This is a genomic window from Xaviernesmea oryzae (genome assembly GCF_900109605.1).
Taxonomy (GTDB): domain Bacteria; phylum Pseudomonadota; class Alphaproteobacteria; order Rhizobiales; family Rhizobiaceae; genus Xaviernesmea; species Xaviernesmea oryzae.
Window position 1 is genome coordinate 346,030 of record NZ_FOAM01000003.1, and the last position, 52,614, is coordinate 398,643.

Annotated in this window: 45 protein-coding genes and 1 pseudogene (1 of these 46 only partly in view); 15 read left to right on the forward strand and 31 right to left on the reverse strand. The window is 63.9% G+C overall.

Features of this window, described 5'->3' with window-relative positions:
- On the forward strand, positions 1-834 hold the 3' portion of the coding sequence (tal, locus tag BMX61_RS05210) for a transaldolase (protein WP_075629148.1). It extends 132 nt beyond the left edge of the window; only the last 834 of its 966 coding nucleotides appear in the window; the start codon falls outside the window, past its left edge; its stop codon occupies positions 832-834.
- Positions 835-1,045: 211 nt separating this feature from the next.
- Here tal and BMX61_RS05215 read toward each other — a convergent pair whose 3' ends face one another.
- From BMX61_RS05215 to BMX61_RS05270, 12 genes are all read right to left on the reverse strand, one after another.
- Complete coding sequence (locus tag BMX61_RS05215) at positions 1,046-1,537, reverse strand: F0F1 ATP synthase subunit B (protein WP_075629149.1); 492 nt, start codon at positions 1,535-1,537, stop codon at positions 1,046-1,048.
- Between the two features lie 12 nt (positions 1,538-1,549).
- Positions 1,550-2,158, reverse strand: coding sequence for a F0F1 ATP synthase subunit B (locus tag BMX61_RS05220; RefSeq protein WP_075629150.1), 609 nt, complete (start codon positions 2,156-2,158; stop codon positions 1,550-1,552).
- A gap of 86 nt (positions 2,159-2,244) precedes the next feature.
- A complete protein-coding gene (locus tag BMX61_RS05225; RefSeq protein ID WP_003588243.1) occupies positions 2,245-2,472 on the reverse strand; it encodes a F0F1 ATP synthase subunit C in 228 nt (75 codons plus the stop codon).
- Between the two features lie 78 nt (positions 2,473-2,550).
- Positions 2,551-3,312 carry a F0F1 ATP synthase subunit A gene (locus tag BMX61_RS05230; RefSeq protein ID WP_267890873.1) on the reverse strand — a complete coding sequence of 254 codons (762 nt, stop codon included), beginning with the start codon at positions 3,310-3,312 and terminating at the stop codon, positions 2,551-2,553.
- Positions 3,313-3,413: 101 nt separating this feature from the next.
- The gene (locus BMX61_RS05235; protein ID WP_075629152.1) at positions 3,414-3,764 is read right to left on the reverse strand and encodes an AtpZ/AtpI family protein; all 351 of its coding nucleotides are present in this window, start codon (positions 3,762-3,764) and stop codon (positions 3,414-3,416) included.
- Between the two features lie 304 nt (positions 3,765-4,068).
- Complete coding sequence (locus BMX61_RS05240; RefSeq protein WP_092742323.1) at positions 4,069-5,274, reverse strand: cell wall hydrolase; 1,206 nt, start codon at positions 5,272-5,274, stop codon at positions 4,069-4,071.
- Between the two features lie 169 nt (positions 5,275-5,443).
- Positions 5,444-7,360 (reverse strand): potassium transporter Kup, encoded by a 1,917-nt coding sequence (locus BMX61_RS05245; protein WP_075629154.1) that lies wholly within the window; start codon positions 7,358-7,360, stop codon positions 5,444-5,446.
- Positions 7,361-7,526: 166 nt separating this feature from the next.
- A complete protein-coding gene (locus BMX61_RS05250) occupies positions 7,527-8,504 on the reverse strand; it encodes a magnesium transporter CorA family protein (protein WP_075629155.1) in 978 nt (325 codons plus the stop codon).
- Positions 8,505-8,856: 352 nt separating this feature from the next.
- A complete protein-coding gene (gene apbC, locus BMX61_RS05255) occupies positions 8,857-10,074 on the reverse strand; it encodes an iron-sulfur cluster carrier protein ApbC (protein ID WP_075629156.1) in 1,218 nt (405 codons plus the stop codon).
- A 577-nt stretch (positions 10,075-10,651) separates the two neighbouring features.
- Positions 10,652-11,392: a helix-turn-helix transcriptional regulator gene (locus BMX61_RS05260; RefSeq protein WP_075629239.1), complete on the reverse strand. Its 741-nt coding sequence runs from the start codon at positions 11,390-11,392 to the stop codon at positions 10,652-10,654.
- Between the two features lie 80 nt (positions 11,393-11,472).
- The gene (locus BMX61_RS05265) at positions 11,473-12,195 is read right to left on the reverse strand and encodes a helix-turn-helix transcriptional regulator (RefSeq protein ID WP_075629157.1); all 723 of its coding nucleotides are present in this window, start codon (positions 12,193-12,195) and stop codon (positions 11,473-11,475) included.
- 161 nt (positions 12,196-12,356) lie between these two features.
- Complete coding sequence (locus tag BMX61_RS05270; protein WP_075629158.1) at positions 12,357-13,172, reverse strand: IclR family transcriptional regulator; 816 nt, start codon at positions 13,170-13,172, stop codon at positions 12,357-12,359.
- Positions 13,173-13,394: 222 nt separating this feature from the next.
- Between BMX61_RS05270 and BMX61_RS05275 the strand changes: the two genes are divergently transcribed.
- The 5 genes from BMX61_RS05275 to BMX61_RS05295 all read left to right on the forward strand — a co-directional run bounded on the left by BMX61_RS05275 (position 13,395) and on the right by BMX61_RS05295 (position 17,532).
- Complete coding sequence (locus BMX61_RS05275) at positions 13,395-14,165, forward strand: SDR family NAD(P)-dependent oxidoreductase (RefSeq protein WP_075629159.1); 771 nt, start codon at positions 13,395-13,397, stop codon at positions 14,163-14,165.
- On the forward strand, positions 14,162-15,082 hold the full coding sequence (locus tag BMX61_RS05280) for a 2-dehydro-3-deoxygalactonokinase (RefSeq protein WP_075629160.1): 921 nt from the start codon (positions 14,162-14,164) through the stop codon (positions 15,080-15,082). The genes BMX61_RS05275 and BMX61_RS05280 overlap by 4 nt, the downstream gene beginning before the upstream one ends.
- Positions 15,083-15,104: 22 nt before the next feature.
- Complete coding sequence (locus BMX61_RS05285; RefSeq protein ID WP_075629161.1) at positions 15,105-15,737, forward strand: 2-dehydro-3-deoxy-6-phosphogalactonate aldolase; 633 nt, start codon at positions 15,105-15,107, stop codon at positions 15,735-15,737.
- A gap of 4 nt (positions 15,738-15,741) precedes the next feature.
- Positions 15,742-16,629: an SMP-30/gluconolactonase/LRE family protein gene (locus tag BMX61_RS05290; protein WP_075629240.1), complete on the forward strand. Its 888-nt coding sequence runs from the start codon at positions 15,742-15,744 to the stop codon at positions 16,627-16,629.
- Positions 16,630-16,899: 270 nt separating this feature from the next.
- A complete protein-coding gene (locus tag BMX61_RS05295; protein WP_075629162.1) occupies positions 16,900-17,532 on the forward strand; it encodes a PRC-barrel domain-containing protein in 633 nt (210 codons plus the stop codon).
- Positions 17,533-17,672: 140 nt separating this feature from the next.
- Here the strand turns inward: BMX61_RS05295 and BMX61_RS05300 are convergent, their stop codons facing one another.
- The 3 genes from BMX61_RS05300 to BMX61_RS05310 all read right to left on the reverse strand — a co-directional run bounded on the left by BMX61_RS05300 (position 17,673) and on the right by BMX61_RS05310 (position 23,348).
- Entirely contained in the window at positions 17,673-19,736 is a 2,064-nt protein-coding gene (locus BMX61_RS05300; RefSeq protein ID WP_324610615.1) for an NADH:flavin oxidoreductase, read from the reverse strand.
- A gap of 288 nt (positions 19,737-20,024) precedes the next feature.
- Positions 20,025-21,356, reverse strand: coding sequence for a putative bifunctional diguanylate cyclase/phosphodiesterase (locus tag BMX61_RS05305; protein ID WP_075629242.1), 1,332 nt, complete (start codon positions 21,354-21,356; stop codon positions 20,025-20,027).
- A 267-nt stretch (positions 21,357-21,623) separates the two neighbouring features.
- Positions 21,624-23,348: a PAS domain-containing protein gene (locus BMX61_RS05310; RefSeq protein ID WP_075629163.1), complete on the reverse strand. Its 1,725-nt coding sequence runs from the start codon at positions 23,346-23,348 to the stop codon at positions 21,624-21,626.
- Positions 23,349-23,739: 391 nt separating this feature from the next.
- On the opposite strand from BMX61_RS05310, the gene mutL reads away from it, so the two are divergent.
- Positions 23,740-25,671: a DNA mismatch repair endonuclease MutL gene (gene mutL / locus BMX61_RS05315; RefSeq protein ID WP_075629164.1), complete on the forward strand. Its 1,932-nt coding sequence runs from the start codon at positions 23,740-23,742 to the stop codon at positions 25,669-25,671.
- 221 nt (positions 25,672-25,892) lie between these two features.
- Entirely contained in the window at positions 25,893-26,117 is a 225-nt protein-coding gene (locus tag BMX61_RS05320) for a DUF2093 domain-containing protein (protein ID WP_075629165.1), read from the forward strand.
- Positions 26,118-26,184: 67 nt separating this feature from the next.
- Here the strand turns inward: BMX61_RS05320 and lpxK are convergent, their stop codons facing one another.
- The 6 genes from lpxK to BMX61_RS05350 all read right to left on the reverse strand — a co-directional run bounded on the left by lpxK (position 26,185) and on the right by BMX61_RS05350 (position 32,176).
- A complete protein-coding gene (lpxK, locus tag BMX61_RS05325; protein WP_075629166.1) occupies positions 26,185-27,222 on the reverse strand; it encodes a tetraacyldisaccharide 4'-kinase in 1,038 nt (345 codons plus the stop codon).
- Between the two features lie 123 nt (positions 27,223-27,345).
- Complete coding sequence (locus BMX61_RS05330; protein ID WP_407703739.1) at positions 27,346-28,098, reverse strand: HAD family hydrolase; 753 nt, start codon at positions 28,096-28,098, stop codon at positions 27,346-27,348.
- A gap of 33 nt (positions 28,099-28,131) precedes the next feature.
- The gene (gene waaA, locus BMX61_RS05335) at positions 28,132-29,448 is read right to left on the reverse strand and encodes a lipid IV(A) 3-deoxy-D-manno-octulosonic acid transferase (RefSeq protein ID WP_075629167.1); all 1,317 of its coding nucleotides are present in this window, start codon (positions 29,446-29,448) and stop codon (positions 28,132-28,134) included.
- 115 nt (positions 29,449-29,563) lie between these two features.
- The gene (locus tag BMX61_RS05340) at positions 29,564-29,797 is read right to left on the reverse strand and encodes a DUF4170 domain-containing protein (protein WP_075629168.1); all 234 of its coding nucleotides are present in this window, start codon (positions 29,795-29,797) and stop codon (positions 29,564-29,566) included.
- A 59-nt stretch (positions 29,798-29,856) separates the two neighbouring features.
- Positions 29,857-30,702, reverse strand: a complete 846-nt coding sequence (locus tag BMX61_RS05345; RefSeq protein ID WP_234794600.1) for a 3'(2'),5'-bisphosphate nucleotidase CysQ — start codon at positions 30,700-30,702, stop codon at positions 29,857-29,859.
- Positions 30,703-30,829: 127 nt separating this feature from the next.
- On the reverse strand, positions 30,830-32,176 hold the full coding sequence (locus BMX61_RS05350) for a TldD/PmbA family protein (protein WP_075629245.1): 1,347 nt from the start codon (positions 32,174-32,176) through the stop codon (positions 30,830-30,832).
- A 139-nt stretch (positions 32,177-32,315) separates the two neighbouring features.
- On the opposite strand from BMX61_RS05350, the gene BMX61_RS05355 reads away from it, so the two are divergent.
- Complete coding sequence (locus tag BMX61_RS05355; RefSeq protein WP_075629169.1) at positions 32,316-34,145, forward strand: monovalent cation:proton antiporter-2 (CPA2) family protein; 1,830 nt, start codon at positions 32,316-32,318, stop codon at positions 34,143-34,145.
- Positions 34,146-34,175: 30 nt separating this feature from the next.
- Here BMX61_RS05355 and BMX61_RS05360 read toward each other — a convergent pair whose 3' ends face one another.
- The 4 genes from BMX61_RS05360 to BMX61_RS05375 form a co-directional block, all read right to left on the reverse strand.
- A complete protein-coding gene (locus BMX61_RS05360) occupies positions 34,176-35,066 on the reverse strand; it encodes a patatin-like phospholipase family protein (RefSeq protein ID WP_075629170.1) in 891 nt (296 codons plus the stop codon).
- 69 nt (positions 35,067-35,135) lie between these two features.
- The gene (locus BMX61_RS05365; RefSeq protein WP_210186266.1) at positions 35,136-35,600 is read right to left on the reverse strand and encodes an NUDIX hydrolase; all 465 of its coding nucleotides are present in this window, start codon (positions 35,598-35,600) and stop codon (positions 35,136-35,138) included.
- A 55-nt stretch (positions 35,601-35,655) separates the two neighbouring features.
- Entirely contained in the window at positions 35,656-36,216 is a 561-nt protein-coding gene (rsmD, locus tag BMX61_RS05370) for a 16S rRNA (guanine(966)-N(2))-methyltransferase RsmD (protein ID WP_075629171.1), read from the reverse strand.
- Positions 36,217-36,221: 5 nt separating this feature from the next.
- The gene (locus BMX61_RS05375) at positions 36,222-38,357 is read right to left on the reverse strand and encodes a pseudouridine synthase (RefSeq protein WP_170854901.1); all 2,136 of its coding nucleotides are present in this window, start codon (positions 38,355-38,357) and stop codon (positions 36,222-36,224) included.
- A gap of 84 nt (positions 38,358-38,441) precedes the next feature.
- Here BMX61_RS05375 and BMX61_RS05380 point away from each other — a divergent pair, with 84 nt between their 5' ends.
- From BMX61_RS05380 to BMX61_RS05390, 3 genes are all read left to right on the forward strand, one after another.
- Positions 38,442-38,870, forward strand: coding sequence for a nucleoside deaminase (locus BMX61_RS05380; protein ID WP_407703740.1), 429 nt, complete (start codon positions 38,442-38,444; stop codon positions 38,868-38,870).
- 176 nt (positions 38,871-39,046) lie between these two features.
- A complete protein-coding gene (locus BMX61_RS05385) occupies positions 39,047-40,030 on the forward strand; it encodes an ABC transporter substrate-binding protein (protein ID WP_075629248.1) in 984 nt (327 codons plus the stop codon).
- Between the two features lie 46 nt (positions 40,031-40,076).
- Entirely contained in the window at positions 40,077-41,789 is a 1,713-nt protein-coding gene (locus tag BMX61_RS05390; protein WP_083639585.1) for an ABC transporter permease, read from the forward strand.
- Between the two features lie 53 nt (positions 41,790-41,842).
- Here BMX61_RS05390 and BMX61_RS05395 read toward each other — a convergent pair whose 3' ends face one another.
- From BMX61_RS05395 to BMX61_RS05420, 6 genes are all read right to left on the reverse strand, one after another.
- Positions 41,843-42,898 (reverse strand): ABC transporter ATP-binding protein, encoded by a 1,056-nt coding sequence (locus tag BMX61_RS05395; protein ID WP_075629172.1) that lies wholly within the window; start codon positions 42,896-42,898, stop codon positions 41,843-41,845.
- 68 nt (positions 42,899-42,966) lie between these two features.
- Positions 42,967-43,446: a GNAT family N-acetyltransferase gene (locus BMX61_RS05400; protein WP_075629250.1), complete on the reverse strand. Its 480-nt coding sequence runs from the start codon at positions 43,444-43,446 to the stop codon at positions 42,967-42,969.
- 138 nt (positions 43,447-43,584) lie between these two features.
- Positions 43,585-44,202, reverse strand: a complete 618-nt coding sequence (locus BMX61_RS05405; RefSeq protein WP_075629173.1) for a GPALPP1 family protein — start codon at positions 44,200-44,202, stop codon at positions 43,585-43,587.
- A 455-nt stretch (positions 44,203-44,657) separates the two neighbouring features.
- Positions 44,658-47,621 (reverse strand): isoleucine--tRNA ligase, encoded by a 2,964-nt coding sequence (gene ileS / locus BMX61_RS05410; protein ID WP_075629174.1) that lies wholly within the window; start codon positions 47,619-47,621, stop codon positions 44,658-44,660.
- 314 nt (positions 47,622-47,935) lie between these two features.
- Entirely contained in the window at positions 47,936-48,922 is a 987-nt protein-coding gene (locus tag BMX61_RS05415; RefSeq protein WP_075629251.1) for a bifunctional riboflavin kinase/FAD synthetase, read from the reverse strand.
- A complete protein-coding gene (locus tag BMX61_RS05420; protein ID WP_075629175.1) occupies positions 48,919-49,767 on the reverse strand; it encodes a TIGR01459 family HAD-type hydrolase in 849 nt (282 codons plus the stop codon). The genes BMX61_RS05415 and BMX61_RS05420 overlap by 4 nt, the downstream gene beginning before the upstream one ends.
- Before the next feature lie 347 nt (positions 49,768-50,114).
- Between BMX61_RS05420 and groES the strand changes: the two genes are divergently transcribed.
- The 3 genes and pseudogenes from groES to BMX61_RS05435 all read left to right on the forward strand — a co-directional run.
- Positions 50,115-50,411 carry a co-chaperone GroES gene (gene groES, locus BMX61_RS05425; protein WP_075629176.1) on the forward strand — a complete coding sequence of 99 codons (297 nt, stop codon included), beginning with the start codon at positions 50,115-50,117 and terminating at the stop codon, positions 50,409-50,411.
- Positions 50,412-50,500: 89 nt separating this feature from the next.
- Complete coding sequence (gene groL / locus BMX61_RS05430; RefSeq protein WP_075629177.1) at positions 50,501-52,138, forward strand: chaperonin GroEL; 1,638 nt, start codon at positions 50,501-50,503, stop codon at positions 52,136-52,138.
- A 219-nt stretch (positions 52,139-52,357) separates the two neighbouring features.
- Positions 52,358-52,614 (forward strand): annotated as a pseudogene (locus BMX61_RS05435) (IS630 family transposase); the annotation flags it as partial.

The window sequence follows — 52,614 nt, forward strand, 5'->3', positions numbered from 1 at the left end:
ACGGACATGTTTGCCGACGCCGTCGATGAAGCGGTGCATTGGGGCAGACAGCAGGGCGGCGATTCCGATGCGGCCGTTGCCGCCGTTGCCGACCGGCTTGCGATTTCCGTCGGCGCCAAGCTGGTGGAGCTGGTGCCTGGTCGCGTTTCCACGGAAGTGGACGCCGACCTGTCTTTCGATACCGAAGCCTCGATTGCGAAGGCCCATGGGATCATCGAGGCCTATAAGGACCGCGGGATCGAGCGGGATCGCATCCTGATCAAGCTGGCCTCCACGTGGGAAGGCATCCGCGCGGCGGAAGTGCTGCAGAAGGAAGGTATCGACTGCAACCTGACGCTGCTGTTCAGCAAGGCACAGGCCGTTGCCTGCGCCGATGCCAAGGTCTTCCTGATTTCGCCCTTCGTCGGCCGTATCCTCGACTGGTACAAGAAGTCGACCGGCAAGGACTACACGGCGGAAGAAGATCCGGGCGTCGTCTCGGTTCGCGAAATCTATGACTATTACAAGACGCATGACATCGCGACGATCGTCATGGGCGCCTCCTTCCGCAATGTCGGCGAAATCGAAGCCCTTGCCGGCTGCGACCGCCTGACCATCAGCCCGAACCTGCTGGACGAGCTGGACAAGGCCGAAGGCACGCTGACCCGCAAGCTCTCGCCCGACCAGCGCGGCAAGCAGGAGACGCTGAGCGTCGATGAAAAGACCTTCCGCTGGATGATGAACGAAGATGCGATGGCGACCGAAAAGCTCGCCGAGGGTATCCGCTCCTTCGCCAAGGATCTGACGGCCCTTCGCACCATGGTGCGCGAGAAGATGCAGCGCGCCGCAGCCTGATCCACCCGATCGGCATGACCGAAAACGCCGCTTCGCCTTATGGCGAGGCGGCTTTTTTTATGCCTTACGCCGTTTGGCGTGCAGCGCTCGTCCTGCAAAGGCGTACACCGGCTCGACGGGACGGCTGATGGGAAAGCCGGTACGCTTGGACAATGAAAAAGGCCGCACCCGGGGGGCACGGCCTTTGCAAAGATTGAGATTGAGGTCCGGCTTAGTTCAGCCGTGTCTTCACATCACCCAGCGCCTTGGTGAACAGTGCGCCGTCATTCGACGCATTGACCTGCTGGCCAATCACCCGCTCGGCAGCGGCAATCGCCAGGTCGACGGCGGTGGCACGCACGGCGTTGATGGCGTCGGTTTCGGCCTGCTTGATCTTCTGCTCCGAAAGCGCGGTGCGGCGGGCGACGAAGTCCTCGCTCTTCTGCTTGGCCTCGGCGGTAATCGCCTGGGCTTCGCGTTCGGCGGCCGCGACCAGGGCCGCAGCTTCGGCTTCGGCATCCTTGCGCTTGCGCTGATATTCCGTCAGCAGCGACTGCGCTTCCTGGCGCAGGCGTTTCGCCTCGGCCAATTCATTGGTGATGCGTTCGGCGCGCTCGTCGAGCGCCTTGGCCATCATGCCGGGAACCTTGAGATAGACGATCAGGGCCAGGAAGAGGATCAGGCCGACGAAGGCCCAGAAGGTCGCGAGAGAAGTCAGGGTCATCCGCGCGTCTCCTTACTTGGCCGAAGCCTTGACGGCAGCGGCGATCTCGGCCTCCGGAACCCGGGTTCCGATCAGCTGTTCGACCACCGCACCGGCGGTTTCCTCCGCGATCGTGCCGACATCGGCCAGAGCGCGAACCTTGATATCGGCAATCCGCGCTTCCGCAGCAGCGATCTTGCCATTGAGTTCGGTTTCGATCGCCGTGCGTTCGGCGGCAGCCTGAGCCTTTGCGGCCTCGCGCGCCGTATTGGCGATCTGGTTTGCCTTCGCACGGGCGGCGGCAAGCTCCTGCTCATAGGCGGCGACGGCAGCGTCAGCCTCGGACTTCGCCCGGCTGGCGTCGTCGAGATCGCGCGCGATCGTCTCCTGGCGGGATTCGAGAATGGCACCGATGCGCGGAAGGACGACCTTCGCCATCAGGATGTAGAACAGACCGAAGGTGATCGCCAGCCAGAGCAGCTGCGAAGCGAAGGTCGACTGGTCGAAGGGCGGAAAAACGCCGGAGCCATGCCCGCCTTCATGGGCGACACCGGTCTCGGTGTGCACCTCGGCAGGAGCGGCGCCTTGGGATCCTGCGCCTTCGGTGGGGGTTGACTGCGCATAGGCCGCGGTCACGAACATACTCACCTCCAGGTGCACGAAAACGAGAGAAGTCCGAGGCGGCAGCGCGAGCCACCGCCTCGGTCAATCCAGTGGCTGACGAGATATCAGACAGCGAACAGGAGGAGCAGGGCAACGAGCAGCGAGAAGATGCCCAGAGCTTCGGTTACGGCGAAGCCGAAAACCAGACGGCCGAACTGGCTGTCAGCGGCAGACGGATTGCGCAGAGCGCCCGAGAGATAGCTGCCGAAGATGTTGCCGAGGCCGAGAGCCGTGCCGGCCATGCCGAAGCAGGCGAGACCTGCGCCGATGAACTTTGCTGCTTCCGCTTCCATGTTAGTCTCCTTCGAATGGGTGTTGCGGCTTCTTAAGGGGCATGCGGCGCCGACGGCCGCAGCCCGTGACGTTATTCCTTAGTGGCCACCCGGATGGACCGCGTCGTTCAGGTACATGCAGGTCAGCACCGCGAAGACGTAGGCCTGGAGGAAGGCGACGAGGAATTCGAGACCCGTCAGGGCGACGGTCATGATGAGAGGCAGGATCGCGCCGCCGATGCCGAGCGCTCCGAGCGTGCTGAGCGTCGCCACGAAGCCGGCAAAAACCTTCAGCGTGATGTGACCGGCCAGCATGTTGGCGAAAAGGCGGACCGACAGGCTGATCGGACGCGACAGGAACGAAATCACCTCGATGGCGATGACGAGCGGCAGAAGCACGCCGGGCACGCCAGAGGGAACGAAGACGTTCAGGAAGTGAAAGCCATGCTTGTAAAAGCCATAGACCAGCACCGTGCCAATGACAAAGAGCGCCAGGGCGAAGGTCACGATGATTTGGCTGGTGATGGTGAAGAAGTAGGGCACCATGCCGAGCAGGTTCGCCGTCAGGATGAACATGAACAGCGAGAAGACCATCGGGAAGAACTTCATGCCGTGGCTGCCGGCGCCTTCGCGCAGCATGGAGGCGATGAATTCATAGGAGAGTTCCGACACCGACTGAAGCCGGCCGGGAACGACGCTGCGGCTCGACGTGGTCGCGATCAGGAAGCCGACGGCCAGAACCAGCGTCACGACCATGAACAGCGATGCATTGGTGAAAGACAGATCGAGCCCACCGATATGGATCGGGACGATCTTGTTGACCATGAACTGGTGTACCGGATCTACCTTATCGCCTTCCACAGCCGCTCTCTCTCAATTGCCCGCCACGTCACTTCACTCAAAGACTGGCGCGACAGGGCCGTCGCGCGTCTTTTATACTCCCCTGGAGGATGCGATCCTCGTCAGGGCTTTCCGTCGCCGCCGCGCCGATCGGCAGGATGGGGCGAGGCCACCATTCCCGCAGAGCGCAAGACGTTCAGCACGCCCGCACAAAAGCCCAAAAGCAGGAGAACGATCATTCCCCATGGGCCTGTACCGGCGAAATGATCCAAAAGATAGCCTAAAAGTGCGCCCACGATGATCGCGGCAACGAACTCGCTGGAGAGCTTGACCGCGACCTGATAGCCCTTGCGGGTTTCGGCAGCGCGCACCTCCGCCGCAGCCTCCGTCGCGTCGGCTCCGCGCTTGGCGGAGAGTTCAGCGTCGAGGCGCTTCAGCCTGCCTTCCAGACCTTCGTCCCGGTTGTCCGACATATCCCATCTCCTCCTCATGCACGCTTCAATGCTCCAGAATGAAGCATGGATGCGGCCATCAAAAGGCCAGATTTGGGGCCAACGTCGACCGTTTTGAAGTCGGCCGCACCATAGTTTTCGACGCATCGCTCGTCAAGGCGAAGACAGATCTTCCCCAAGAACAAAATCACGTCGATTTTTCAATCAGTTGTCGAGAGATTATCGGAGAGGTGCTTCGACAGGTGCGTAAGCAGACACTGCAGTGTTCGTGTGCAAACGGCTTCATCGGCCATACGTGCGCAGGCATTAGGCTTTGAGCGCGCCTTCAGCTCCAGCCGCCGCCATAGGTGCGATAGAAGATGTGCTTGCCGATCTGGGTCAGGCGCTTCATCGTCGGGCCCCAGTCGGGGCGCACATAGGTGGCGTGATAATGGGTGGCGGAGCCCACTTCCGGCAGCCAGATCTTGCCCGCCGTAACGGCCAGCGCGATTTCATGCGCCTGATTCCAGGTGGCGCGCGACCAGACGATATCGGGGATGCGGTCGCAGGCAAACGAGAACTGGCAGCGATTATACCAGTCCTTGTTCTGGTAAACGACGCCGCAGATGGTCTTGGGATAGGACGGATTGCGCACCCGGTTGAGCACGACCTGGGCAACCGCCGCCTGTCCCTTGGCCGATTCGCCACGTGATTCGAAGTAGATCGCATCGGTCAGGCACTTCTGCTCGGCCTCGCCGAAAACCTCCGGCGGAAGCGGCGTCGCGGCCCAGGCATGATCCTCGGGCGAGATATCGGGAATGAAGCGGCCGCCGCTCTCATCCTTTTTCAGAATCGAATCAAAGGGCGATTCGCGGGCATAATCGGGTGCTGCAGGCGCATAGGCGGTGGCCAGAACATCGGCCTTGTCGCTGGTGACGAGGCTGGCAACCGTGGGTGACATGCTGCGGTCGGTGGCAGGTGGCGCCTTTTTATAGAAGGCGGTGGCGATCTCGATTTCCTTGCCCTTGATCTTCGCCCGGGCAAAGACCATGCGCTCTGCGCCATCGAAGAGCGGGCGCGTCAGCGCGCTGTGACGCTCCAGGATCGAGCCGGCTGTAAAGTCTTTGGGCGGCGTGACTGGGGTGACCGCGACGATCCGACCCTTCTTGGCCTTGCGGTTGACGCGGTCTTCGTCCGGGCTTGCGTCAGCCTGCTTATCGGCCGCGGACAGTGCAATATGCTCGCCGTCGGGCAGATCGATCCCCGCGCCGTCGCCAAGCGCGCCTGTGACCAGCGGGTCGTTGAAGGCGATTTCCCCCTGGTGGACAGAGCCGGCGGGCGAGCGTGTCAGCACCACGCGCCACCGCTCGCCACCGCGATTGATGCCTGATAGGAAGGTGGCGATATCGGCATGGCCCGACGTGGCGGGAAGGCCGATATAGAGGCCGAGGCCCAGCGCAAGCGGCCCCATGAGACGCGACAGCGAGAAACGGCTTTCCCGAGACTTCGAGTTTCGACGCACCAAACGCACTCCACCTGTCGACCCGCGCATGCATCCGGCGCCGGCAGAAGCGCGCCGGCCTTTGTCCCCGATAGCGATGACACGAAATGGCTTGCGGCCGTCCGGGCTTGCCGGGGGCCTGATGCGAGTGACAATGAAGCATTAACCTTAATGCTTGGTGAATGCCCGCTCCCCCTGCCCTATTGGGCGGCCTTTCGCCTCAGATGATGACGTGCGAGCCGAGTTCGACGACCCGGTTGGTCGGAAGGCGGAAATAGTCCGAAGGGTCGATAGCGGCATTGGCCATGGCGATGAACAGCCGGTCCTGCCAGTGCGGCATGCCGGATTTGGCATCCGGCACCAGCTTGCGCCGCCCGAGATAGAAAGAGGTCGACATGATGTCGAACTTCAGCCCCGACTTGCGGAAGACACCCAGGGCCTGGGAAACATTCGGCGTCTCCATATAACCGAAGCGCATCTCGAGCAGGCCGAAGCGCTTGGACAGCCGTTTGGCGCTGACGCGCTGCTCGATCGGGACGATGGGCGTGTTGGTGGTTTTGATGGTCAGGATGTAGTTCTGCGCATGCAGCACGTGATTGTGCTTGATATTGTGCAGCAGCGCCGCCGGTGTAGAGTCCGGCTCGGAGGTGAGGAAGATCGCCGTGCCGGGGACCGCGACCGGAGCATGAGCACTCTCGCGCTCGATCGATTTGATAAAGGAGTCGAGCGGAATGTCTGTGTGGCGGGTTTTGTCGCGCAGAAGCTGGGTGCCGCGCATCCAGGTCCACATCAGGACCATGCAACCGGCCGCAATCATCACCGGAATATAGCCGCCATCGTGGATCTTCAGAAGATTGGCAGCGAGGAACACCAGCTCCAGCAGAAGCAGCGGCATCAGCAGACCGATGGAGGCCCAGAGCGGCCAGTGCCAGCGTAGGCGTACGAACTGGAAGGCGAGCATCGTGGTGACGACCATGGCGCCGGTGACCGAGATGCCATAGGCGGTGGCGAGCGATTCAGAGGAGCCGAACATCAGCACCAGAACCATGACGCCGAAAAGCAGCACGGAATTCACATTGGGCACATAGATCTGCCCGGTGGAAACACGCGATGTATGCAGGATGGCCATGCGCGGCAGGAAGCCGAGATTGATGGCCTGCCGGGCAAGCGAAAAGGCGCCTGTGATCACCGCCTGGCTGGCGATAATGGTGGCGGCGGTGGCCAGAAGTACGGCAGGCAGCAGAGCCCATTCGGGAAACAGAAGGAAGAACGGATCGGAGATCGTCGACGGATCTTTCAGCACCAGCGCGCCCTGGCCGAGATAATTCAGCGCGAGTGCGGGAAAGACCACGACGATCCAGGCGATCTGGATCGGCCGGCGGCCGAAATGGCCGAGGTCGGCATAAAGCGCTTCGGCCCCGGTGACCGTGAGGAAGACGGCGCCGAGCACCACGAATCCGGCTGCCCCCGCGTGAAACAGAAACTCCAGCGCATAGGTCGGGTTGAAGGCAGCGAGCACGCCGAGATCGTCGCGAATATGGGAAATGCCGGCCAGCGCGATGGCCACGAACCAGACCAGCGTGATCGGTCCGAAGAATTTCGAGACCTTGTCGGTACCCTGGGATTGTACGGCGAAGAGCACCACGAGGATGACCACCGAGATCGGCACGACATAATTCGAAAATTGCGGTGCCACGAGCTTCAGCCCTTCGACCGCCGAGAGCACGGAGAGCGCGGGGGTGATCATCGCATCGCCGATGAACAGCGCCGCGCCGGCGATGCCGGTGAAGAACATCAGCGAGACCTTGCGCCCGCGAGACTTCATCAGCAGCGCCAGCAGCGACAACGTGCCGCCCTCCCCATGATTGTCGGCGCGCAGCAGAAAGAGCACATATTTCAGCGTGACGATGATCGTCAGCGTCCACAGCACCAGCGAGACGAGGCCGATGATCTCCAGCCGGCTGAGGCCGTCGCCTGCCACGGGGCGAAGCGCCTCGCGGAACGCATAGAGCGGGCTCGTGCCGATATCGCCATAGACGACGCCGATCGAACCGAGGGCGGCAGCCAGGATTTTCTGCGCGCCTGGGGATGCATGACCTTCCGTGGCGTTGGACGAGGACGGAGTTGACTGGGACATGGAGATACTCCTGCGCCTCAAGGCCGGCCAAAAGGGCGGATCGTCGCCCGGCCAGCCGCGGAAGGCGGCAGTTTTGAACGAAAAAGCAGGCCGCGCCCGCGCGGCGTCCTGCTGCCGCATCGGCCGCTCGCGATCAACGCCAGCCGATGGGTGAGGACGCCCGCGATCATAGCCAGCCTTTCCAGCGGAACACGAAGAACGGCACGATGGCCGAAACCAGCATGGCGAGAAGCGCCAAGGGATAGCCGAAGTGCCAGTGAAGCTCGGGCATGACCTCGAAATTCATCCCATAGATCGAGGCGACCAGCGTCGGCGGCAAGAAGACGACGGAAGCAATCGAAAAAATCTTGATGATGGCGTTCTGCTCGACGCTGATCAGGCCGAGAGACGCATCGAGCAGGAAAGTGATATTGCCGAAGATGAAGCCAGCATGCTCGGAGAGCGACTGGATGTCGCGCGAGACGACCAGCACCAGTGCCTTGGTCTCCGCATCCGCCTCGACCACCGGCACGCTTTGAAGAAAAGTGACGACACGGGCGAGTGAGGCCAGGCTATCGCGCGCTTTGGCAATCAGCCGGTGATGCAGCGCCACATCGAGCAGGCGGGCTTCGAGATAATGCGGCGGCCGGCGTTTGGGACCCTTCTGCCGGTCGAAGACCTTGAAGGACAGGCCGTCGAGCTTTTCCACCGCCTGTTCCAAGATCTCGGCGGTGCGGTCGACGATCGTCTCGAAAAGGCGCACGGCCAGGATGACGCCGGTGGTGCAGCCGCCGCGAATGCGCGGCATGGCCGCGCGGAACAGGGCGAAAGCCTTGGGTTCATCGTAACGCACCGTCACCAGCCGCTTGCCGGCCAGAACGAAAGCGACATCGGTCAGAACGGGATGATCACCATCGGCACGACACACGAGCGAGGCGGTCATGAACACGGCCTGATCGGTCGTGTAGAGCCGGCTCGACGGCTCGATGTCCTTCAGGTCCTCGCGCGTGGGCACCTCGATGCCCAGCAGCCGCTCGACCAGGGCATCCTCCTCGCGGGTCGGGCGCAGCATGTCGATCCAGACGATATCCTCGGGCAAGGCCTCCGGCGGATGAGCCGCATCCAGCGTCAGGCTCTCGCCCTGTGCGTCGTAAAGCGCGATCATGCAGGCATTCCCCGCTCGAAACCGGGAAGGTGTGCAAGGCCGACGGCATGGCAAGCCGGCGCAGGTGAGGCATGCTTGGTCATGGAAAGGCTTTCGTTGAAAAGGCCGGTCGGCTCGTTGCGCCCGCGCTCCGGCGCCGGGTGCGATCATGTCTGCTCTTGCCATGCCGACGCGCCGGAAACCACCCGTCTTGGGGGCAAGCGGCGTGCCGTGCTGGCTGTTCATGGGCCCGTTCATCAGCACCCGCTGAAAGCGGCAGGCATATGACGCAAGATCGCCCGGAAATCAACCGTCGGCCGATGCTTTCCGCCGCGATTTCGCCGCAGGGGTTAAAATCGCGGCCGAAGCCGCACTACTCGAAGACGATCCGTGGCGGCGCGCGGCCAGTGTCGGCGGCCTTGGCGGTGACCTGTTCCCACACCTTGGCGGCGACCTCGCGATAGATCCTGGCCGCTTCTCCCTCGGGATCGGAAACGACCACGGGCGTGCCCGCATCCGAGGTTTCGCGAATCCCCATGGTCAGGGGAACGCCGCCGAGGAACGGCACGCCGATACGCTCCGCCTCTCGCTGGGCGCCGCCATGGCCGAAGATGTCGTAGCGGTGGCCGGTATCCGGCGCGATGAAATAGCTCATATTCTCGACGATGCCGAGCACGGGCACTTCGACCTTACGGAACATCGCCAGGCCCTTGCGCGCATCGATCAGGGCCAGATCCTGCGGCGTCGACACGATCACCGCGCCGGCAAGCGGCACCTGTTGCGCCATGGTGAGCTGCGCATCGCCTGTGCCGGGCGGCATGTCGACCACCAGCACATCGAGATCGCCCCATTGCACCTCGCGCAGCATCTGCAGCAGCGCGGACTGGATCATCGGCCCGCGCCAGATCATCGCCACTTCCTCGTCCACCAGGAAGCCCATGGACATGACCTTGAGGCCATAATTTTCCATCGGGCGGATCAGCCGGCCGTCGATCTGTTGCGGCCGACCGCTGATGCCGAGCAGGCGCGGCATGGAAGGGCCGTAAATATCGGCGTCGAGAATGCCGACCTTCAGGCCATTGGCCTGCAAGGCCAAGGCCAGATTGACCGAGGTGGTGGACTTGCCAACCCCGCCTTTCCCGGAGGCAACCGCGATAATGGCGCCGACGCCGGGAATGCCTGCCTTCTGCGCAGCAGTCGGCTGACGCGCGCCGCCCGCGGGCGCGGAGCTCCCGTGAGAATGGCCGGCATGGGAATGACCAGCGTGGGCGTGACTGGAATGAGAAGGACCGGCGGACGCCTTGGCGGCAGGCGGTGCGGGGCGCGGTGCGTCGCCCGCCTTGCGGTCGGCCGTCAGCGCGACCATGGCGCCCTTTACGCCGGGCACGTCCTTGACGCAACGCTCGGCCGCGGCGCGAAGCGGATCAAGTTCTTTCGCCCGGTCGGCCGGAACGGTGATCGAGAAATAGACCTTGCCGTCGGAGATGAAGACATCCGATACCATGCCGAGATCGACGATATTGCCTTCGAGATCGGGACCGCGCACGGACTTCAAGGCGTCGAGAACGATGTCCCGCGTGACGTCTACCATCTCTCTCTCCTTCTCGACCGCCCGGATGTCTCAAGCGTCCTGGCGGATTTTCATGGGCCGTACATAATCGAGCCTGGGGCCCGCGCCAAGGGAGCGGCCGGGACGAGGGCTGAAGTCGGAAAAGAAGTATATGCATTGGCGCAGGCGGACGGCCACGTCTGCGATGGCCGAACCTCGAAAAGCAAAGACCGCCCCCGCTCTGGCGTCCGTACATCCGGGATCGCCAAGGCAGGAAGCGGCCTTTGTCTTTCGCACTGCCTTCAAGGGCGCGCTTTGTTCGTTCTTGCTGGACACCGGCGGCTCGACACCGGCATCCAAAGTCCCCTCTGGACCTGCCACTCAATATGCAGGAAGCGTGCCAGATCGAAAGAGAGCCGCTGCGTCATCCTTGCCTCCTATCGGAATGGTCGAAAGGAGAGGATTTTTGCCGCTGATCGAGACTCTTCAAGCGCCTTCTACGAGGCGCAGGGCCGAAGTTCTGGCTTCGGGTTGGCAAGCCAGATCAGGACCTGTTGCCCGCGCCTTGGGCATGGTCTGTGAGCAATTGCCCATCGAAAGGCCAGGTCGCCTCCTGCCGTCAGCGGATATAGCCAAGACGAATGGCCTTGACGACCGCCTGGGTACGATTGACGGCGCCGAGCTTGCGGGTGACGTGGTTGAGATAGTGGTTCACCGTATGCTCGGACAGGCCAATGATCGAGGCGATCTCGGCGCTGGTCTTTCCAGCTGCCGTCCAGTTCAGGCATTCGATTTCGCGGTCCGACAGCTCGACGCCGTTGTCGCGCAGCACAAGGCCGATTTCGGCCAGGCGATTATAGACATGAATGGCGATCATCTGCAGTTCCATGAGCGCCGCCATGGAGAATTGATGCCGTCCGCCGAGAAAGATCACGACGGCACGGCTGCCATCGGCAAAATGCACGGGGAAGTAATCGGCCTGCTCCACCTCATGGGCGCGCAGCACGTCGATATGCGCAGCCAGACCTTCCTGCTGTCCGCTCAGCCGCCGCCATTCGTCGAAGTCGAGCTGGAACGGCGTCGTGGTCTCACGCAGGCGCTTGATGCCCACGCTCGACTGCAACAGACCGATCTTGTCATAATGGTTGACGATCTCGACCGGAACGTTGGAGACGATCGAGAGGCTCGCCAGAGAGCTGACTTCCATGCCGGGCACACGCGCAATCATGAAATAGCGAAAGCCGAAGACCTGCGCCTTCCGCTTCATGAAACGCATGACGTCGAACTGGGTGCGCAGCTGCGCGATTTCGCTGCCCATCTGCTCTGGCTTGGCCAGTTGCTCGAGCGGCGTGCCGCGCATGGGCGGCTTTTCGTCGATCATCGTCTGCTCGATCTGTCTTTCGGCATCAAGGGGCGGCTGTCCATCGGCCGGCTGCGACATCAGTGAATCAAGCCTGCGCGCATGGCCTTGGCCACGGTCTGAACCCGGTTGACCGTGTTCAGCTTGCGGCTTGCCCGATTGAGATAGTGATTGATGGTATATTCCGAGAGATTGAGGATACGAGCCATCTCCAGCGTCGTCTTCCCGGCAGCAGCCCAATGAAGACATTCGATCTCCCTGCGCGAGAGGCGCTCGGCCGCCATCTGGCCACGTCGCAGATCGCTCAGCTGGGCAAAGAGGCCGGCAGAGGCCAGCGTCAACACCTTGATCTCCTCGTGATCGACGGGCTCGCGGTCGCCGCCGAAGCTGACCGCGCCGCATTGGCCCCGCGCATCGTGCACGGGAATGTAGATGCCCCGGCGGATCCGCGCCTGGGTGAAGAGCTCCATGCTCGTCTCCGCCTTGCTGTCCTGGCGCAGGCCGGTGCCGATATCGAAGAGGAAGGGAACCGTGCTGCGACGTAGCCGCTGCACGATCGGGCTGCCGGACAGCAGGCTCGCCGCATCGTAACGGCGCATCATATTGCTCGGCCAGTCGGTCAGCATCACGACTTCCGAAAGCTGGCGAACGGTCGGATCGGGTAGGCTCATCACCATGTAGTGACGAAAGCGATGTTTCGTAACGAGATGCTGGAAGGCGGCGCCGATATCCGCTTCCGACATGGGCGAAGTGTGCCGTTCGGCGGCGAGCAGCGCCCCTCGGTCCTGTCTTGTAACGTCCATGAAGACCCCTCGAACTTTCTGCGCCGTGGTCGATCCCGTCCCAGTTTCGACATCATCGGCGATTAGCGGCTTACGCTTGGGTAAACTTAGAGATAACGCGCCTGACCTTCCGCAGAAAGGGGGCGTAACGTACGATTGCGTAGTGTTTTCCTGTATTTCGGTCACGATTTCGATGGTAAACGCCGGGCAGACGGGCTTAAGGCCGTGAAAAGCTCGTCGTTGAGGGCGCGCGCCGCCGCTCGCACAACCGGCGCCCAGGCTTCCAGGCTGTCCATGCTGACACGATAGGCAGGACCCGTGACAGAGATCCCACCCACGAGATTGCGCTGTCCGTCAAAGACAGGCGCGGCCACGCAGCGAATCTCCTTTTCATGCTCCTCCCTGTCGAAAGCATAACCGCATTGTCGTATCGTCTCTAGCTCCGTTAGCAGAGAAGAACGGTCTAAATGCGTATTTGGCGTGAAAGGCTGAAAAACGATTCGTGATAGAACCGTTTCGAGCCGTTCCGGCAGTAGAGACGATAGTGCTGCCTTACCAAGACCAGTGCAATAGGCAGGTGCCGCCTGCCCGATTCGCGAGATCATGGTGACGGTCTGGCGGCTCTCCATCTTGTCCAGATAGACGATTTCCGTGTCCAGGAGCATGCCGACATGGACCGTCTCGCCCGTGGCGGCGTGGAGCTTGTCCAGGTAGGGCGAGGCAAGGCTGCGCAGGTCGTTGCGCGCCCAGGCCTTATGAGCGAGCTTCAACAGCCGCAGGCCTGGCTCGTAGCTCAGATCCGGACGCTGGCGCAGCAGCCCCTCGGCCACGAGATGACGCAATTGCCGATGTAGGGACCCGCGTGGCTGGCCGCAGCTGTGAAGAATTTCCGTCAGCCGCAGCGGGCGATCGGCCATGGCGACGAGTTCCAGCAGCAACATGGCCTTGCCAACCGTGCCTGTGCCACAGTCTTGATCGGCCTCTTCCACCGGTTTCATCGTTTTCTCCGCCTGTTGACAGGACCAGCCGCGCCGTGACCTTGGGCCCCGCCAAGGCGACTTCGACCAATTGCAGCAGCGACGCCAGGAGCGGCCAAGCGTCGCGGCTTTAGGCTGGCTTGGCCTTGACAAGCCTTCCTGCCCGGAAGGATATTCCATGTAGCAGAAGCATGTTCCACATAATGGAACAGATCACACGCCGGCGCAAGGGAGGCGCGCAGCATGACGATGGAGGCGGCGCGCTATCGCGATCTGGCCGACCGTGGTGTTCTCATCACCGGTGGCGCTTCCGGCATCGGCGCGGCGCTGGTTGCGGGCTTTGTTGCCCAAGGTGCGCGCGTGGCCTTTATCGACATTGACGAGGCGGCCGGTGTGGCGCTGGCAAGCCAGCTATCGGGCACGGCGCGGCATGATCCCTTGTTCTTTGCAGCCGATCTCACGGACACGGCCTCGCTCAAACCGCTGGTCGATCGCATTGTCGCGATCCTGGGCGGGCTCAAGGTGCTGGTGAACAATGCCGCGCGCGACGACCGCCATGCGCTCGAGACCATCAGCGAAACGGAATGGGACGCCTCGCTGGCCATCAATCTCAAGCCGCTGCCGTTCATGGCGCAGGCGGCCGCGCCGCATCTGAAGGCGGGGAGCGGCGGCGCCATCGTCAATTTTTCCTCGATCGCCTTCCTGCTCAACATGGACGACCTGCCTGCCTATAGCGCCGCGAAGGCCGGCATCGTCGGACTGACCAAATCGCTCGCCGGCCGGCTTGGCCCCGATGGCATTCGGGTCAACGCGCTGCTGCCGGGCATGGTGGTGACCGAGCGCCAGAAGGCGCTATGGCTCACGGAAGATTCGATCGCCGCCATGATCGGCAAACAATGTCTTAAACGCAGTCTGATGGCCGACGACATGGTCGGCCCTTGTCTGTTTCTCGCCTCCGACAGCGCAGCCGCGCTGACGGCCCAGGCAATCATCGTGGATGGAGGGGTTTTGTGACGGCAACAGCGGCATCCTATGCGGCGGTAGACTGGGGAACCTCCAGCTTCCGCCTCTGGCTGATCGGCAAGGACGGCACGCCGCTTGGCGAGCGTCGCTCCGGCGAAGGCATGACCACGGCAGCGCAGGAAGGCTTTTCTGCCGTTCTGGAGCGGCATCTGGCTGCGCTCGACGCACCGGCCGATCTGCCCGTGATGATCTGCGGCATGGCCGGAGCGCGCCAGGGCTGGATGGATGCCGGCTATATGGACGTGCCGGCGCGGCTGGAAGAGATCGTCGGCCGTGCGGTCGTTGTCCCTCACTCCAGCCGCGATATCCGCATTCTCCCCGGCCTTGCCCAGAGGATCGAGGCCGCGCCGGACGTGATGCGTGGCGAGGAAACTCAGCTCCTCGGCGCTTATGACGAGATCGGCGCCGGCAGCCATCTTCTCTGCATGCCCGGCACGCATTCCAAATGGGTGCGCCTGCGCGATGGCGCGGTCGAGGGCTTCTCCACCTTCATGACGGGCGAGCTTTTCGATGTGATCGGCAAACAGTCGATCCTGCGCCATGCGCTCGACGGTTCCGAGGCTTTCGATGGCACGCATCCGGCCTTCATCCAGGCTGTGAAGACGGCCTGCGTCTCGCCGGCGCGCTTCAGCAACCTGATCTTTTCCGCGCGCTCCGGCCAGCTGCTGCACGGCCTGGACGCCACCAGTGCCAAGGCACGGCTCTCAGGCCTGCTGATCGGGCTGGAAATTGCCGGCGCCCGCGACACGGCGCCAGATGCGGTGCAGGTCCAGCTCGTGGCCTCCGGCGCCATGGCCGCGCTGTATGAGGCGGCGCTGTCAGCCGCCCTGTTGGGCGTCACCGTTATCGATGCAGATCTTGCCGTTCGCCGGGGGCTGCAGGCCGCCGCCCGCGCCGTCTGGCCCTAAGAACATTCAAAGGAGTTTTCCGATGTCCCGTATTCCTTTTCCCCCCATGCGCTATCCGCTGGTCGCCATTCTGCGCGGCCTGAAGCCGGAAGAGACGGAAGAGATCGTCGGCACACTGCTCGAAGCCGGGCTGCGGGCCATCGAAATCCCGCTGAATTCGCCCGATCCCTTTCGTTCCATTGAAACGGCGGTGAAGCTGGCGCCCGAAGACGCCTTGATCGGCGCCGGTACGGTGCTGACGGTAGAAGACGTGGACCGGCTGGAGAATGTCGGGGGCCGGCTCTTCGTCTCGCCGAATGTCGATCCGCCGGTCATTTCCCATGCGGCCTTCAAGGGCATGGTGACGCTGCCGGGCGTCTTCACGCCGACGGAAGCGCTCGCGGCCGCCAAGGCTGGCGCCACCGGGCTGAAATTCTTCCCCGCCAGCGCGCTTGGTCCCTCCGGCATTGCGGCCATCCGCACCATTCTGCCCAAGGATGTCGAAGTGGCGGCTGTCGGCGGTGTTTCGGAAACCGATTTTGCTGCCTATTCGAAAATTGGGATCAAGAGCTTCGGTCTCGGCTCAAGCCTCTTCAAGCCAGGCATGACGGCTGCCGAGGTGCGCGCGCGCGCCGACGCGACCGTGAAAGCCTATGATGCCGTCTATGGAGCCTGATCTCATGACCACTGAGACTGAATTTGCCGGCCGCGTTCTCTTCGACCAGGCTTTGGAACTGGGCGAAGGCCCATCCTACGATCCCGACACCGGGACGGCCTGGTGGTTCAACATCCTCGGCCGCGAGCTGCATTCGCTGCATCTCGACAGCGGCAAACACGAGATCCAGTCCCTCCCCTTCCTCGGCAGCGTGCTTGCCCGCGTGGACGGCGAGCGCCAAGTGGTGGCAAGCGACCAGGGCCTGTTCCTGCGCCACCGCGCCGATGGGCGTTTTGAAAAACTGCTGACGATCGAGGACAACCCCAACAACCGCTCCAACGATGGACGCGTGCATCAAAGCGGCGCCTTGTGGATCGGCACCATGGGCCGCAAGGCGGCCGAAAAGGCCGGGTCGATCTACCATGTCGCGCGCGGCAAGGTGACGCGGCTGATTCCCGGTGTGACAATTCCGAACGCCATTTGCTTCGCGCCCGATGGTGCCACCGCCTATTACAGCGATACCATGGCCAACCGCCTCTACAAGGTGGCGCTGGATCCGGCCACTGGCCTGCCGACGGCAGAGCCAGAACTTCTGGCGGAAGAAGGCCAGGCACAGGGTGGCTTTGACGGCGCGGTCTGCGATGCGCAAGGCCGGCTCTGGATCGCGCGCTGGGGAGCCGGCGCCGTCGATGTCTATGATCCTGAAAGCGGCCAGCGCCTGGAGCGGCACAGGCTGCCGGCAAGCCAGACAAGCTGCCCCGCCTTCATTGGCGCAAAGGCAGACAGGCTGCTGGTGACCTCGGCTTATGAGGGCATGGATGCCGCCGCCCGCCAGGCCGATCCGCACGCCGGCCAAACCTTCGAACTCGGACGCCCGGTCGAAGGACGGTTCGAGCCGGCCTATATCGTCTGATCGAGACAGGCTTTGCCAATCTAGATGCCACGCAGTCCAGGCGTGGCATCTGCAACCGCCAGCTCGCGTTCGCCTCACGCAGTCGTGAGATCGCGCGAGCGCCTGGATGATGGGGCATTCCCCGAAATCCTGCTGATTCGACGGGATTTCCGACGATTTTGCTGCGATTTTTATCGGAACCACTTTTCCCTTCTCACGTTGTTTGGGCATCACCGGTGCGGAACTGACACCGCGCCCTGATCGACAAGGACAAGGAAAGGTAGGTTGGAAATGACCAAGAAATTCACTGCTTCTGTTGCCGCAGGCGCTCTTTTCGCTGGTGTTGTTGCCTTTGCTCCGATGAGCTTCGCACAGGATACGATGCAGCCGGCACAGCCCAATGCCGCCCAGCCGGCGCAGCCGATGACCAATGATGCCACCACGGGCCAGATGGGCGACAATGCCGCCAAGCCGCTGGCTGGCCAGGCTGCCGATGCCGGCTCCAAGACCGGCAATTACATTACCGAACAGGCTGAAAACCAGATTTCCGCCAACCGCTATATCGGCCAGTCCGTCTATAACGGCAATGATGAGAGCATCGGCGAGATCAATGACGTGATCTTTTCCACCGACGGCTCCGTCGAAGCAGCCGTGATCGGCGTCGGTGGCTTCCTCGGTATCGGCGAAAAGAACGTCGCCGTTCCGCTCGAAACCATTACGATTGCGGAAGTGCCGAATTCGAACGACATGAAGCTGACGACGCAGGAAACGTCCGACTCTTTGCGCAATGCGCCCGAGTTCAAGACGCGCGCCCAGCAGATGGCCGAAACCAAGGGCAATAATGTCGACACTTCGACCACGTCGTCGACCACGGCGCCGGCTGGTGGCGCTGCTCCGGCCGCTCCGGCAACCACCAATCAGTAAGTCTTCACAGACATACCTGATCGAGAAGGGCGGTGTCGAAAGACGCCGTCCTTCACGCATTTCTCAGCGCTTTGTCCGCCTTAATGTCGTTCCAGCCTGACTGAGCGCCTGCAAGCCAGGCGCTCTTCTTTTGCTTGGGGTCAGATCAACAGCCCATAGCGCATCGCGTCGTAGATCCCGGCATGGATGTTGCGGCTGTGGACGGCATCTCCGATCCGGATCAGATCGAAATCTCCGTTCGGATTGCTGAGCGGGATTGGCGCCTGCTGCCGGATCAGCGCCTTGTAATCGACCGCGCCTAGATTGCGGGACTGCGGCTTTAGCGCGACGTAAAGATCGTCCATCGGCAGGGTGCCATATTCGACCACGACCTGCGCCACGCGCCGTTCGGTCGTGTTGCTCGAATAGTCGGAGCCCAGGACCGCCACCAAGGCATTGCCGTCCCGACGCACAGATTTCAGCCTTGTGTTGATCGTCACCCGCACGCCTGCCTCGACAATCGCCCGCGCATAAGGCGTGTAGTTCATGCCGCCGACTTCAGGCGCAAAGAGCCGTTCGGGCGAGACCACTTCGAGTTCCACCCCTGCTTTGGCGATCATCTCCGCCGCGCTCATGCCGCCATGGCCGCCGTGATCGTCATAGAGCAGAACGGGACCTTCCGGCTTGACCGTGCCGGCCAGAATATCCCAGCTGGACACGACGAGCTCCTCGCCAGCGGTCAGCGGCGGCGTGTGGGCGATTCCGCCGGTGGCGATCACCACGACATCCGGAGCCCGGGCACGCACATCCTCCTCCTCGGCGAAGACGTTATATTCGATCGGCACCCCAAGGCGGGCCAGTTCCGACAGGCGCCAGTCGATGATGCCGATCAGTTCGCGCCGACGGGGATTGCGGGCGGCGAGCCGCACTTGCCCACCGGCTTCGCCGCTGGCCTCCAACACCTCGACCTGATGACCGCGCTCGGCCAACACCCGCGCCGCCTCAAGGCCCGCAGGGCCTGCGCCGATGACGAGCGCCTTGCGCCGCGGGCCGTCTGTCGGCCGGATGATATGGGGAATGGTGGCTTCGCGCCCCGTTGCGGCATTGTGGATGCAGAGTGCGCCGCCGCCTTCATAGATGCGGTCGAGACAATAGGTTGCGCCGACGCAAGGGCGAATGCGATCCTCGATCCCTGCCTCGATCTTGCGCACGATGTGCGGATCGGCAATGTGCGCGCGCGTCATGCCGACCATGTCGAGCTTGCCCTCGGCAATGGCATGGCGGGCGGTGGCGACATCGGCAATGCGGGCGGCGTGGAAGACCGGAAAGCGGGTCGCGGCCCGCACTTCCCCGGCGAAATCGAGATGGGGCGAGGCGGCCATGCCCTGAATCGGGATGACGTCGGTGAGCGGCGCATCATGATCGATATGGCCTCGGATGACGTTGAGGAAATCGACCTTGCCGGTGCCGACCAGCCGGCGACAGATTTCGATGCCGTCTTCCTTGGTCAGTCCGATATCCCATTGCTCATCGGCCACCAGGCGGAAGCCGACGATGAAAGCGTCGCCCACAGCCTTGCGTACGGCCGCCAGCACCATATTGGAAAAACGCGTGCGATTTTCCAGCGAACCGCCGAAGTCGTCCTCGCGCTGGTTGGTGGCGGGCGACCAGAAGGCGTCCAGCAGATGGCCATAGGCCTCGATCTCGATCCCGTCGAGGCCGGCCTCCTGCATGCGCTGGGCTGCGGCAGCATAATCGGCGACGATGCGGTCGATATCCCAGTCTTCGATCGTCTTCGGCATGGCACGATGCGCCGCCTCCTTGACCGGCGACGGGCTGAGGACCGGCAGCCAGTCGCCCTTGTTCCAGCTCGTTCGCCGGCCAAGATGGGTCAGCTGGATCATCACCGCCGTGCCGTGTTCGTGGCACTCGTCGGCCAGCCGCTTCATCCAGGGCACGATCTCGTCGCGGAAGGCGAAGAGATTGCCGAAGGCGGGCGGCGAATCTTCGGACACGATCGCCGAGCCTGCCGTCATCGTCATCGCCACCCCGCCCTTTGCCTTTTCCACATGGTAGAGGCGGTAGCGATCCTTGGGCATGCCGTCTTCGGAGTAGGCCGGCTCATGCGCCGTCGACATGATCCGGTTTCTCAGGGTCAGATGCTTGAGCTGGAAAGGCTGGAGCAGCGGATCACGGGCGTTTTGCTGGGCAAGCGGCATCGACATCGTCAGGGTCCTGTCGGGCGGTCGCTGGGGAGGAGGAAGGCTGCTTCGTCAGGCGGCAATCCCATGGTTGAAGGCGCAGTGTCGAACGCGCCCTTGCGCAATTCCATGTCCATTTACGCCAGCGCCCGGCCTTATCGCGCCGTTTTCAAGGCAAGGGCGTTGGTGCGATGGACGTAACGCTTCTTGGCGAAACCGGATCGCATGCGCGCCACATCCCGCAAGCCGCGCCTATCCCGTGATCAGCAACAGGAAGCGCATCGTCTTTCCGGCTGCAACGTAAGATAAAACTTACTGCACCCTAACCGGATCGGCAAAGCGCCCGGCGACATCCTCGAGCGTGGCATCGATATCCTTGGGGCGGCCGTAGAAATAGCCTTGACCCAGCCGGCAGCCGAGCGCCTTCAGCTTCATGGCCTCGGCCGGCGTCTCGATGCCCTCCGCCACCACGTCGAGGTTCAGGCCCTCGCACATGGCGATGATCGCCTTGACGATATGTTCGCTGGCCTTGTCGGTGGCGATGCGCGAGACGAAGGCACGGTCGATCTTGACCTTGTCGAAGGCGAAATCGCGCAGGCGGCAAAGGCTCGATTGTCCGGTGCCGAAATCGTCCAATGCGACATGAATGCCGGCGGCACGCAGTTCGGCGACGATATCCTGCGCCATGTCGGCATCGGCCATGACGGCGGTTTCCGTGATCTCGATGATCAGACGGCGAGGATCCAATCCCGTCTGGCGGCAGATCGACAGGATGTTGCCGGCGATCGAGAGATCGACGAACTGGGCGGAGGAGAGGTTGAAGGACAGAAACAGGTCTTTCGGCCAGGCAAGTGCCGCGCGCGCCGCCTTACGAAACAGGGTTTCCGTCAGCCGGTCGATAAAGCCGTGATCCTCGGCCAGCGGCACGAAGACGGCAGGCGAGATGGTGCCGAGATCGGGATCGTTCCAGCGAGCGAGCGCCTCGAAGCCGACGAGCCGGTCGCTGGAGAGATCGACGATCGGCTGGAAATGCACGTCCACCTCGTCGGAAATGATTGCATTGCGCAAAGCCTGCTCGATCTGCGTCCGTCGGCGCATCTCCTCGGCGATCTGCTGGCTGTAAATGGTAATCTGCGCGCGACCACGCCGCTTGGCGCGGTAAAGCGCCGTGCTGGCATTCTTCATCAGCGCATCGAAATCCTCGCCGGCGAAGGGATAGATGGCAAAGCCGAAGGAGGCCGACAGGCGGATATGGCGCTCGCCGATCTCAAAGGGTGCGGACAGCACATCCTTCAGCATCATGCCGACCTTCTCCGCGCCCTTCTGCTCGAAGACCAACGGCAGAACGAGGCCAAACTGATCGCCCGATATGCGCACCACGGTCGCGCCATCCGGCAGGCAGGCCTTCATTCGTTGCGCCACCTGGCGCAGGATGTCATCGCCGGCACGCGGGCCCAAAAGATCGTTGATCGGCTTGAACCCGTCGAGATTGGCCAGCGCGATGGTGAAAGGAGCGGGATCTTCCGCGCGCTCGTCGGCGATGCGGCGCACTTCCTGGCCCATCCACGCGGCATTGCCGAGACCTGTCAACTTGTCGGTCGACATCTCTCCGTCCAGGCCGGCGAAGCTCTTGTGCTCGCGCATGAGGCCGACAGCAGTCATGTTTTACCCGGTTCGAACTGGTTCATTTCGCAACCACAACAATGCCGAGTACAAACTTAACAATTCTTGACGAAGGCCTCCCTAGATCTGGTTTTTCGCGCACTGATTGGAACTTTATGTTCGCTTACCGAAGCGGGGAAAAAGGTGAGTTCAAAGCCTTAGGCTTCGTGACCGCTCAGCATGCCGGGTTCTGGTCAAGGCATGGACTCCCGAGGTGCGTGTATTGAAAGACGCAACTCGGGATGGAATTCACAGGGCTTGGCCAGCCTGGTCTTCCGCCTGAACAAAACGGTGATAGAGCGCTTCGACCCGTTCGGGGCTGACAGGCTTCATCAGGCGTGCGCCGATGGCGAGCGTCTCCATCTCGCTATCCTCCATATCGGCGGCCTGGGTGGTGACCACGACGATGGGCGTGGCGGCGCGGCCCTCTTCCGCTTCGGCATCGCGAATGGCGCGGATCGCCGGCCGCCCGCTCATCACCGGCATGGCCAGATCCATCAGCACCAGCTTCGGCCGATGCGTCCGCCAGAGCGCCACGGCCTCTTCGCCATTCGTCGCGATCTTGAAGGACAGGCCGAGGCCATCGAGGATCTGGGCAAAGACGATCTGGTTGATGTCATTGTCTTCGGCCACGAGAACGTCGATCGGGGACTCGGCGGCAGGCTGCGTGCCCGCGGCGCCAGCGCCAAGGCCGAACTCGCCATCCAGATCGGTCTGCATCGACAGTCCGACGGTCATGATCTGCGCCGCCAGGTCTTCGGCGGAGATGGCGAGCGAGACGGGCAGCTGCGGCAGCCCGACGAACAGGCCGGCGGGTGGCGTGCCCAGGCTTTCATCGAAAAGCAGGAGGTTGGGCGTCAGACCGCTCTCGCCCAACGCGGCCTCGAGCGCCTTCAGCTGATCGAAGGAGGCGACGATGCCGACATCGCAGGACAGTTCCGTCAAGGCGGAGAAGAACCGCTGCTCGATGGCTGGGCATGGCGTCACCAGCACTACCCGCAGGCGATAAGAGCCACCGGCATCGCCCGGCAGGCCCATGGCCGGCGCATCGACGATGCGCGTCATGTCGAGCGCGCGGAAAGGATCATAAAGGCTCTGGCCCGGCTCGAACCGGCTGACATCGGCATGCGGCACCACGCCAAGCGGCCCCTCGCCCTCTCCGGCAATGCCGAAGCCGGTGACGACCTGCGTGACATCGCTGAAATAAGTGACGAGCAGCGCATCTGCCGGACTGCCGACACGGAATTTGTGGACGATGGCCCAAAGATCCTCGCCGTCAGCCATGACGATCTGCTGGGCGTTGGTGTGCAGCACGCCCGTTTCCAGAACCTCGCGGTCGCTCAGCTCATAGCGCTCGGCAAAATCGGCATCGACGAGATCCCAGACCGAACGACCGAGAATGGCGTTGGCGGCCATGCCATGCATGGCGCAGAAAGCCTTGTTGACGGCGACGTAGTTGAGGTCGCGGTCCTTGACGCAAACCGCATTGGGCAGATCGTCGAGGATGCGCTCGGTCAGCTCGATGCGCTCGCGGTCGAGCTGCATCTCTTCCTCATGCAGCTTCTGCGAGGTGAGATCGGTGATCAGAACCAGGCCGATGCCATTGGAAAGCCGTCTTTTGCTGATGTTGATCCAGCTACGGCGGGAGAGCTGCTCGACGCTTTCGAAGCGCTCGCGCCAGTGCAGCGACAGACGAGTGGAAATCCACTCCTCGCGCCCGGTCCGGCGGCGGGTATTTTCAAACTGGGTGCCGACGCCAACGCCGGCATCATAAAGTGCGCCAAGAAAGTCGCGCAGGCGCGTGCCGCGTTCGATGAAGGACGGAGCGATCGGAAAAATGCCCAGCACGGCGCGGGCCGCAAACAGCAGCCGATCCTGACGGTCCCAGACCATCAGCGCCATACCTAAGCCGTTTGCCACCAGATCCAGAAGCGGCTGCTCGTCGTGGGCGTCCGGCGACGCACTGTCCATCATTCCTGCGGCCCTTCATAACCCTTACGCCACATGACAAATCGCCGTTCCAAAGACGCGCTGCAAAAAAGGCAAGGCGTTCCCGGTACGGCTCAGGCATGCTGACGGAAGGCCCCTTGGCCTGCCGGGAAGGCGTGATCCGTCCGTGTCAGCACACGGGGCCGGTCTTCCCGACCCCGATTTCATGTGGGTCAGTATGATAAGTTTTACAGTCTTTCCTTAAGCGGGGCTTAAGCGGGAGTTGCGAAATCCAGCATGAAAACAAAGGGCTGCGAAATAATTGCGTCAGCTTGAAATCCCAGATTGCAAAGATAAGGCCGAAATCATGAGAAGTTTTGCCTGAGAAAGGTCGATCGAGCGTTTCCAAGGGCTTGGAAATAAGGGAAAATGCGGCATGACCATTCGCCAGCTTCCAGAAACCCTGATCAACCAGATTGCCGCGGGCGAAGTGATCGAACGTCCCGCCAGCGCTGCCAAGGAACTGATCGAAAACGCGCTGGATGCCGGCGCGCGGCGCATCGAGATCGCCACGGCCGGTGGCGGCAAGACGCTTTTGCGAATTACCGACGATGGTTGCGGCATGGGCGCAGATGATCTGACCCTCGCCGTGCGCCGCCATTGCACCTCGAAACTCGAAGGCGGCCTGCAGGCCATTCGCACCCTTGGGTTTCGCGGCGAAGCGCTGCCCTCGATCGGCTCCGTCTCGCGCCTGCGGATCACCAGCCGGCCCCAGACATCAAGCGAAGGCGCGGAAATCCTGGTCGAGGGCGGGCGGCTGACGCCGGTGCGCCCCGCGCCCGCCAATCGCGGCACGATCGTCGAGGTGCGCGATCTGTTCTTCGCCACGCCGGCGCGACTGAAATTCATGAAGAGCGAGCGCGCCGAGGCATCGGCCATATCCGAGGTCGTCCGCCGCATGGCGATTGCCTTTCCGCAGGTGCGCTTCGTGCTGTCGGGAAGCGACCGCGCGACGCTCGAATTCGCTGCCACGGGCGACGACCGGCTGGAGCGGATCGCCCAGGTTCTAGGGCGGGACTTCCGCGAGAATGCGCTGGAGATCGATGCCGAGCGCGAAGGCGTGGCACTGTCGGGTTTTGCCGGGCTGCCCACCTTCAACAGGGGCAATTCGCTGCAGCAATATGCCTTCGTCAACGGCCGGCCGGTGCAGGACAAGCTGATCTTCCAGGCGCTGCGCGCGGCCTATGCCGAGACCATTCCGCAGGGACGCTATCCGGTGGCGGTGCTGTCGATCGACATCGACCCGGCGCTGGTGGACGTAAATGTCCATCCGGCCAAATCCGACGTGCGCTTTCGCGATTCCGGGCTCGTGCGCGGGCTGATCATCGGCGCCATCCGCCAGGCGCTGGCATTGGGGGGAGACAGAGCGTCCAGCACCGGAACGGCCGGCCTGATGCGGGCCTTTCGCCCTGAAGGAGGCAGCCCGTCGTCGGCTCCCTGGCAGAGGCCATCCGCCGCTTCCGCATCATCGGCGCCGACGACTGCGACAGGCATGCGCCCCTTCAGCCCCCATCACGGCGAGAGGCCTCCTGGGGACTGGAGTCTTGATCGTTCGCCCTATCGGCCTTTTGCCCAGCCGGCAGGATGGCCGGCAACCGATATTGCCGCGACTTCACCATCGGGCTCCTCAGGTTTTGCGGAGGCTGCACAGGCCGCGTTTGCCAGCTTGCTGACGCCATCGGCCCGCTCGGACTCAAGGGATGCTGCGCCGGCGCCCGAAGAGCTGCGCCATCCGCTTGGCGCGGCCCGCGCGCAGATCCATGAGAATTACATCGTCGCCCAGACGGAGGACGGGCTGGTGATCGTGGACCAGCATGCCGCCCATGAACGGCTGGTGTTCGAAGCGCTGCGCCGAGGGCTTCGAGAGCGGCCGGTCGCGGCACAGACGCTGCTGATCCCCGATATCGTCGATCTTCCGGATGAGGATTGCGACAGGCTCATGGAGCAGGCCGAGGCTTTTCGCCCCCTAGGCCTGGCGATCGAGCGCTTCGGCCCTGGCGCCATTGCCGTGCGCGAGACGCCGGCGATGCTGGGGAAGGTCGACGTGCCCGGCCTGATCCGGGCGCTGGCCGACGAACTCGCAGAATGGGATACGGCAAACGGACTGTCGGCCCGGCTGGAGCATGTGGCCGCCACCATGGCCTGCCACGGCTCGGTGCGCTCCGGCCGGCGGCTGCGGATCGAGGAGATGAACGCGCTGCTGCGCGAGATGGAGGCTACCCCCGGCTCCGGCCAGTGCAATCACGGCCGGCCCACCTACATCGCGCTGAAGCTCGGCGATATCGAGCGGCTGTTCGGCCGCTCCTGAGACAGGCACATGGACGTGGGCAGGATGAGGCGGCGTCTTTTTTCGCTGTGGTGTCCACTTTGCGGCAAAAGGACCTGACGCGAGATAGGACCTCTTGAACAGACGGGCGCGCGGCGGCACGATTACGCCTCTTTCAGCCTGCGGGATTTGCATGGATCATGGGCTATGATAGAGGCCGGAGTGCGCCAGGCGCGCGGATGATGAGGCGAGGTCGAGACAGCATGAACCGGTTTGAGCCGAGCGGCGACAGGGAAGCCAAGATCCGGTATCTCGACGGCGATTTCCAGGTCGTGCTGCCGGGCAGCCATGTCACCTGCGCCATCACCGGCCGCACGATTCCCATGGATGAGCTGCGCTATTGGAGCGTCGCCCGTCAGGAACCCTATGTCGACGCCGCCGCCGCTTTCGAAGCGGAAAAGCGGGCGGGTGCGCTGCCAGGCCAATAAGCCGGCGCTGCGCGATCCACAGGCAAGCGCGCAATTGACCCACCCTTCCAGACTTTCGACCTCTTTTTCATGCTTTCGCGGCACCCAGGAGCCGCGCGCGGCTATTCGTCATCGCCTGATCGATCAGCCGGCCGGGCGCGGCGGGATCGTCAAAAGCCAGTTCCACCTCGATCACCGCGCTTTCGGCCAAAAGCCGGCCAGAGATGCCGGGGCCGGCGGCAAGTCGCACGTGATCCTTGGCCGTCGTTACCAGCCGCAGGCCACCCGTCTGCGCCCTGGCCATCAGATCGGCAATCTCCTGCGCCGTCAGCAGGTGATGATCGGCGAAAACCTGCGTCTCGACGATCTCGGCCCCGGCCTCCCGCAGCGTGACGAAGAACTTCTCCGGATCGGCGATACCGACCCAGGCCAGCACGCGCTGCCCCTGCAGCGGCAGCGTGTCGGCACGGCGCAAGTTTGCCTCGATCACCGGCTTGCCGGCGCGTGCCACCTGGCGCACCACGGGATCGGCTGCCGTTCCCTGCCCGATCTTCAGCAAGACCGAGAGCTGACGGATCTGTTCCGCCATCGGCGCGCGCAAGGGGCCGGCAGGTAGCGGCAGGCCGTTGCCGATGCCACGCCTGGAATCGATGACAAGCACGGCGAGATCGAAGCGCAGCCGGGCACTCTGGAAGCCGTCATCCATGATGATCAGATCGGCGCCGTTTTCGGCCAGACGGCGCGCGCCCTCGATGCGCTTGCGGCAGACCACGGTCATCGCCTCACGCGCGAGAAGCAGAGGCTCGTCGCCGACCCGCTCGGCGCTGTCACGTGCCGGATCCACCAGGGTCGCCCGCTTTGCCTGGCCGCCATAGCCCCGGCTCAGGAAACCTGGGGTCAGCCCCCTCGCCCGCGCGGCCCGGGCAAGCGCAATGGCGGTCGGCGTCTTGCCGGCGCCGCCGACGGTGAAATTGCCGACGCAGATCACCGGCACCTCCGCCGTGCCGCCGGCCGGCCGGCGCATGCGCCGCGCAGTCAGGCGGCCATAGGCCCAGCCGAATGGGGCAAGCGCCCAGGCCTTCAACCCGCGCGGCTGCCACCAGAAGAGAGGTGCTTGCGAGACCATGCCGTCCTTTCGTGCATGAAAGCATCGAACCGTTTCCCATTGACGGGACACGACACAACGCGTTGAGGGCTTGGTAGCCCACCAGAGCCGCGGACTGTGGCTCCTATCCTTCGGTCCGATGCTCTAACTCGGATCAGACGCCAGCCTCGCCAACAGCGCCGGCAGTTGGGTGATATCGTCAAGGCAATGGTCGCTAGCCTCGGCAAGGGAAGCAGGCGATCCGGTGCCAGTCAGGACAGCGACCGTCAGCCCCACGCTCGCCGCGCGGCCCATATGCAGGTCGTGATTGTTGTCGCCCACCACCGCGACGGCCTTTGGGGCGAGGCCGGTGGCGGCGCAGAAAGCGAGCACCATGCCCGGCTCCGGCTTGATGCCATGGCCGGAATCATAGCCGGCAACAAAATCGAGAGCGCCGGCAAAGCCGAAGCGGCGCGCGGTCTCGCGAATCGAGGCTTCGTTGTCGGAGGAGGCGACGCCCAGCCTGTAGCCCGCTGCTTTCAACCCGGCGAAGAACGGCGCGAGATCGGTGACGGGCACGGCAGCGGCGGCCGCCTCCTTGAACATGCCGTCGAAAAGCGCGGTCAGCGCATACGGCGAGAAAGATGCGCCGGCAGCGACCATGCCCTCGGCGATCTCGCGTGTGCTGCCGGCGGCCAGTAGGCTGTCGGGCGTCACGTGTCCGGTGAAAGGGTCCATGCCGCAAGCCGTGAGCAGATGGTCGGCCAGCGCCTGGTCGTCGCGCGCGGCAAGACGGGCGATCCGGTAATTGATTGGCACCCAGCTTTTCGCATAGTCGAGCAGCGTGCCATCCTTGTCGAACAGGATGCCGGCAATCCGCGTGCGCGCCATCCCCTCCCCCGCTTTGCCGATGGCCATGCCTGTCCTCACGCCTGCGCCTTCAAGGCTATGTCAACTCTCGCTGCGCGGCTGCAGCCGGGCTTTGACGCTCAAGGGGTTGATATAGGGCTCCAGCCCCCGGATCGTTGCCGACAAGGCGCCGCGCATTTCATGCACCGTCTGCTGCCCTGCTTCGATCATCTGCCGGCGCACATCCTCGTTGACCAGCAGATAGTTGACGCCCTTGGCCAGCATCTCGACATCGCGCACGATCTTGGCGCTGCCGTTCTTGGCCAGCATCTGATAGGTCTCGCGAAAATTCTGGACATTGCCGCCCGAGAGAATGGCACAGCCGAGCATGGCCGGCTCGATCGGGTTCTGCCCGCCCTCGGCGGTCAACGAGCGCCCGACGAAGGCGACATCCGTCAGCCTGAGATAGAGGCCCATTTCGCCGATCGTATCGCCGAGGAAGACGTCGACATCCGCGTTCAGGGGATCGCGGCGGGTGCGGCGCGCCACGCGCAGGCCACGCTGGTTCAGCATATCCTCCAGCGCGTCGCAGCGGTCGGGATGGCGGGGCACGATGATGGTGAGAAGATCGGTACGGGGCTTCAGCGCGGCATGAACGGCAGCGGCCGCGGCTTCCTCGCCATCGAAGGTGGAGATGGCCGCCCAGGTGCGCCGGCTGCCGAGCTGCTGGCGGTAGGTCTTGAGCGAGCCGGCGTCGAAGGGGGGCAGGTCAGTATCGACCTTGAGATTGCCTGACACCAGCACCGGCAAGGCGCCAAGCGCGCGAAAACGTTCGGCATCGACCTCGGACTGGGCAATGACCAGTGCCAGATGTTCGAACAACGCTTCGGCAAGCCACATCCGCTTCTTCCACCGGGCAAAGGAGCGGTCGGAGAGGCGGCCATTGACCAAAACCTGCGGAATATGTCGCCGGCCGAGCTCGACGATGGTCATCGGCCAGATTTCCGATTCGGCGATGATCGCCAGATCCGGCTCCCAGTAATCGAGAAAGCGGCTGACCGCCGGCTTGAAGTCCAGCGGCACATATTGGTGGATGACGCCGGGATCCAGTCGCTCGCTCACCAGCTTGGCCGAGGTGGTGGTGCCCGTGGTGACGATGACACCGATGCCCCGCGCCTGGATCTCCTTGATCAGGGGAATGACGGCATTGGTCTCGCCGACGCTGGCGGCATGAAACCAGACCAGCGGCCCTTGCGGACGCGGCTGGCTGGCAAACCCATAGCGCTCGTCGCGACGCTTGGAATCTTCGCGCCCCTTTGCCGCCCGCATGGCGAGATAGGCGCCCATGAAGGGATAGGCGGCCGCACCGGCCCAGCGATAGGTGGAGAGCGCCAGCCGCGCGAGAGGGCGGGTGGTCATCCGTTCCGGTCTCCGGAGAAAGCGAGGATCGCGAAGGCGCGGAAACGCCATGCCGCCGGGCGCTGGGCGGCATGGCGGAAGCTGCCCGGCCGGCTGGCGGCGCGGCGGGGGCCCATCAAGCCTTTTCCGGATCCAGAAGACGGTGCATGTGGACGATGAAATAGCGCATATGCGCATTGTCGACCGTTTGCTGCGCCTTCGCCTTCCAGGCCGTCAGCGCCGTCTCGTAATTGGGGAAGATGCCGACGAGATCGAGCTTCGACAGATCGCGAAACTCGATCTCCGTCAGGGTTGTCAGCTCCCCGCCGAAGACAAGGTGCAACAATTGTTTCTTTTCGGATTGAGGCATATCAGAACGTCCATGTGGCATTCAGGTCACAGGTCATGTGCGGCATTGCGGCAGAAAGGTCAATGGCCGAGCGTGCCATCGCCCTCCATGTCCCCAAGCCCGGCATCGGCCAGCGCCGCAAGAGCGTGCTTCGACCCCGCCATCAGCATGCCATGCATCACGCTTTGTCGGTTGTAGATCAGCGGTGCACTGCTCATATCGACGAGCGCTCCACCGGTTCGCGCCAGGATCAGGTCGGCGGCCGCCAGGTCCCAGTCATGGGCGTTCTTCTTGACGACCGTGGCATCAATGCGGCCATCGGCAATCATCGCCAGGCGGTAGGCGAGCGAGGGCACATGCGACACCCGATGGATGAGAGTGCGCGCCGGCAGCGCCATCTTTTTCAGAAGATCTTCCCCAAGCGCGACATCGAGCTGCGCTTTGCCCGAGGCCGCGGCCCCCTCCAGCCGTGCGCCGTTCAGCAAGGCAGGCCCGCTCAGCGTTGCCTGATAGATCTGCTTGAGCGCCGGCGCCACCAGGACGCCCGCCACCGGCCGGCCGCGATGGACAACGGCGACGCTGACGCACCAGACGTCGCGGCCGGCGATGAAGGCGCGCGTGCCGTCGATCGGGTCCACGACGAACAGGGTCTCGCAGCGCAGCCGCGCCGGATCATCATCGGTCTCTTCAGACAGCCAGCCGTAATTCGGCCGCGCCGCGAGGAGCCTGTCCTTGAGGATGTCGTTGGCGGCGTAGTCCGCCTCGCTGACGGGCGAGCGATCCTCGGTCTTGAAGCGAACCTTGGGGTTGGCGCCGAAAAAGCCCAGCGCCGCGACGCCGGCAGCCTGCGCCGCCGAGGTGATGAGGTCGAGATCGTTGCTCCAGGGGTCGCCTCCGAGGCCGCTGCTGATGTGCGAATCGTCCACCGCCGCTCCTTTCCAAAGTGATGCGAGGCCTTGAGCAAGGTGAAGGCCCGGCGGATACGCTCAACCGGCCTAACGCCTCGACATCAGCTCCTGTTTCGCGCGCAGGTCCGGGCGAGGCCTCGCGCGGTCAGCGGCCGGCTAGGGTCATGCCCTCGATGGCGAGCGTCGGGGCGGCGGTCCCAAAGGACCGATCGACATCGTTGGCGAGCGTGATCGCCATCAGCATGTCCTTGAGATTGGAGGCAATGGTGACCTCCGAGACCGGATAGGCAATTTCGCCATTCTCGATCCAGAAGCCGCTTGCGCCCCGGCTATATTCACCGGTCAGCAGATTGACACCCTGGCCGATCAGTTCGGTCACATAGAAGCCGGTACCGATGGAGCGTATCAGATCCTCCGGCGTGACCTTGCCCGGCTCGATGGCGAAATTGGTGGAGGCCGCGCCGACGGTCGGTCCGCCCCGCACGCCACGGCCGTTGGTGGCAAGGCCGAGCTCACGGCCGATGGCAGACGACAGGAACCAATGGTTCAGCACGCCATCCTCGACCATGACCAGCGGTCCGCCCGAAACGCCTTCACCATCGAAGGGACGCGACGCCGGGCCGCGCACTACGAGCGGATTGTCGGTGATGCGGATGCCGGAGGCCATGATCTGCTGGCCCATCTTGTCGCGCAGGAAGGTCGTCTTGCGGGCTACCGAACCGCCATTGATGGCACCGGCGATCTGGCTGGCAAGTCCGCGCGCCATGCGCGGATCGAAGACGACGGTGAGGTTCTTCTGTGTCGGCACCTGGCGCGGGGACAGGCGCTTGACCGCCCGCTCGCCGGCCCGGCGGCCGATATCGCCCGGCGCCTTCAGCTCGGCATGATAGAGCTTGCTGTCATAATCGTAATCGCGCTCCATCTTCGTGCCTTCGCCGGCAATGGCGCTGACGGAGACGCCGAAGCGCGTGCCCATATAGTGGCCGGAAAAGCCGTGAGATGTGGCCAGCACCAGGCCGCCGACGCCCGAGGACGCACCGGCGCCGCTCGAATTGGTGACACCAGGCACGGCAAGCGCCGCCGCCTCCGCCTCCAAGGCCGCCTCGCTCAGGGCCTCGGCCGAGACCTCGGTCGGGTCGTAGAGTTCAAGGTCGGGATAGGTCCTGGCGATCCGCTCGGCTTCTGCCAGCCCGGCAAAGGGATCCTCCGGCGAGGCCTTGGCCATGGCGACCGCGCGCTCGGCCAGGATCTTCAGGTCGAAACCCGGATTGGCCGACACGCTGGCCACCTGCCGGCCAACGAAGACCCGCAGCGAAAAATCGTCGCTCTCCGACGATTCGGTCGCCTCCACCTTTCCCAGCCGCACCGAGACCGAGCGGGAGCGGCCGCGCACCACCACGGCATCCGCCTGGTCGGCCCCGGCCTTGCGCGCAAGGTCCACCAGTTCGGACGCTCGTGCTTCGAGCGCGCCGGAATCGATCTCTGCGGACATGATTTCGCCTTTCATTCGGGTCTGGTTCCCATTTATTGTGCGCACGGATAGGCATCAAGACCATGGTTGCCCAATCTTGATCTGCCGCATGGTGCCTCTTGGCCCAGTTCGACCTCAAAGACACATGCCGAGGAGCCTTATGTCCACCACACCCGCGCTCACCTCGCAGGCCCTGCTGCTGCTTGGCGGCGCCGTGGCCGCAGCGCCGATCTTCAAACGGCTGGGCCTCGGCACGGTGCTCGGCTATCTCGCTGCCGGCATTCTCATCGGCCCCTTCCTGCATCTGATTTCGGGCGGCGAGGATATTCTCGGCGTGGCCGAGCTCGGCGTCGTCTTCCTGCTCTTCGTCATCGGGCTCGAACTCAATCTCGGCCGGCTCTGGCAGATGCGGCGCGATATTTTCGGCCTCGGCACGGCGCAGGTTCTGGTGACCGGCGGCCTTTTGTCAGCAATCATTTACGAAGTTGGCCTCTTTCCCTGGTCGGGCAGCATCATCACCGGCTTCGGCCTGGCGCTCTCCTCCACCGCCTTTGCCCTGCAGATTCTGGAGGAGAACGGCGACAACAACACGCGCTATGGCCAGCGCGCCTTTTCCGTTCTGCTGCTGCAGGATCTGGCGATCGTGCCGCTCCTGGCGCTGATCCCTCTGGTGGCCCTGCAGAAGCCGGAGGATACGACGCCGCCTTATCAGGATTTCGCCGTCGCCATCGGCGCGGTTCTGGTGCTGGTGGCCGCCGGCCGCTATCTCATCAATCCGCTGTTCCAGATTCTGGCGCGCACCGGCGCGCGTGAGGTGATGATCGCCGCCGCGCTCTTGATCGTGCTGGGCGCAGCCACGCTGATGCAGATGGCCGGGATGTCCATGGCAATGGGGGCCTTTCTCGCCGGCGTGCTTCTGGCGGAATCGTCCTATCGCCATGAGCTGGAGGCCGATATCGAGCCCTTCAGGGGGCTGCTGCTGGCCCTGTTCTTCATGGCTGTCGGCCTGTCGCTCGAAATCGAAGTGCTGATCGAGCATCCGCTGCTCATCGTGCTGTCGGTGCCGCTCCTGATGCTGATCAAAGCGGTGGTTCTCTACAGCCTGTGCCGCATGACCGGCTCGTCGCATAATGATGCGGTGCGCATCGGGCTTCTTTTGCCGCAGGGCGGAGAGTTTGGCTTCGTGCTGTTCAGCGCTGCGGCGGCGGCCGGGGTGATGAGCCAGACGGATGCCTCGATCCTCGTCGCCGTGGTCACGCTTTCCATGGCACTGACGCCGGCTGCTGCCATGCTGAGCCGGGTGCTGATGGCCGACACCGCCAAGGAAGACGAGGAAATCGAAGAGGATTTCGAAGGAGCCGGCGCCGATGTGCTGATGATCGGCTTCTCCCGCTTCGGCCAGATCGCCGCGCAGATCCTGCTGGCCGGCGGCCGCGAGGTGACGGTGATCGATCATTCGGCGGCCCGCGTGCAGCAGGCGGCAAGCTTCGGCTTCCGCATCTATTTCGGCGACGGGACGCGCAGCGACGTCCTTCGCGCCGCCGGCATCGAACGAGCGAAGATCGTCGCGATCTGTACCCATCAGGTGGAGATGACCGACAAGATCATCGACCTCGTGCAGGCGGAATTTCCCAACGCCCGCATTTATGCCCGCGCCTATGACCGGCTGCACACGCTGTCGCTGCGCGCGCGCGGCGTCGATTATGAGCTGCGCGAGACCTTCGAATCCGGGCTGCTCTTCGGGCGCCGCACGCTGGAAGGCCTTGGCGTCAGCGAGTCGCAGGCGCAATCGATCGGCGATGACATCCGTCGGCGCGACGAGGAACGGCTGGCACTTCAGGCCGTGGACGGCATCACGGCCGGCCGCCACATGCTGCTTTTCAAGCCTGTGAAGCCGGAGCCGCTGATCAAGCCGAAGCGCGAGGCGGCATCCACGCTGGGACCGGACGAAGAAATCGCCGCCGCCGTCGCCCGCGCTGCCGGGGAGTAGAAGACAGACCTGCTGCTCGACGCCAGCCCGTCAGGCGCTGCCGCCCCGCGCGCGTAGCGCCTCCTCCAGCGCCCGCTTGACGCTGTCCTTTGCCGGCGCCGTGCGGGTGAGAATCTCCTGGGCTTTCAGGAAATCCAGCACACGAAACCGTCCGACGTCAGGGCGCACCATGAAGGTCGGCGGCGCGGCGCGGCTCTTCATGCCGATGATCGCCTGCATCATCAGCTGCGTCGCGCCGAACATGACGTCCATGCGGCCGGGCACGGTGGTGCCATCGCCCTCCGGCCCGCCAACGACATCTACGCCGATGACGATTTCTGCCTTATCCGTGAGCTGATCGAAGGGAACGGGATTGACGATGCCGCCATCGATCATCACGCGGCCCTCGACGCGCACCGGCTGAAACACGCCCGGAATGGCGGCAGAGGCGGCAATGGCCTGACGAAGATCGCCTTTGGTGAGACCGATTTCCGTTTGCGCATAGTAATCCGTGGCGACGACGATCAGAGGGATCGCCAGATCCTCGAAACGGCGCGGGATGGTCTCCGGCAGAAAGCCTTCAAGCACGCGTTCGAGCGAGTAGGGCCCGAGACCGAAAGTCCCGCTCATCATCTCGGCAAAGCTGGTGGGTCTGAGCCGCCAGAGACGGGCAATGACATCCGCCCGCCGACCGACGGTGGCCAGCGCCACCTCGCGGATCTCGGCGCCGCGCATGCCCGCAGCCATGGCCGCCCCCATGATCGCGCCGATGGAGGAGCCCGCGATGATGAAGGGCTTAATCCCCATCTCGTCCAGCGCCTCGATCACGTGAATATGCGCAAGCCCCCGTGCCCCACCGCCGCCGAAGGCAAGGCCGATGCGGGGAGCCGGTGAATTCACACCCTCTGCAGGCCTTGGCTGCAGATGCGCAGCGTCATGCATGGTGGCGATCCTTCTGCTGCAGCGGTTCAATCAAGCCAGAGAGGACGATGGTTCTTTTCAAGAAGGGCATCAACCCCTAGGCAGGCGCAATGCGATGAAGGCATAGGCCTCATGGAAGATCGGATGCCAGTCGTCATCAAGCTGGCTCTCCAGAGGGTGCCAGAAGAAGGAAAAACGCTGACCGCCATCATCCTGAGTGTCATGGTGCCAAGCTTCCGGCAGATCATCCGCCCGCCACGCGAAGACGTGCCACAGAGTATTGCAATTGATGATTCTGCAGGTGCCGAGATCGATGGGATCGGACTGCATCGTCAGTCCGCTTTCCTCCCAAAGCTCCCTTGCCGCTGCGCGCAGGGGCGCCTCGCCGGGCTCGATGGTTCCCTTGACGAACTGCTTGCCGGCCAGTGGATGGCAGAAGGCGAGAAGCTCGATCTTGCCTCCACGCCGTCTGTAGACGACCGGGCAAGCCTTTTCGACGATGCTCATGGAGGGAGGAGGACCCGGCATGAGGCGATTGTCAATGCCGCTGCTCATCACAAACGATCCGGCTTGAGCTCCTTACCGCCTGAGCTTGGCGGCATCGCTTCATTCAAGCCGAGCCGAAACGATAGAAATGCATACGAGTATCGCCGAAGGTGCGAACCTCCAGCGCCCGGAAGGGCTCCGGCAGGATCGGGGTAACATCGGCGTGCTCTTCGAGGATCGCCAGCGCGCCCTCGACCAGCCAGCCGCCTTTCAGCGCGGCACCGAGCGCCTTTTCACCGAGCCCCTTTCCGTAAGGCGGATCGGCGAAGACAAAATCGAAAGGCTCCAGCGTGCCGATCGGACCAAGGTCGGTGGCATCCCGACGATAGATGCGGGTATGGCCCGTCAGGCCCAGGGCCTCGACATTGGTGCGCAGAAGCCCGCGCCCCTCGGCGCTGAGCTCCACGAAATGGGCATAGCGGCAGCCGCGCGAGATCGCCTCCAGCCCCACCGCGCCGGTGCCTGCGAAGAGCTCCAGCATACGCGTGCCGTCGATCGCCTCGGGATAGGCATGGGCGAGGATGTTGAAGAGGCTTTCGCGCGTGCGGTCGGAGGTGGGACGAATCGCATCCGTCCTCGGCGCCTCCAGCGCGCGGCCACGAAACGTGCCGCCGACGATCCGCATCGCGCTTAGCCCTTGCGGCCGCGCGGGGCGCCACCCGGCCTGCCGCCGAACGAGCCTCCGCCACCGGAACGGCCACCGGGCTTTCCGCCCCCTGGCTTTCCACCGCCCGGTTTGCCGCCAAAGGACTTGCCGCCGCTCGGTTTGCCACCAAAGGGCTTGCCGCCCGGAGCGCCATCGCTCTTGCGGCCGAAAGGCTTCTGCGTGGCTGAACGCGGCTTGCCGCCCTCGCCGCCAAAATTTCCGCCCGGCTTGCCTGCGCCGCGATTGCCAAAGGGCCGGTCGCCGCCTGTACGAGCGCCACCGGACCTGTCACCGCCGGAACGGTCGCCAAAGGACTTGTCGCCGAAGGACCGCCCTTTTCGTTCGCCGCCACCGTCACGGCCGCCGCCATCGCGTCCACCACCACCGCGGAAGCCACGGTTCGGGCGCTCACGATCACCGGAATCGCGCGGCGAACGCTCGCCGCGCGGCCCACCGCCGTCGCGGCCTCGGCCACGCCCGCCGAAATCGTCATCACCGGGCTTGTTTTCGGCGCGAATCCATTCGCCCTCGTCGTCGCGTGCCTTGAGCACGCGTGGACCAGCCGGCGGCCGGCGGTCAGAAAAACCCGTGGAACCCTTGCTGTCGGGATCGAACTTGCGGGTGCCGGCGGACTTGCCGCCATCGGCCGTGCGGCCAAAGCGCTTGCCGCGCGGGATATCGTCACGGCGCAGCGGCTTGTCGGCGCCACCCTCATCCCCACCCTTTTCCGTGACCGGACGCGCACCGGGCGCCATCCAGACATTGGAGCGCCGGGTTGAGCTCAAGGGTTCGCGCTTGGGCTTGCGCGGCGGCTTGTCTCCATCACGGCCCTCGTCGCCACGGCTGTCCCGGCCCCGCCCCTGTGGACCGCGCCCTTGCGTGCGCGGCTTGGTGTCGAGACGGGCAAGCAGACGCTCGCGCCGCTCCACCGGCTTTTCCCACCGCGTGTTCTCCGGCTCGGCCTTTTCGGCCTTCTCCGGCGCGCCATGGTCAAAAAGCGGCGCCTCGAAATTGGCCTTTGCATCCTCGATCAGCCTGGGGCCGAGCTGGTCGCGCAGCGTGCGGCCGCGAATTTCCTGAACGGCGCCCTCGGGCAGATCGCCGAGCTGGAACGGGCCATAGGAGACACGGATCAGCCGGTTGACATCCAGGCCGAGCGCGCCGAGCACGTTCTTGATCTCGCGGTTCTTGCCTTCGCGCAGGCCCATGCTGATCCAGACATTCGAGCCTTGGACCTTGTCCAGCGTCGCCTCGATCGCGCCGTAGAGCACGCCATCGACGGCGATACCGTCCTTCAGCGTGTCGAGCTGCGCCTGTTCGATCGTGCCATGGGCGCGCACGCGGTAGCGGCGCAGCCAGCCCGTGGTCGGCAGTTCCAGCACCCGGGCAAGGCCGCCGTCATTGGTCAGCAGCAACAGGCCTTCGGTGTTGATGTCGAGACGGCCGATCGACAGAACACGCGGCAGGTCGTCCGGCAGACGGTCGAACACGGTGGGCCGGCCTTCCGGATCGGAATTGGTCGTCACCAGGCCGGCAGGCTTGTGGTAGATCCACAGCCGGGTCCGCTCCGGCCCGCGCACCGGCTGGCCATCCACCTCGATCTCGTCGGAGAGGGTGACATTGACCACGGGCGTTTCGAGCACCACGCCGTTCAGCCGCACGCGGCCTTCCATGATCATGCGCTCGATATCCCGGCGGGAGGCGACGCCTGCACGCGCCAGCACCTTGGAAATGCGCTTGGGCTCTTCGGCGCCGACACGGGCGCCCTCGGCGCTGCCGACGCGGGCGGCATCCTTGCTGCGGCCCGTCGCGGGACGAGCGGCAGACTTGACGGCAGCGGACTTGCCGGCCGGGCGCTCGCCCCTGTCGGCTGACGCGCCGGCGGATTTGGCGCGCGGCTTTAAGCCGGCAGCCTTGTCACCCTGGCTCCGGTCGCCTTGGCTCTTGTCGCCATAGCTGCGGTCGCCATCGGCCTTCGCCTTGAAGCCGCCGCTCTTGAAACCACCGCCTTTGAAACCAGCTGGCTTGTCGCCGGGCTTCTTGCTGAATTTGCTGCCCGAGGGCCCGCGCGCGCCGGTGGGCTTGCCGCCCGGGCGCTGCGGCTTATCATTCTTTGTCATTTGTGTTGCCTATCGTTTGATGCTCTCCTATCAGGTCGCAACCGGCGGGTTAAGAGGAAATTCATCGCCATGCGGAGCGGCTTCATGGATCGCGCCTTGCAGCAGGCCCTTGCGGCCGGACAGCGCGGCGAGGTGCCGGTCGGCGCAGTGGTGGTTCTGGACGGACGCATCATCGCCGAGGCCGGAAACCGAACGCGCGAAAAGCGCGATGTCACCGCCCATGCGGAGATCGAGGCGATCCGCCAGGCCGCACGGGTGCTCGATGCCGAGCGGCTCAATGGCGCCGATCTCTATGTGACGCTGGAGCCTTGCGCCATGTGCGCGGCGGCAATCTCCTTTGCCCGTATCCGGCGGCTTTATTATGGGGCGGAGGATGTGAAGGGCGGCGCGGTCGACAATGGTCCGCGCTTTTATGCGCAGGCCACCTGCCACCATGCGCCCGAGGTCTACTCCGGGCTCGCGGGGGAGGACGCGGCCCGGCTGCTCACCGATTTTTTCGGCCAGCGGCGCTGAGCGGACGTCGACCCTCAAGACCTGCCGGCGCATATGCCAAAACGTGAAAATTCTTCTCGTGAAAACAAAGCTTTGCGATTGTCATCTGACTGACATCCGCGCTGCCTAAATCTGTGCGCACATGCTCGAGTTTCTTCTTCGCCTTAGCCTTGAGCAACAGCGAGACCCCCATGATCCTGCGCTCTCTTCTTTCGCTTGCCGCCGCCTCGCTCATGGCCACGGCTGCCTTCGCCCCCGCCGCTGCGGCAGAGGACAAGCTTGTCCTTTACACCAGCCAGCCGAACACCGATGCGCAGCAGACAGCGGACGCCTTCATGGCGAAGCATCCTGGCATCAAGGTAGAATGGGTGCGCGACGGGACGCCGAAGATCCTTGCCCGCCTGCGTGCCGAAATCGAGGCTGGTCAGCCCCAGGCCGATCTCCTGCTGATTGCCGATGTGGTGACAATGGAGGGCTTGAAGAAGGAAGGCCGCCTGCTCGCCTATCCGCAAGCTGACATCCAGGCCTTTGACCCGGCGATCACGGACCGCGACAAGACCTATTTTTCGACGAAGCTGATCACGACAGGCATCGTTTATAACGCCAAGGCCCCGTTCGTGCCCAAAAGCTGGCAGGATCTGACGGACAAGCGGGCGCGCGGGCTCATCGCCATGCCAAGCCCGCTCGCATCCGGCGCGGCGCTGATTCATACGGTGACGTTGACCGAAAACCTTCCCGGCGGCTGGGACTATATCAAGGCGCTTGGGACCAACGAGGCGCAGGCGAGCGGCGGCAATGGCGATGTTCTGAAAGCCGTCTCGGGCGGAGACAAGCTCTATGGCATGATCGTCGATTTCATGGCGATCCGCGAAAAGGCCAAGGGCGCACCTGTCGATTTCGTCTTCCCGTCCGAAGGCGTGTCCGCCGTGACCGAGCCGGTGGCGATTTTGAAGACAGCGAAGAACCCGGAGGCTGCCAAGGCCTTTGTCGATTTCCTGCTGTCGGCCGAGGGCCAGGCGCTTGAAGTAAGCCAAGGCTATATCCCAGCGCGCAACGATGTGGCCCTGCCGGCCGGCTATCCGCCGCGCGCCTCCATCAAAGTCCTGCCCTTCGATGCGGCCAAGGCTTTGAGTGAGGAAAAGGCGAACAAGGACACGTTCGCCGACGCGATGGCGCAGTAAAGAGGCGGCCCGGCTCCTGCGTGCCCCTCCTGCACCTGCCCGCCTGATGCCAGCCCTGCAGTCGGCGCGCGGCCCGGCTCGGTCGCGAGAAGAGGTCGGCCTGCAGCTTTTGGCGGCCTTGATCCTCGTCATCGTGTCCGGGCTCACGCTGCTGCCGATGGGCCGTCTCGCTCTGGTCGCCCTCGCGCCCGGCGGCGAGATCGATCTTGCCGGATGTCTTGCCCGCATCGCCCGGCCGGCCGCCTGGAGGGCGCTGGTGAATACGCTGGATACGGCGTTCTTCGGCGCCTTTGCCGCGCTTGCCCTGGGCGTGCCCCTCACACTGGCCGCCGCGCTGACCGATGTGCCGGGCCGCCGCGCGCTCGGCTATTGCATCATCCTGCCGCTGATGATCGCGCCGCAGGTGACCGCCATCGCCTGGCTGCATCTGTTCGGACCGTCAAGCACGCTGCTGCAGCTCCTCCATCTCGCTCCGGCCGCCGGCACACGAAATCCGATGCTTGGGCGCAGCGGCATCATCCTGCTCTACGCCGTGCAGCATGCGCCCATCGTGTTCATCACGCTGCGTGCCGGCCTGGCGCAAGTGCCGCGTGATCTCGTGGAGGCCGCGCGCTCCAGCGGCGCGCGGCCGCACCGGGTTCTCGCCACCATCATCCTGCCGCTCCTCCGGCCCTATCTGGCAGCAGGCTTCTCGCTGGCCTTTATCTCCGGCATCGGCAATTTCGGCATTCCCGCCTTGCTCGGCATGCCGGTCAACTATCTGACGCTGTCGACGCTGATCTACCAAAAGCTTTCCAGCGCCGGGCCGGACGTGCTGCCGGATGTGGCGGCCCTGTCACTGATCGTCGCACTCGCCTCCCTCGCTGGAATCGGCCTGCAAAAGATCGCGACGGGCCGGAAAACACGCCATGTCACGGCCGGTCCTGCCGCGCAGCTCGCGCTTGGCCGCTGGCGGCTTCCAGTGGGAATTTCCGTTTGGGCGGTCATGGTGCTGATCCTCGGCCTGCCCGCCCTTGCGCTCGTCGCCACCTCGCTCATCCCGACCTTCGGCGTGCCGCTGAGCGCGGCGACGGTGACGCTGGACAATTATGCGGAGGTGCTGTTTCGCCAGGCATCGACCACGCGCGCCTTCACCAACTCCTTCCTCATGTCGGCGAGCGCAGCACTGCTGCTGGCCGGCTTCGCCATTCCGCTCAGCTGGTTCCTGCGCCGCTGGCCGAAGCGGATAGCGGCATGGATCGATAGCGCGATCGACCTGCCCTATGCGCTGCCCGGCATCGTGCTGGCGATCGCGGCGATCCTCCTGTTCTTAAAGCCGCTTCCGCTCATCGGCAGCCTTTATGCAACGCCATGGATCATTCTGATCGCCTATCTCATGCGGTTCCTGGCACTGGCGAACAAGCCGGTCAGCACCGCGCTCGCGCAGGTTCCGCCGGCCCTGGACGAGGCGGCGGCGGCTAGCGGCGCGCGCCCGCTGACGCGGCTTGCCACCATCAGCGCGCCGCTTACCCTGCCCGCGGCGATCGCCGGGGCGCTGCTCGTCTTCATGAGCGCCTTCAACGAACTGACGGTTTCCGCGCTGCTCTGGTCCTCGCGCCATGAGACGCTGGGGGTCGTGCTGTTCAGCCTGGAAGAGGCCGGCCTCGGCACGCAGGCCGCCGCCATTGCCGTGACCTCGCTCGCCGTCGTCATTGCCACACTCGCTGCGATAGACCGCTTCGGCCGCCGTCTGCCGCCAGGCGTGCTGCCCTGGCGCTGAGACCGGCCTCAGGCTTCGTCCATGCCCTTGTCGATGGCAGCTGAGGACCTTCGTCAGGACGATTTTGGATCGGGCACCACCCAGGCATCGTCCACGGCGACAGAGACAGGCGAGCCCAACGCAAGCGCATGAGGCGCATCGACAACCAGCCGGCCGCCAGCAACGGCGACTTCGATTTCATATGCCGGACCGTGATAGGTCGAGCGCCTGACAAGGCCGGCGATCCCACCCGATCCTGCATCCACCAGACGCAGCGCCTCCGGCCGCAGAAGCACATCCGCCGGCCCCTGCGGCTGGCCTTGGCTGCGGGCGAAAAAGGAGGTCTGGCCGCAGATCACGCGGCTTCGGCCGGGTTCGTTCGGCGTGACCTCGGCTGAGATCACGCCGCCACGGCCGATGAAGCGGGCCACCATGCCTGTTGCGGGCGCACGATAAAGCATCTCGGGCGTGGAGAACTGCAAGAGCTTTCCGTGGTCCATCACCGCGACCCTATCGGCCAAGGCCAGCGCCTCGGCCTGATCATGCGTGACATAGACGATTGTCCGTCCGGTCGCGCGGTGAACCTGGCGGAAGGTTTCCAGCATCGCGGCGCGCAGGTGCACGTCGAGATTGGCCAGCGGCTCATCGAAGACGATGACATCGGCTTCGGCGACAAGGCATCGGGCCAGCGCCACGCGCTGCCGCTGGCCGCCGGACAGATCCGCCGTATCGCGCGCGTCAAAGCCGCCGAGCTCGACCGTGGCCAGCGCTTCGGCCACCCGCCGCTCGATCTCGGCGCTGCCGACACCGCGCATCTTCAGGGGATAGGCGACATTGCCCGCAACGGAAAGATGCGGCCAGAGCGCATAGGACTGGAAGACGACGCCGACATTGCGCTCCTCCGGCGGCACCACGGCTCGGGCATCGCTTATGGTCCGCTCATTGAAAAGGATCCGTCCGGCATCCGGCCGCTCGAAGCCGGCAATCAGCCGCAGGAGCGTGGTCTTGCCGCAGCCGGAAGGACCGAGCAGTGCCGTGAAGGATCCGCTCGCCAGATCGAGCGAAACGGCATCCACCGCTGTTTCGCCATGAAAGGACTTGGTGATGCTCTCGATTTTGATCGGGGTCATGGAGGGCCTCAGGCGGCGGTTGCGGCTTTCGCGAGCCCATGCGCCAGCACAGACCCCGGCATCATGCGTTAACCCTTGGCAAAGGCCTCGAGTGCTGCGCCGGACAGGCGATAGCGCGTCCATTCGTCCAGCGGCTCCGCGCCAATGCCGCGATAAACGCGGATCGCCGGCTCGTTCCAATCGAGCACGCTCCATTCGAACCGGCCGCAGCCCTCTTCGATGGCGAGGCTGGCGAGATAGCGCAGCATGGCACGCCCGGCTCCCGCTCCACGCGCCTGCGGGGAGACATAGAGATCCTCCAGATAGAGGCCCTTCTTCGCCTGCCAGGTCGAGAATGAATAGAACCAGACGGCAAAGCCGACCGGCGCGCCATCGACCTCCGCCAGGATCGCGCGGGCGACCGAGCCCTCTCCGAAGAGTGCCTCGGCGATGCTGTCCTCGGTCGCCTCGACCTCGTGGCCGGCCTTCTCATAGACAGCGAGCTCACGGATGAAATGCAGGATCGTTGCGCAATCGGCACGGGTGGCGAGGCGAAGCGTTGGTGACATGAAGCAAATCTTGAAAAGGCGGGAATGAAACAGGGCGCCGGGACCGGCGGCGGGAATCATGCGATCAACACCTGTGTGGCCCGCAACGGATAAAAAAGCCCGTATGCAGCGCTGCATACGGGCCATGTTCTTACAAAATCAGAAGACCTGCCACCACTTGCGGCCGGTGCCGTCCACTTCGGCTTCCTTCTTGCGGCGGCGCTCCTTGTCCTGCTCGGGCTCTCCCAGATCGTTGATCTGGTCTTCGGATACGGCGCGATAGGCCAGCGGCGGGTCGCTGAGGAAACGGCGCTTGTCGGAATAGGCGCCCATCTGCGTGCGGCGGGCTTCGCGATAGGCGGCCTGCTGCTCTTCCGCCGTCAGCGCCTTGCTATTGGCCGAGGACTTGGCGAGCGGGGAGACGTAGGTGGAGCTATTGGCGTTTTCCGTTGCCTCGTCGCGCAGACGCTGCCGGGTTTCCTCCGGCGATTCCAACCACTGCGGATTGTCCTTGGAGGCGAGCGACGTCTGCGGCTGGACCAGCGCCGTCTTCTGCGAGGACGGCGGCATGACCAGGCCAGGGCGCGGCTGATATTTCAGGTTCTTCGGCTTTTGGCCTTCCATGCTGACGACATTGCCGAGATCGTCCATGAGATGCTCGCCGGCCGTCTTGTCGGTGCCATAGGTCGGGCCGCCGACGCAGCCGGACAGAACCAGTCCGCTTGCCAGCAAGGCCAGCGCGGCAGTTCCACTGCGCATCTGTCGCGAAATTTCCATGCCTATCCTTCCCGCCAAGCGCCTTCGATGAGGCGTCACGCATCGCCCATGATGCGCCAAGAATGCCATTCGGCCGCCCGGGCCGCACGTCCGCAGATCGCCTGGCCTCGATACCCTGCTCCAGGTCCGCGACACCGGGTGCGCGGCTGGATATGCTCTTGCCTCTGCCATGACATCTCGGCGTCATGAGACGCCAAAATCCCATCGGCCTGCGGCGCAAGCGCGCTGACGCGCACAAGTGCAGCCCTGAATTGCCTTAGATGCGATTGCCCTGACGGACAAATCCGCCGATTTTCAGGCAACCGCCTCTTTTGCCACCCAGCACCCCGTTCAAGGCGCCAGGCAAGCCCGCTCGTCTCTTAGCGCAAGGGCGGCGCAGGCGCAATCAACGGGCTTAGGGTTCTGTTAACAGAACGCCTGCCGCACCCTTTGAGGACGCGGCAGGCGCAAGCTGTTTAAGCCTTGGCGTAGCCGAGTTCGCGCAAGGCCGCCGCATCGCGGGCCGACACGTCGGGAAAGGCCGGGTCAGAGCCGACATCCCGGGTCACCTTCCAGGAGCGGGCGCAGCGCGTGCCTTCGGCAAGCTTCGGCTCGACCGCCACCTTGGTGCCGTCCTCCAGGCGGAAGCTCCCCTCCGGCCCCTCGCCCGAAACGATCTCGATATCCGAGGTGATGCAGATCTCGGCGAAATCGAGACCCTCGAGGGCCGCCATCAGTTCGGGATCGGCGATGTGAACGACAGGCGCCGCCTCGAGCGAGGAGCCGATGCGCTTGTCCTTGCGCTCGATCTCCAGCGCGCCGGTCACGGCACGGCGCACGATACGAACCTTGCGCCATTTTTCCGCAAGCTCCGCATCGCGCCATTCGGCCGGGATCGTCGGGAACTGTTCGAGATGCACGGATTCGGCCTGCGGATCGCGCGAGCGCCAGGCCTCTTCCGTGGTGAACGGCATCATCGGCGCGAACCAGAGCACCAGGCAATCGAACAGCTTGCGGATGACATAGAGCGCGGCGCGGCGCTTCAGGCTCGACGGCGCATCGCAATAGAGCGTGTCCTTGCGCACGTCGAAATAAAAGGCCGACAGCTCGACATTGGCGAAATCGGTCAAGGCACGGGTGATGCGCTTGAAGTCGAAACCGTCATAGGCCTCGCGCACCAGCTGGTCGAGTTCCGACAGGCGATGCAGCATCAGCCTCTCGAGTTCGGGCAGATCGGCATAGGCGATCTCCTCGCCGCCATCATGGGCGAGCGTGCCGAGCATCCAGCGAATCGTGTTGCGGATCTTGCGATAGGCGTCGATATTGGTCTGGATGATGGTCTTGCCGACGCGCAGATCCTCCGCATAGTCGGAACTCATCACCCAGAGGCGGAGGATATCGGCGCCGGCGTCCTTCATGATGTCCTGGGGCGCGGTGACATTGCCCTTGGACTTGGACATTTTCTCGCCCTTCTCGTCCATGATGAAGCCATGGGTGACCACGGCGTCATAGGGCGCACGGCCGCGCGTGGCGCAGCTTTCGAGCAGTGAGGAATGGAACCAGCCGCGATGCTGGTCGGAGCCCTCCAGATAGACATCGGCAGGCCATTTCAGGTCCGGACGGTCTTCCAGCGTGAAGGTGTGGGTCGAGCCCGAATCGAACCAGACATCGAGAATGTCGGTGACCATGGTCCACTGCTCGGCATCATGTTCGTTGCCGAGGAAGCGCTCCTTGGCGCCCGCCGCGAACCAGGCATCGGCCCCTTCCTTCTCGAAGGCTTCGAGGATGCGGGCGTTCACCGCCTCGTCCTTCAGGACGGTGCCAGCCTTGTCGGCAAAGACGCAGATCGGTACGCCCCAGGCGCGCTGACGCGACAGCACCCAGTCCGGCCGCTGCTCGATCATGGCGCGCAAGCGGTTCTGGCCGGCGGCCGGCACGAAGCGCGTGTCGTCGATGGCCTTGAGCGCGCGCGAACGCAGCGTCGTGCCGTCGCCGAGGTCCTTGTCCATATAGACGAACCATTGCGGCGTGTTGCGGAAGATCACCGGCTTCTTCGAGCGCCAGCTATGCGGATAGTCATGCTTGATCCGGCCACGGGCAAACAGGTTGTTGGCAGCGATCAGCGCCTCCGTCACCCGCTTGTTGGCGTCGCCCTTCTTGCCGTTGTCGTCCATCACGCGGGCCGCGCCGCCCTCTGCCGAAGGGCCGAAGCCGGGCGCCTCGTCGGTGTAGAAGCCGGCATCATCGACGGTGAAGGGGATCTTGGTGTCGATGCCGCGGCTGCGCAGCGTGTTTGCGGCGGCCATCCAGGCATCGAAGTCCTCGCGGCCATGGCCGGGCGCGGTATGGACGAAGCCCGTGCCCGCATCGTCGGTGACGTGATCGCCATCGAGCAGCGGAACCTGGAAGCTATAGCCGAGCGAAGCCAGCGGATGGGCGCAGGCGATGGCGGAAAGTTCATCGCCGGCGACATCGCGCAACAGGTTCAGCGTCACCTTGGCCTTGGCGGCGCAATCGCCCGCCAGCTTCTTGGCGAAGATCAGTTTTTCGCCCGGCTGCGGCCCGAAATCATTAGCAGCCTCGGTCACCTCATAGAGGCCATATTCGATACGCGAGGAGAAGGAGATCGCCCGGTTGCCGGGAATGGTCCAGGGCGTCGTGGTCCAGATGACGACGGAGGCGTCTTCGATATCGGGATAGAAGGTCGAAGCGGGGCGCGCGCTAGCGGCGGCATCCGCATCTGGGGCCGGCTGCGCCGGCATGACCGGGAACTTCACCCAGATCGTGTCGCTCTCGACCTCGTGATATTCGACTTCCGCTTCCGCCAGTGCCGTGCGCTCGACCACCGACCACATGATCGGCTTGGAGCCACGATAGAGCTGGCCGCTGACGGCGAGCTTCAGAAGCTCGCCGGCGATACGGCTCTCGGCATGGAAGTTCATGGTCGTATAGGGCCGCTCGAAATCACCCTCGATGCCCAGACGGCGGAACTCGGCCGACTGGATGTCGATCCAGCCTTGCGCGAACTCGCGGCACTCCTTGCGGAATTCGTTGACCGGCACCTCGTCCTTGTTCTTGCCGGCGGCGCGGTATTTCTCCTCGATCTTCCATTCGATCGGCAGACCGTGGCAGTCCCAGCCGGGCACGTAATTGGCATCGCGCCCACGCATCTGAAAGGAGCGGGTGATGACGTCCTTCAGCACCTTGTTCAGCGCATGGCCGATATGGATGTTGCCGTTGGCATAGGGCGGGCCATCATGCAGCACGAATTTCGGCCGGCCGGCGGCCGACGCCCGCAGGCGCTTGTAGAGGTCCATCTCCTGCCAGCGCTTGGCGATCTCCGGCTCCTTCTGCGGCAGGCCGGCGCGCATGGGAAATTCGGTTTCGGGCAGATAGAGCGTCTTGGAATAATCGAGGGTCGTCTCGGCGGATTCGGTCATGGGTGTTTGCTCGGACAGATCTGGCTGCGCGGCAAGAGCGCCGGCGCGGTGGACGAAGGGGAGATGACAGGACGGCGCGGCCAGCCCTTGAACGCCTGACAGGCGGCATCGGGCGGCGCACGAAAACCCGGCCCTTCCGGCGCTTCGCTCAAGCCGCGAAGCGCGGGCGGAAGGCCGGGCCGGTAATTCGAAACAGGGTCTGCCGGGCGCCGATGGTCATGATCGCCCTCTCTAAGGCGTTTCCAAGCGAAAAGGAAGGGGCGCGCGCTCAGAAGCTGATTGAGGGGACACTGCCGCCGGCCGTTATAGCGCAGTCAAAAACACAGGGCCGCATCGATCCCGCTCAGCGGCGTGACGCCGGACAGCAATGCGCGCGCTTCCGCCTCGTCCTGGCGCATCTGGGCGACCAGCGGATCGAGGCCGGAGAATTTCAGCTCGTCGCGGAGATGACCGAAGAAGCTGACGGAAGCAACTTTGCCGTAAAGGTCGCCCGACCAGTCGAACAGGAAGGTTTCCAACAGGGCTTCGCCAGCCTGGGTGACGGTCGGCCGGTTGCCGAAGCTCGCGACACCATCATGCAGCGTGCCGTCGGCCTCGCGGAAGCGCACGGCATAAATGCCGTTCTTCAATTCCGTCGCCGGGTCGAGCCGCATATTGGCCGTGGGATAGCCGAGCGTGCGGCCGAGCTGCTTGCCATGGATCACCTCGGCCTCGACGGTGAAACGGTAGCCGAGCAGGCCGGCCGCCTCGATGACATCGCCTGATTTCAGGAGGCTGCGGATCCGGCTTGAGGAGATGACTTCGGCATTTTCGTCGCGGAAGGCATCGACCAGCGTGACACCGAACCCCTCGGCCTCGCCCGCCTGCATCAGGAAGGCCGGGCCGCCTTCGCGCCCTTTGCCGAAATGAAAATCGAAGCCGGTGACGACATGGCCGGCATGCAGCCAGTCGATGAGGACTTGGCGGACGAAATCGCCGGCCGATAGCTCGGAGAAGGAGCGGTCGAAGGGATATTCGATGACGCAGGCAAAGCCCATGGCTTCCAACAGCCGGGCCTTCAGCGGCGCCTCGGTCAGGCGGAAGACCGGCTGTTCGGGCTTGAAGACGCTGCGCGGATGCGGCTCGAAGGTCAGCACCAGCGCCTTGACGCCGCGCACTTCGGCCTCCTTCAGCGCCCGTTCCAGAACCGCCTGGTGACCGCGATGCACGCCGTCGAAATTGCCGATGGCGATCACCCCGCCCTTCAGGTCGTCGGGCAGAGGCTGGCGGGTCTCGTTGCGGTGAAAGATTGTTGTCGTCATGCGAGCCGTGGCATCCACCATTTCGGCGATGCTCCCTCTGCCTTCAGAAAGGCGTTCAGCTTGGTTTCGTCGGTTTTTTCGCCGACCATGTAGTCTTTCGCATGGATACCGGCGCTGATGTAGAGCAGGTCCAGACCGAAATCGATCGCGCCGCGCACATCGGTCGGCATGCCATCGCCGACCGCCAGCACACGCGCCCGGTCGAGGGCGCCGCGGATCGCCTTGGCTTCCGTCAGCGCCGCGCGATAGATCGGCTGGTGCGGCTTGCCGGCAATGCGGCTTTCCCCACCCAACTCCGTATAGAGCTTGGCGATGGCGCCGGCGCAGGGAATGAGCCGGTGGCCGCGCTCGACCACGAGATCGGGATTGGCGCAGATCATCGGCAGCTTGCGCTTGGCCGCCGGCAGGAGCGTTGCCCGATAGTCTTCCGGCGTCTCGCTCTCGTCATCGAAAAAGCCGGCGCAGATGATCGCCTCCGCATCGTCGCTCGCCACCATCTGCACGCCAAGCCCTTCGATCAGGGGCAGGTCGCGCTCCGAGCCGATGAAATAGACCTTCTTGGGGGCCGCCGAAATCAGCGTCCGCGTCACGTCGCCCGAGGTGACGATGCGGTCATACGCATCATCGGGCACGCCGAGCCCCCGGATCTGTGCGATGACACCGGGCGACGGCCGTGGCGAATTGGTGATCAGTACCACGGTCGCGCCGCGCGCCCGCGCGGCGACCAGCGCCTCGCAGGCCGGGCGAAACGCCTCGACACCATTGTGCAGAACGCCCCAGACATCGCAGAGCACGACGTCGTAGCGGGCGGAAATATCACGAAACTCAGAAATCCGGGAGGGCATGGCGTCTTTACGATCGGCGAAAAGGGTGATCGGTTCATGGCAAGGCTCAGCGCAAAACACAAGCGCCAAGGGCGGGCGAGCGCGTGCGGTCGGCATTTTTGCGCAGTCCGCAGCCAGCCATTCGGCCCTCAGGCCCAGGCTTTTGCCATGGCTCACCGCAACGCATCGCCAGGCAAGACGCCAAAAAGTCACAAAAAATTTGCAAGCCTCGTCCGGTGGCGGTTCTTGACTCACGCTGGACGGATCATTATCTCGACGTTGCTGGCACTCCCCGAGGGTGAGTGCTAACAGTTCATCGCGGGTCCCATCTGCGCGATCCGCACGTCATTTGATCGAGGAAACAGACAATGACAAGCACCAACTTCCGCCCGCTGCACGACCGCGTCGTCGTTCGTCGCGTCGAGTCCGAAGCCAAGACCAAGGGCGGCATCATCATCCCCGACACCGCCAAGGAAAAGCCGCAGGAAGGCGAAATCGTCGCCGTCGGCTCCGGCGCGCGTGACGAGTCCGGCAAGGTCGTCCCGCTGGACGTCAAGGCTGGCGACCGCATCCTGTTCGGCAAGTGGTCTGGCACCGAGGTCAAGCTCAACGGCGAAGACCTGCTGATCATGAAAGAATCCGACATCATGGGCGTCATTGCCTGATTTCGGATTTTGCCTGATTTCGGATTGGTCCGACATCGCATTGCTTGAGACGCTGGATTTCTCCAGCATTCAAACCAGGAGTTTGAGACATGGCAGCTAAAGAAGTAAAGTTCGGCCGCGGCGCGCGCGAAAAGATGCTGCGCGGCGTCGACATTCTCGCTGACGCCGTAAAGGTCACCCTCGGTCCCAAGGGCCGCAACGTCGTCATCGACAAGTCCTTCGGCGCTCCGCGCATCACCAAGGACGGTGTATCGGTCGCCAAGGAAATCGAACTGGACGACAAGTTCGAGAACATGGGCGCCCAGATGGTCCGCGAAGTTGCTTCGAAGACCAACGACATCGCTGGTGACGGCACCACGACCGCGACCGTTCTCGCCCAGGCGATCGTTCGCGAAGGCAACAAGGCCGTTGCCGCCGGCATGAACCCGATGGACCTGAAGCGCGGCATCGATCTCGCCGTTTCGGAAGTCGTGAAGGATCTCCAGGCCAAGGCCAAGAAGATCTCCACCTCGGAAGAAGTTGCCCAGGTCGGCACCATCTCCGCCAATGGCGACAAGCAGGTCGGCGCCGATATCGCCGAAGCCATGCAGAAGGTCGGCAACGAAGGCGTCATCACGGTTGAAGAAGCCAAGACTGCCGAGACCGAACTCGAAGTCGTCGAAGGCATGCAGTTCGACCGCGGCTACCTCTCGCCCTACTTCGTGACCAATCCGGAAAAGATGGTTGCGGATCTGGAAGACGCCTTCATCCTGCTGCACGAGAAGAAGCTCTCCAACCTGCAGGCGATGCTCCCGGTTCTGGAAGCCGTCGTTCAGACCGGCAAGCCGCTCCTCATCATCGCTGAAGACGTCGAAGGCGAAGCACTCGCCACGCTCGTCGTCAACAAGCTGCGTGGCGGCCTGAAGATCGCTGCCGTCAAGGCTCCGGGCTTCGGCGATCGCCGCAAGGCCATGCTGGAAGACATCGCCATCCTCACGGGCGGCACCGTCATCTCCGAAGATCTCGGCATCAAGCTCGAAAACGTCACGCTCGACATGCTCGGCCGTGCGAAGAAGGTTTCGATCTCCAAGGAAAACACCACGATCGTCGATGGTAGCGGCCAGAAGTCCGACATCGAAGGCCGCGTTGCACAGATCAAGGCCCAGATCGAAGAAACCAGCTCCGACTACGACCGCGAAAAGCTGCAGGAACGCCTGGCCAAGCTCGCTGGCGGTGTTGCCGTCATCCGCGTCGGTGGTGCGACCGAAGTCGAAGTCAAGGAACGCAAGGACCGCATCGACGACGCTCTGAACGCAACCCGCGCGGCCGTTCAGGAAGGCATCGTTCCCGGCGGTGGCGTTGCCCTGCTGCGCTCCTCGAGCAAGATCACGGCCAAGGGCGAGAACGACGACCAGGAAGCCGGCATCAACATCGTGCGCAAGTCGCTGCAGTCGCTGGTTCGCCAGATCGCTGACAATGCCGGTGACGAAGCCTCGATCATCGTCGGCAAGATCCTCGACAAGAACGACGACAACTACGGCTACAACGCCCAGACCGGCGAGTTTGGCGACATGATCTCCATGGGCATCGTCGACCCGGTCAAGGTCGTTCGTACCGCCCTGCAGAACGCCGCTTCGGTTGCTTCGCTGCTGATCACGACGGAAGCCATGATCGCAGAACTGCCGAAGAAGGACGCTCCGGCGATGCCGGGCGGCATGGGCGGAATGGGCGGCATGGACATGATGTGATCAGCCAAACGGCTGGTGACACTGATCCATCCGGTTCAGTTGGAGGGCGGTCCCGCAAGGGCCGCCCTTTTTCGTTGTCCCGCGCAAAAATGACGTCGGCCAGAGCCTGCGCACCGGGAGCGGCCTCGAACAGGGCTAAAGCGTGTCGCTGTAAACCTGATTCATGGTTCCAGTTTGTCTTGCTCTGTGATTCACTTTGCCCATGGAAGGAGATGCACCATGGGCAAGCCGCATCCGATCGAGTTGCGTGAGCGTGTCGTTGCGTTTGTGAATGAAGGGCATAGCAACCGTGAAGCCGCTCGGCATTTCCGGGTTTCGCCTCGGTTCGTCAACAATATGATGATGCTGCATCGGTCATCCGGTTCTCTGGCCGCGGCCAAGCAGGGCCACCCGCCTGGTGGTGGGAAGCTTATGGCCCATGGTGACTGGGTCCGCGAGCGGATGTCGGCCCATGGCGAAACGACTTTGGACGAACT

What these genes read in the sequence shown, in the direction of transcription:
- BMX61_RS05215 (WP_075629149.1), bottom strand. Translation starts at nt 1,537, where the DNA reads ATGACCCTGACTTCTCTCGCGACCTTCTGGGCCTTCGTCGGCCTGATC.
- BMX61_RS05220 (WP_075629150.1), bottom strand. Translation starts at nt 2,158, where the DNA reads ATGTTCGTGACCGCGGCCTATGCGCAGTCAACCCCCACCGAAGGCGCA.
- BMX61_RS05225 (WP_003588243.1), bottom strand. Translation starts at nt 2,472, where the DNA reads ATGGAAGCGGAAGCAGCAAAGTTCATCGGCGCAGGTCTCGCCTGCTTC.
- BMX61_RS05235 (WP_075629152.1), bottom strand. Translation starts at nt 3,764, where the DNA reads ATGTCGGACAACCGGGACGAAGGTCTGGAAGGCAGGCTGAAGCGCCTC.
- BMX61_RS05240 (WP_092742323.1), bottom strand. Translation starts at nt 5,274, where the DNA reads ATGCGCGGGTCGACAGGTGGAGTGCGTTTGGTGCGTCGAAACTCGAAG.
- BMX61_RS05245 (WP_075629154.1), bottom strand. Translation starts at nt 7,360, where the DNA reads ATGTCCCAGTCAACTCCGTCCTCGTCCAACGCCACGGAAGGTCATGCA.
- BMX61_RS05250 (WP_075629155.1), bottom strand. Translation starts at nt 8,504, where the DNA reads ATGATCGCGCTTTACGACGCACAGGGCGAGAGCCTGACGCTGGATGCG.
- apbC (WP_075629156.1), bottom strand. Translation starts at nt 10,074, where the DNA reads ATGGTAGACGTCACGCGGGACATCGTTCTCGACGCCTTGAAGTCCGTG.
- BMX61_RS05260 (WP_075629239.1), bottom strand. Translation starts at nt 11,392, where the DNA reads ATGCGCGGCACGCCGCTCGAGCAACTGGCCAAGCCAGAGCAGATGGGC.
- BMX61_RS05265 (WP_075629157.1), bottom strand. Translation starts at nt 12,195, where the DNA reads ATGGACGTTACAAGACAGGACCGAGGGGCGCTGCTCGCCGCCGAACGG.
- BMX61_RS05270 (WP_075629158.1), bottom strand. Translation starts at nt 13,172, where the DNA reads ATGAAACCGGTGGAAGAGGCCGATCAAGACTGTGGCACAGGCACGGTT.
- BMX61_RS05275 (WP_075629159.1), top strand. Translation starts at nt 13,395, where the DNA reads ATGACGATGGAGGCGGCGCGCTATCGCGATCTGGCCGACCGTGGTGTT.
- BMX61_RS05285 (WP_075629161.1), top strand. Translation starts at nt 15,105, where the DNA reads ATGTCCCGTATTCCTTTTCCCCCCATGCGCTATCCGCTGGTCGCCATT.
- BMX61_RS05290 (WP_075629240.1), top strand. Translation starts at nt 15,742, where the DNA reads ATGACCACTGAGACTGAATTTGCCGGCCGCGTTCTCTTCGACCAGGCT.
- BMX61_RS05295 (WP_075629162.1), top strand. Translation starts at nt 16,900, where the DNA reads ATGACCAAGAAATTCACTGCTTCTGTTGCCGCAGGCGCTCTTTTCGCT.
- BMX61_RS05300 (WP_324610615.1), bottom strand. Translation starts at nt 19,736, where the DNA reads ATGTCGATGCCGCTTGCCCAGCAAAACGCCCGTGATCCGCTGCTCCAG.
- BMX61_RS05305 (WP_075629242.1), bottom strand. Translation starts at nt 21,356, where the DNA reads ATGCGCGAGCACAAGAGCTTCGCCGGCCTGGACGGAGAGATGTCGACC.
- BMX61_RS05310 (WP_075629163.1), bottom strand. Translation starts at nt 23,348, where the DNA reads ATGATGGACAGTGCGTCGCCGGACGCCCACGACGAGCAGCCGCTTCTG.
- mutL (WP_075629164.1), top strand. Translation starts at nt 23,740, where the DNA reads ATGACCATTCGCCAGCTTCCAGAAACCCTGATCAACCAGATTGCCGCG.
- BMX61_RS05320 (WP_075629165.1), top strand. Translation starts at nt 25,893, where the DNA reads ATGAACCGGTTTGAGCCGAGCGGCGACAGGGAAGCCAAGATCCGGTAT.
- lpxK (WP_075629166.1), bottom strand. Translation starts at nt 27,222, where the DNA reads ATGGTCTCGCAAGCACCTCTCTTCTGGTGGCAGCCGCGCGGGTTGAAG.
- BMX61_RS05330 (WP_407703739.1), bottom strand. Translation starts at nt 28,098, where the DNA reads ATGGCCATCGGCAAAGCGGGGGAGGGGATGGCGCGCACGCGGATTGCC.
- waaA (WP_075629167.1), bottom strand. Translation starts at nt 29,448, where the DNA reads ATGACCACCCGCCCTCTCGCGCGGCTGGCGCTCTCCACCTATCGCTGG.
- BMX61_RS05340 (WP_075629168.1), bottom strand. Translation starts at nt 29,797, where the DNA reads ATGCCTCAATCCGAAAAGAAACAATTGTTGCACCTTGTCTTCGGCGGG.
- BMX61_RS05350 (WP_075629245.1), bottom strand. Translation starts at nt 32,176, where the DNA reads ATGTCCGCAGAGATCGATTCCGGCGCGCTCGAAGCACGAGCGTCCGAA.
- BMX61_RS05355 (WP_075629169.1), top strand. Translation starts at nt 32,316, where the DNA reads ATGTCCACCACACCCGCGCTCACCTCGCAGGCCCTGCTGCTGCTTGGC.
- BMX61_RS05360 (WP_075629170.1), bottom strand. Translation starts at nt 35,066, where the DNA reads ATGCATGACGCTGCGCATCTGCAGCCAAGGCCTGCAGAGGGTGTGAAT.
- BMX61_RS05365 (WP_210186266.1), bottom strand. Translation starts at nt 35,600, where the DNA reads ATGAGCAGCGGCATTGACAATCGCCTCATGCCGGGTCCTCCTCCCTCC.
- rsmD (WP_075629171.1), bottom strand. Translation starts at nt 36,216, where the DNA reads ATGCGGATCGTCGGCGGCACGTTTCGTGGCCGCGCGCTGGAGGCGCCG.
- BMX61_RS05375 (WP_170854901.1), bottom strand. Translation starts at nt 38,357, where the DNA reads ATGACAAAGAATGATAAGCCGCAGCGCCCGGGCGGCAAGCCCACCGGC.
- BMX61_RS05380 (WP_407703740.1), top strand. Translation starts at nt 38,442, where the DNA reads ATGGATCGCGCCTTGCAGCAGGCCCTTGCGGCCGGACAGCGCGGCGAG.
- BMX61_RS05390 (WP_083639585.1), top strand. Translation starts at nt 40,077, where the DNA reads ATGCCAGCCCTGCAGTCGGCGCGCGGCCCGGCTCGGTCGCGAGAAGAG.
- BMX61_RS05395 (WP_075629172.1), bottom strand. Translation starts at nt 42,898, where the DNA reads ATGACCCCGATCAAAATCGAGAGCATCACCAAGTCCTTTCATGGCGAA.
- BMX61_RS05400 (WP_075629250.1), bottom strand. Translation starts at nt 43,446, where the DNA reads ATGTCACCAACGCTTCGCCTCGCCACCCGTGCCGATTGCGCAACGATC.
- BMX61_RS05405 (WP_075629173.1), bottom strand. Translation starts at nt 44,202, where the DNA reads ATGGAAATTTCGCGACAGATGCGCAGTGGAACTGCCGCGCTGGCCTTG.
- ileS (WP_075629174.1), bottom strand. Translation starts at nt 47,621, where the DNA reads ATGACCGAATCCGCCGAGACGACCCTCGATTATTCCAAGACGCTCTAT.
- BMX61_RS05415 (WP_075629251.1), bottom strand. Translation starts at nt 48,922, where the DNA reads ATGACGACAACAATCTTTCACCGCAACGAGACCCGCCAGCCTCTGCCC.
- BMX61_RS05420 (WP_075629175.1), bottom strand. Translation starts at nt 49,767, where the DNA reads ATGCCCTCCCGGATTTCTGAGTTTCGTGATATTTCCGCCCGCTACGAC.
- groES (WP_075629176.1), top strand. Translation starts at nt 50,115, where the DNA reads ATGACAAGCACCAACTTCCGCCCGCTGCACGACCGCGTCGTCGTTCGT.
- groL (WP_075629177.1), top strand. Translation starts at nt 50,501, where the DNA reads ATGGCAGCTAAAGAAGTAAAGTTCGGCCGCGGCGCGCGCGAAAAGATG.